The 57,671-nt window shown below is 59.4% G+C and carries 53 protein-coding genes (2 of these 53 cut by a window edge); 33 read left to right on the top strand and 20 right to left on the bottom strand.

All coding sequences use genetic code 11. From position 1 onward, the window contains the following. On the bottom strand, positions 1–391 hold the start of the coding sequence (locus WA845_RS10470) for a glycosyltransferase (protein ID WP_112554764.1). The gene continues 833 nt to the left of window position 1, outside the view; only the first 391 of its 1,224 coding nucleotides appear in the window; the start codon lies at positions 389–391; its stop codon lies beyond the left edge, outside the window. A gap of 317 nt (positions 392–708) precedes the next feature. Here WA845_RS10470 and WA845_RS10465 point away from each other — a divergent pair, with 317 nt between their 5' ends. The 9 genes from WA845_RS10465 (at position 709) to WA845_RS10425 (ending at position 11,351) form a co-directional block, all read left to right on the top strand. Next, positions 709–1,128: an acyltransferase family protein gene (locus WA845_RS10465; RefSeq protein ID WP_112554762.1), complete on the top strand. Its 420-nt coding sequence runs from the start codon at positions 709–711 to the stop codon at positions 1,126–1,128. Beyond that, positions 1,125–1,829, top strand: a complete 705-nt coding sequence (locus WA845_RS10460; RefSeq protein ID WP_162719190.1) for an acyltransferase family protein — start codon at positions 1,125–1,127, stop codon at positions 1,827–1,829. Before WA845_RS10465 ends, WA845_RS10460 begins: the two co-directional genes overlap by 4 nt. Before the next feature lie 46 nt (positions 1,830–1,875). Continuing rightward, positions 1,876–3,204 (top strand): hypothetical protein, encoded by a 1,329-nt coding sequence (locus WA845_RS10455; protein ID WP_112554758.1) that lies wholly within the window; start codon positions 1,876–1,878, stop codon positions 3,202–3,204. A 117-nt stretch (positions 3,205–3,321) separates the two neighbouring features. Beyond that, complete coding sequence (locus WA845_RS10450; protein WP_112554756.1) at positions 3,322–4,437, top strand: acyltransferase family protein; 1,116 nt, start codon at positions 3,322–3,324, stop codon at positions 4,435–4,437. A gap of 183 nt (positions 4,438–4,620) precedes the next feature. Next, the gene (locus tag WA845_RS10445) at positions 4,621–5,478 is read left to right on the top strand and encodes a hypothetical protein (RefSeq protein WP_112554754.1); all 858 of its coding nucleotides are present in this window, start codon (positions 4,621–4,623) and stop codon (positions 5,476–5,478) included. A 133-nt stretch (positions 5,479–5,611) separates the two neighbouring features. Further along, positions 5,612–7,870 carry a polysaccharide biosynthesis tyrosine autokinase gene (locus WA845_RS10440; protein ID WP_337322309.1) on the top strand — a complete coding sequence of 753 codons (2,259 nt, stop codon included), beginning with the start codon at positions 5,612–5,614 and terminating at the stop codon, positions 7,868–7,870. After that, positions 7,863–8,540: a hypothetical protein gene (locus WA845_RS10435; protein WP_112554752.1), complete on the top strand. Its 678-nt coding sequence runs from the start codon at positions 7,863–7,865 to the stop codon at positions 8,538–8,540. Before WA845_RS10440 ends, WA845_RS10435 begins: the two co-directional genes overlap by 8 nt. A 73-nt stretch (positions 8,541–8,613) precedes the next feature. Next, positions 8,614–10,143, top strand: coding sequence for an O-antigen ligase family protein (locus tag WA845_RS10430; RefSeq protein ID WP_112554750.1), 1,530 nt, complete (start codon positions 8,614–8,616; stop codon positions 10,141–10,143). A gap of 2 nt (positions 10,144–10,145) precedes the next feature. Beyond that, positions 10,146–11,351, top strand: a complete 1,206-nt coding sequence (locus tag WA845_RS10425) for a glycosyltransferase family 4 protein (protein WP_112554748.1) — start codon at positions 10,146–10,148, stop codon at positions 11,349–11,351. Here WA845_RS10425 and WA845_RS10420 read toward each other — a convergent pair whose 3' ends face one another. Both WA845_RS10420 and WA845_RS10415 read right to left on the bottom strand, forming a co-directional pair. After that, positions 11,352–12,446 (bottom strand): glycosyltransferase, encoded by a 1,095-nt coding sequence (locus WA845_RS10420; RefSeq protein ID WP_112554746.1) that lies wholly within the window; start codon positions 12,444–12,446, stop codon positions 11,352–11,354. Between the two features lie 55 nt (positions 12,447–12,501). Beyond that, positions 12,502–13,650, bottom strand: a complete 1,149-nt coding sequence (locus tag WA845_RS10415; protein ID WP_112554744.1) for a glycosyltransferase — start codon at positions 13,648–13,650, stop codon at positions 12,502–12,504. Between the two features lie 417 nt (positions 13,651–14,067). On the opposite strand from WA845_RS10415, the gene WA845_RS10410 reads away from it, so the two are divergent. After that, positions 14,068–15,405, top strand: coding sequence for an SGNH/GDSL hydrolase family protein (locus WA845_RS10410; RefSeq protein ID WP_337322371.1), 1,338 nt, complete (start codon positions 14,068–14,070; stop codon positions 15,403–15,405). Between the two features lie 125 nt (positions 15,406–15,530). Then, positions 15,531–16,916, top strand: a complete 1,386-nt coding sequence (locus WA845_RS10405; protein ID WP_006697693.1) for an O-antigen ligase family protein — start codon at positions 15,531–15,533, stop codon at positions 16,914–16,916. A gap of 29 nt (positions 16,917–16,945) precedes the next feature. Here WA845_RS10405 and greA read toward each other — a convergent pair whose 3' ends face one another. Then, positions 16,946–17,428, bottom strand: a complete 483-nt coding sequence (gene greA, locus WA845_RS10400) for a transcription elongation factor GreA (RefSeq protein ID WP_006697694.1) — start codon at positions 17,426–17,428, stop codon at positions 16,946–16,948. Between the two features lie 272 nt (positions 17,429–17,700). On the opposite strand from greA, the gene WA845_RS10395 reads away from it, so the two are divergent. Continuing rightward, positions 17,701–19,098 carry a family 16 glycosylhydrolase gene (locus tag WA845_RS10395; RefSeq protein WP_112554742.1) on the top strand — a complete coding sequence of 466 codons (1,398 nt, stop codon included), beginning with the start codon at positions 17,701–17,703 and terminating at the stop codon, positions 19,096–19,098. Between the two features lie 77 nt (positions 19,099–19,175). Here WA845_RS10395 and WA845_RS10390 read toward each other — a convergent pair whose 3' ends face one another. The 3 genes from WA845_RS10390 to WA845_RS10380 form a co-directional block, all read right to left on the bottom strand. Beyond that, complete coding sequence (locus tag WA845_RS10390; protein ID WP_072493435.1) at positions 19,176–20,090, bottom strand: TIM barrel protein; 915 nt, start codon at positions 20,088–20,090, stop codon at positions 19,176–19,178. A 398-nt stretch (positions 20,091–20,488) separates the two neighbouring features. Further along, complete coding sequence (locus WA845_RS10385) at positions 20,489–20,863, bottom strand: hypothetical protein (RefSeq protein WP_337322308.1); 375 nt, start codon at positions 20,861–20,863, stop codon at positions 20,489–20,491. Positions 20,864–20,963: 100 nt separating this feature from the next. After that, entirely contained in the window at positions 20,964–21,455 is a 492-nt protein-coding gene (locus tag WA845_RS10380) for a hypothetical protein (RefSeq protein WP_004445587.1), read from the bottom strand. Positions 21,456–21,587: 132 nt separating this feature from the next. Between WA845_RS10380 and WA845_RS10375 the strand changes: the two genes are divergently transcribed. From WA845_RS10375 to WA845_RS10345, 7 genes are all read left to right on the top strand, one after another. Continuing rightward, positions 21,588–23,570, top strand: a complete 1,983-nt coding sequence (locus WA845_RS10375; RefSeq protein ID WP_337322307.1) for a BTAD domain-containing putative transcriptional regulator — start codon at positions 21,588–21,590, stop codon at positions 23,568–23,570. An 8-nt stretch (positions 23,571–23,578) separates the two neighbouring features. After that, positions 23,579–24,007, top strand: coding sequence for a hypothetical protein (locus WA845_RS10370; RefSeq protein ID WP_004445589.1), 429 nt, complete (start codon positions 23,579–23,581; stop codon positions 24,005–24,007). 37 nt (positions 24,008–24,044) lie between these two features. Beyond that, positions 24,045–25,244 carry a YcaO-like family protein gene (locus tag WA845_RS10365; RefSeq protein ID WP_337322306.1) on the top strand — a complete coding sequence of 400 codons (1,200 nt, stop codon included), beginning with the start codon at positions 24,045–24,047 and terminating at the stop codon, positions 25,242–25,244. Next, positions 25,241–25,957, top strand: a complete 717-nt coding sequence (locus tag WA845_RS10360; protein WP_112554737.1) for a TfuA-like protein — start codon at positions 25,241–25,243, stop codon at positions 25,955–25,957. The genes WA845_RS10365 and WA845_RS10360 overlap by 4 nt, the downstream gene beginning before the upstream one ends. Continuing rightward, positions 25,947–27,083 (top strand): hypothetical protein, encoded by a 1,137-nt coding sequence (locus WA845_RS10355; protein WP_162719189.1) that lies wholly within the window; start codon positions 25,947–25,949, stop codon positions 27,081–27,083. Before WA845_RS10360 ends, WA845_RS10355 begins: the two co-directional genes overlap by 11 nt. A gap of 139 nt (positions 27,084–27,222) precedes the next feature. After that, entirely contained in the window at positions 27,223–27,660 is a 438-nt protein-coding gene (locus WA845_RS10350) for a helix-turn-helix domain-containing protein (RefSeq protein ID WP_006697702.1), read from the top strand. Positions 27,661–27,753: 93 nt separating this feature from the next. Next, positions 27,754–27,987 carry a hypothetical protein gene (locus WA845_RS10345; protein ID WP_004445594.1) on the top strand — a complete coding sequence of 78 codons (234 nt, stop codon included), beginning with the start codon at positions 27,754–27,756 and terminating at the stop codon, positions 27,985–27,987. Positions 27,988–28,228: 241 nt separating this feature from the next. Here WA845_RS10345 and WA845_RS10340 read toward each other — a convergent pair whose 3' ends face one another. The 3 genes from WA845_RS10340 to xylF all read right to left on the bottom strand — a co-directional run bounded on the left by WA845_RS10340 (position 28,229) and on the right by xylF (position 31,463). Then, a complete protein-coding gene (locus WA845_RS10340; RefSeq protein ID WP_004445595.1) occupies positions 28,229–29,011 on the bottom strand; it encodes an ATP-binding cassette domain-containing protein in 783 nt (260 codons plus the stop codon). A gap of 18 nt (positions 29,012–29,029) precedes the next feature. Further along, positions 29,030–30,343, bottom strand: coding sequence for an ABC transporter permease subunit (locus WA845_RS10335; protein WP_112554733.1), 1,314 nt, complete (start codon positions 30,341–30,343; stop codon positions 29,030–29,032). A gap of 79 nt (positions 30,344–30,422) precedes the next feature. Next, on the bottom strand, positions 30,423–31,463 hold the full coding sequence (gene xylF / locus WA845_RS10330; RefSeq protein WP_004445598.1) for a D-xylose ABC transporter substrate-binding protein: 1,041 nt from the start codon (positions 31,461–31,463) through the stop codon (positions 30,423–30,425). Between the two features lie 241 nt (positions 31,464–31,704). On the opposite strand from xylF, the gene WA845_RS10325 reads away from it, so the two are divergent. Further along, the gene (locus WA845_RS10325) at positions 31,705–32,937 is read left to right on the top strand and encodes an ROK family transcriptional regulator (RefSeq protein WP_162719188.1); all 1,233 of its coding nucleotides are present in this window, start codon (positions 31,705–31,707) and stop codon (positions 32,935–32,937) included. Positions 32,938–32,953: 16 nt separating this feature from the next. Here WA845_RS10325 and WA845_RS10320 read toward each other — a convergent pair whose 3' ends face one another. The 7 genes from WA845_RS10320 to WA845_RS10290 form a co-directional block, all read right to left on the bottom strand. After that, the gene (locus WA845_RS10320; protein ID WP_337322305.1) at positions 32,954–34,498 is read right to left on the bottom strand and encodes a glycerol-3-phosphate dehydrogenase; all 1,545 of its coding nucleotides are present in this window, start codon (positions 34,496–34,498) and stop codon (positions 32,954–32,956) included. A gap of 167 nt (positions 34,499–34,665) precedes the next feature. Continuing rightward, the gene (gene mce, locus WA845_RS10315) at positions 34,666–35,082 is read right to left on the bottom strand and encodes a methylmalonyl-CoA epimerase (protein ID WP_112554729.1); all 417 of its coding nucleotides are present in this window, start codon (positions 35,080–35,082) and stop codon (positions 34,666–34,668) included. Positions 35,083–35,094: 12 nt separating this feature from the next. Further along, positions 35,095–37,236 (bottom strand): methylmalonyl-CoA mutase, encoded by a 2,142-nt coding sequence (scpA, locus tag WA845_RS10310; RefSeq protein ID WP_337322304.1) that lies wholly within the window; start codon positions 37,234–37,236, stop codon positions 35,095–35,097. Between the two features lie 133 nt (positions 37,237–37,369). After that, positions 37,370–39,373 (bottom strand): acetyl-CoA carboxylase biotin carboxylase subunit, encoded by a 2,004-nt coding sequence (locus tag WA845_RS10305; protein WP_112554725.1) that lies wholly within the window; start codon positions 39,371–39,373, stop codon positions 37,370–37,372. Between the two features lie 43 nt (positions 39,374–39,416). After that, positions 39,417–39,794 carry a hypothetical protein gene (locus WA845_RS10300; protein WP_112554723.1) on the bottom strand — a complete coding sequence of 126 codons (378 nt, stop codon included), beginning with the start codon at positions 39,792–39,794 and terminating at the stop codon, positions 39,417–39,419. Positions 39,795–39,815: 21 nt separating this feature from the next. Continuing rightward, on the bottom strand, positions 39,816–40,712 hold the full coding sequence (gene yghU / locus WA845_RS10295) for a glutathione-dependent disulfide-bond oxidoreductase (protein WP_112554721.1): 897 nt from the start codon (positions 40,710–40,712) through the stop codon (positions 39,816–39,818). 102 nt (positions 40,713–40,814) lie between these two features. Then, positions 40,815–42,347: an acyl-CoA carboxylase subunit beta gene (locus WA845_RS10290; protein ID WP_034497197.1), complete on the bottom strand. Its 1,533-nt coding sequence runs from the start codon at positions 42,345–42,347 to the stop codon at positions 40,815–40,817. 118 nt (positions 42,348–42,465) lie between these two features. Here WA845_RS10290 and WA845_RS10285 point away from each other — a divergent pair, with 118 nt between their 5' ends. Then, the gene (locus WA845_RS10285) at positions 42,466–43,884 is read left to right on the top strand and encodes a short-chain fatty acyl-CoA regulator family protein (protein WP_112554719.1); all 1,419 of its coding nucleotides are present in this window, start codon (positions 42,466–42,468) and stop codon (positions 43,882–43,884) included. A 6-nt stretch (positions 43,885–43,890) separates the two neighbouring features. Here WA845_RS10285 and WA845_RS10280 read toward each other — a convergent pair whose 3' ends face one another. Beyond that, positions 43,891–44,547: a DNA-3-methyladenine glycosylase family protein gene (locus WA845_RS10280; RefSeq protein ID WP_161794443.1), complete on the bottom strand. Its 657-nt coding sequence runs from the start codon at positions 44,545–44,547 to the stop codon at positions 43,891–43,893. A gap of 37 nt (positions 44,548–44,584) precedes the next feature. Here WA845_RS10280 and gluQRS point away from each other — a divergent pair, with 37 nt between their 5' ends. Continuing rightward, entirely contained in the window at positions 44,585–45,484 is a 900-nt protein-coding gene (gluQRS, locus tag WA845_RS10275) for a tRNA glutamyl-Q(34) synthetase GluQRS (RefSeq protein WP_112554717.1), read from the top strand. Here the strand turns inward: gluQRS and WA845_RS10270 are convergent. Then, positions 45,452–46,369, bottom strand: a complete 918-nt coding sequence (locus WA845_RS10270; RefSeq protein ID WP_004445618.1) for a YihY/virulence factor BrkB family protein — start codon at positions 46,367–46,369, stop codon at positions 45,452–45,454. The genes gluQRS and WA845_RS10270 overlap by 33 nt on opposite strands. A gap of 179 nt (positions 46,370–46,548) precedes the next feature. Between WA845_RS10270 and WA845_RS10265 the strand changes: the two genes are divergently transcribed. From WA845_RS10265 to WA845_RS10235, 7 genes are all read left to right on the top strand, one after another. After that, positions 46,549–47,382, top strand: a complete 834-nt coding sequence (locus tag WA845_RS10265; protein WP_112554715.1) for an SDR family oxidoreductase — start codon at positions 46,549–46,551, stop codon at positions 47,380–47,382. A gap of 16 nt (positions 47,383–47,398) precedes the next feature. Next, entirely contained in the window at positions 47,399–47,596 is a 198-nt protein-coding gene (locus WA845_RS10260) for a twin transmembrane helix small protein (RefSeq protein ID WP_004445622.1), read from the top strand. A gap of 1 nt (position 47,597) precedes the next feature. Then, positions 47,598–48,176, top strand: coding sequence for a cob(I)yrinic acid a,c-diamide adenosyltransferase (locus tag WA845_RS10255; protein ID WP_112554713.1), 579 nt, complete (start codon positions 47,598–47,600; stop codon positions 48,174–48,176). 32 nt (positions 48,177–48,208) lie between these two features. Then, on the top strand, positions 48,209–48,982 hold the full coding sequence (locus tag WA845_RS10250) for a rhomboid family intramembrane serine protease (RefSeq protein ID WP_112554711.1): 774 nt from the start codon (positions 48,209–48,211) through the stop codon (positions 48,980–48,982). A gap of 180 nt (positions 48,983–49,162) precedes the next feature. Then, positions 49,163–49,909: an electron transfer flavoprotein subunit beta/FixA family protein gene (locus WA845_RS10245; protein ID WP_022563006.1), complete on the top strand. Its 747-nt coding sequence runs from the start codon at positions 49,163–49,165 to the stop codon at positions 49,907–49,909. Between the two features lie 25 nt (positions 49,910–49,934). Then, on the top strand, positions 49,935–50,864 hold the full coding sequence (locus WA845_RS10240; RefSeq protein ID WP_006697715.1) for an electron transfer flavoprotein subunit alpha/FixB family protein: 930 nt from the start codon (positions 49,935–49,937) through the stop codon (positions 50,862–50,864). Positions 50,865–50,978: 114 nt separating this feature from the next. Beyond that, positions 50,979–51,860: a 3-hydroxybutyryl-CoA dehydrogenase gene (locus WA845_RS10235; RefSeq protein ID WP_004445632.1), complete on the top strand. Its 882-nt coding sequence runs from the start codon at positions 50,979–50,981 to the stop codon at positions 51,858–51,860. A 58-nt stretch (positions 51,861–51,918) separates the two neighbouring features. Here WA845_RS10235 and tlpA read toward each other — a convergent pair whose 3' ends face one another. Next, complete coding sequence (tlpA, locus tag WA845_RS10230; protein WP_034497626.1) at positions 51,919–52,587, bottom strand: thiol:disulfide interchange protein TlpA; 669 nt, start codon at positions 52,585–52,587, stop codon at positions 51,919–51,921. Positions 52,588–52,609: 22 nt separating this feature from the next. Here tlpA and argH point away from each other — a divergent pair, with 22 nt between their 5' ends. The 4 genes from argH to WA845_RS10210 all read left to right on the top strand — a co-directional run. Further along, positions 52,610–54,010: an argininosuccinate lyase gene (gene argH, locus WA845_RS10225; protein WP_034497212.1), complete on the top strand. Its 1,401-nt coding sequence runs from the start codon at positions 52,610–52,612 to the stop codon at positions 54,008–54,010. Positions 54,011–54,104: 94 nt separating this feature from the next. After that, entirely contained in the window at positions 54,105–54,308 is a 204-nt protein-coding gene (lptM, locus tag WA845_RS10220) for an LPS translocon maturation chaperone LptM (protein ID WP_004445637.1), read from the top strand. 13 nt (positions 54,309–54,321) lie between these two features. Further along, on the top strand, positions 54,322–55,590 hold the full coding sequence (gene lysA, locus WA845_RS10215) for a diaminopimelate decarboxylase (RefSeq protein ID WP_112554709.1): 1,269 nt from the start codon (positions 54,322–54,324) through the stop codon (positions 55,588–55,590). A gap of 166 nt (positions 55,591–55,756) precedes the next feature. Then, a protein-coding gene (locus WA845_RS10210) for a TIGR02302 family protein (protein ID WP_112554707.1) crosses the window boundary here: on the top strand, positions 55,757–57,671 show its 5' portion. It continues 782 nt past the right edge of the window; 1,915 of the gene's 2,697 nt are visible here — the first part of the coding sequence; it begins with the start codon at positions 55,757–55,759; its stop codon lies off the right edge, out of view.

Here is a 57,671-nt window from a genome sequence, read left to right as displayed (position 1 = left end):
CGATCGGAATGCGGCGCTTATGCGCCGCCCGCCACACCAGCGTCGTAACATCGAGCAACGAATGCGTGTTGAGGACATCGGGCCTGAAATCGTCAAGAACCGCCTCGAACTGCTTCTCGACGTTGAAATTCCATTGTTGCCTGATCTTCTGCATACGCCTTTGCTGCGGCGTATATTGCGGCCAGTCTTCCAGCCAGAAATCATTGTTGTGGAACATGCGGTAGACGCTGACGCCATTGCGCACCGACTTCGCCTCGGCCTGGCGCTCTATGCAGGCGGCACCCACCGTATGCCCCATGGCAACGAGTTCCTCTGCCAGATGCTCGACCGAGCGTTCGCATCCACCGACGATATGCGGCGGGTAAAGACTGCTGAGATGGAGGATTCGCATGGGGCTACGCTCAATATCCTTTAAAATTTATATTTCCGCACCGGCACCGCTGAACCGACCAAAAGGAACGGTCGTGAAAGGGCGGCGACCAGGCCGAAGGAAGTAACAATTTAAAAATCAACATCAGAATATCGGGCTTAAAGAGCACCGAAAACACCGCCGTTTCAAGTGATTTTTTGCGGCGCCGCGGAATTCATGCCGTATTGCAAAAAAGAATCTCCGTTGCTAATTATATTCGAATATAAAACCTAACGATATGCAGCCCCGCCGCTGCACCATTGATCTTATTATTTTTATTTTAAAAAATTTGGATTCCCATGTCTTCTCAAAGTAGCGGAAAGCTTCCGAGAAACTACAATCTCGACATGTTGCGCGGTCTTGCCGCAGTTTGCGTTGCTTATTCTCATTTGGCCCTGAAGATGCACAATCGCGGCGATACTGATGGAGTGACCCGGGCCCTTTTCGATGTCACCAAGGTTTTTCTCGATGTCGGCAAATTCGGCGTGATCGTGCTGTTCGCGCTCGGCGGTTACTTCATTCTCTCATCGCTGCAAAATGCCGCCATGCGGTATCGGAAACCGCTTACCGCCTTTGTCCTGCATCGGTTTTTCCATCTTTATCCCGCCTACTGGCTGTCACTTTTTTTCGGCGTGCTGATGCCCTGGGATGACCCGGGCAGATATTCCCGGCCCATGTCGTCGCCATCAACGCCACGATGCTGCAGGGCTTTTTCATGACGGAAAATGTCATGGGGCTCTACTGGACCCTGCAGATCAATCTGACTTTTTACGCGCTGTGCGTGCTGCTGTTCCTGATGGGACGAGCAGCCGATTTGCGGGTGGTGACGGCTGCAACAGTTGCGCTTTTTGGTTTTGCGGCAATTCTCTCCCTCGTAAGATACAAGCTCGGCATCAAGATGCCGGTTGCCCTGCCGCTGATGGTGGGTGTGTGCTTTCTGGCATCGCTGTGGAAGGCGTCAGATGCCGGGCGCAACCGTGACAGTCGATATTGTGCCTGGATTGCGGTCGGCACTTTCTACGCAATGCTTCTCCCCATCTGCCTCCTGGCCTATTCGCATGACTACGGCTTCGAGGAGACCTGGTATCGCTACGCCATCAGCTACGGCACAGGCATGACGGTTTTCCTTGCGGTTTCGGCGATGAAGAGGCCTGTCCTCAATCGGCTGGCGCCCCTCGGCGGTGCAAGCTACGCCATTTTTCTGTGTCATCCGTCCGTCTATGCGGCTCTCGACAGGATCGGGTTTACGCCAGCCAATACATCGCTGTCCCCATCCATCGTTATGGCTATTTCTGTCCTCTTGGCCATCACATGCGGCCTGGCCGCCAATCGTTTTGTTTTAGCACCCGTGCTCGCCTGGGGAGAGAATGTCGTCAATTCGGCATCCCGCAGACATTTAAGTGCAACCTTGGCCCGTTGAATTGAGATAGGAACATAGTCAGCACGAATAACGGCAGGAGATGTTGATGAAAGAAAACAGGCCTGTCGGTGCTCGCTCCATGACGCGACGCACATTGCTGTCTGCAGCCTCTTTCGCCTTCGCCGCAGCCGGTGGTCTGCGTGCCGCACCGGCGCAGGTCAAAACCGATCTTTCTGCCAATACCGAGGCATTTCTGGACAGTGTTGGAGTGTGCGGCCATTTCACCCGCACACGTGGTGTCTATCCGGAACAATTCGACCGCATCCTTCCGGAACTCAAGGCTCTCGGAGTGCGGCATTTACGCGACGAAGGCATCATCTTTCCCGAAGACCGCCGGGAAAGCGCCTCCTTTAAGCGGCTGCGCCAGATCGTTGCGTCAGGCCTGCGCCTCACCGTCATCTGTTTTGACGATCTCAACCCCTATCTGAGCACGCCATTGGACAGGCTCGTGGATTTCTACGACTGGTGCGATGGCGGCATCGAGGTTTTCGAAGGCAGCAACGAACCCGTGCTTACGTCCGATCCGCAAAATGCGCCGCGCCTTTCGGCGCAACATCAGACGGCATTGCACGACGCGATCCGCGCAAACCCCGCGCTCCGGGATCTTCCCCTTGCCGCGCCAAGCTATGTCCTCAGCAACCGGGCGCTGGCGTTTGATCTCGCGAAGGTTTGCCAATATGGCAATATTCATCCCTATGCGGGGATGGAACACCCAGAAACGAGCGGGCCGGGCGCCCTCTCTAAGTCTCTTGCCGCTTCCGCGCACATAGCAGCAGGCAGGCCGACGCTCGCCACCGAAATCGGCTACCATAGCGCCCTGAAGACCCAGAGCTTTCATTTTCCTGTCACCGAAGGAATAAGGGCGCGCTACATGCCGCGCACGCTCCTGTGGTGCTTCATCAATGGTATCCGCCGGACATATATCTATGAAATGGTGTCAAGCTTCGCCCGGGATGACACCAATCCCGAGTCCTCCTTCGGCCTGCTGCGCCACGATCTGAGCCGCACCGCCGCCTATGAGGCGGTGCGCGCCCTGCTCTCGCTCCTGACGGCAAGACGCCAGACCGCGCCCACGCAATGCCAGCTCGAATTCGTCGAAAGCGCCTCCGAAAGTGTTTCCCTGAGACTGTCGCGACCGGATGGCGCGCTGCTTGTGCCGGTGTGGCTTGCAATATCGGGCTGGCAATGGCCGGCGCAGATCGAAAACCCGCCAGCCGAACGTGCAGCAAGCTTTATCGTTACCGGTCCACACAGCCAGGTGATTGCCCACCGGTTTCAGGACGACGGCTCCGTTATCCAGCGCATTATTCCGCAGGAAGGCGGGCAATATCGGCTTGCCGTCAGCGACCAGTTGACGGTGCTGGAAGTTTTTTGAACGAAAATGTTGTAGCGTCGGATTTTGTGCATTGCATGAAACTGCTATTTGGCATGATAGTAGCTCCATATTTTTTACTCTTATGAGCGTCATAATTTTTTATAAATTTGTAGAAAGATGAGAACACAAATATCTCAAACCTCTTTTGTAGGCGGATCAAGACGCCTTGATACCCTTCAGTTGATGCGCGCGGTGGCGGCCACGATGGTCGTTGCGCTGCATGCCCATGCCAACTGGAAATTTTCTCTTTTTCCGCTGCCAACGGAGAAGTTGGGCGCCGGCGTCGACTTGTTTTTCGTCATATCCGGTTTTGTAATCGTCTATGCTTCCCAGTCCAATTTCACGAAATCAGGGGGCAGATCGGCCTTTCTGCTCCGTAGACTTATACGCATTGTCCCCCTTTACTGGTTCGCTCTTACCTTGCGCCTTGTAGCACTGGGAGCAGCGGCCATTCTCGGTATTAAGTCCTTCCCGTCACTCGAGTCTATCCTCACGTCTTATTTCTTCATTCCCTATGACAGCATGGGATATGGCGATAGGTATCCGTTCCCAATACTCGATCTTGGGTGGACACTGAACTACGAGATGTTTTTTTACGCAATATTCGCACTGTTCATCGTTCTACCAATGGAACGTGCCGTCTTATATGTGGCGGCGGCCTTGGTCAGTGGCGTCCTAGTGGGCTTGTTCTTCAATGTGGCGTTGCCGTTCAGCTTTTGGCTTCAACCCATCGTTCTCGAATTTGTTGGCGGGATGTTCCTGGCCGTCGCCTACCTTAGAGGGGTCAGCCTCAACCCGGTAATCGGCGCTGCGGTCGGCCTTTGCGGGCTGGCCGTCTGGAGCCTCATAGATCTGCGCATTTTCGAATCCTATGGTAACCCTGGTTTCTATTCCTTTCCTCGCCTTTCCGTTCTCGGCGGCGGTGCCTTTCTTTTGATGGCTGCAGCCACGTTGACACGAGAGATCGGTCTGCCTCGTTTCGCGCGGCCCATTTCGGCGCTCGGAGACTCCTCTTATGCGCTTTATTTGCTTCACCCGTTTATTTTTCTAGTTTTAAAGGGGATTCTCAACGTCGTGGAGATTCAACAGCAATGGAGTAGCGCCATCTATATTTCCGTTATCGGAATAACGGTCACCACCGCACACCTCTTTCACCTCTTCGTAGAGAAGCCTACAACAGAATGGCTCAGAAGCCAGTTTAAAACGCGGCGGGCAAAAACGGTCACGTCTTGATGGTGAACGTGGGAGTCGGTGAAGGCAGCCGTTAATTGTATTCAGAGTTACTGCGCCCATAGTATTTTAGCACTTGATCCGCCGCCTAGCCTATGCGATCTAAGAAGAACATTTTAAGTGCTGAATAACCATATCGGCATTGCGCGTAATTAAAGTCGTATTTTAAAAATTTGGAGAGTTGTGATGTCTCGCCTTCTTAATGGCTCGGCGCTCACCGGTGCGATATTGATTATCGGCACGGTTATAGTTTCCGCCTCAGCCCACGCACAGAATGTCGAACCTGCGCCAGGCGCGCCGCAGCAGCAGGCCGCGCCCGCCCAGAGCGTGGCGACAGGCGCACCGGTCAAATCCCCCGATGAAAGCACCGCCGCCTTTCTGGGGCGGGTGAACACGACCAGTCCGGACATGGTTCCCCTTGCCGCCGCTGAAGCGTTCAAGCAGTCTCCGACGTCGCCAACGGTCAGGGACCTGATCGCCGTCGCTTCCAGCACCGATGCCGCCACGGCCGAGCTGGCGGCGAAGGTGATGGGCGGATTTCCGATCATCGCCGTCTCCACCAGTGCCGCGCAGTTTTCCGAGCAGATTTCCGCACTTGTACTGAGCGACTCCAGCCAGTTGCCCGCCGTCGTCGCATTGGCACAGAAGGTCGGCAACAAGGATTTCTCGGAAGTGGTGGGCGAAGGTCTGGCGCTTGCCTATTCCGCGGCGATGCAGAACAACAACACGATCCTTGCGGCCGCCATTCAGCTGCAGACGAAGGGCGCCGGCGTGCCTTCCGATCTGCTGATCGCCTTCAGCGAAAACATTGAAGGAACCGCGGCCGGCCCGGCTGCGGCAGCAGCACCCGCGGCCGCAGCAGCCGCCTCGCCGATCGGCGGCGCGGGCTCCACGCCTGCGAGCGGCAACAGCGTCGGTGGTTCGGCGGGCGGCCAGACCGGGGCGGGTACCGCTCAGTCCGGTGGAACAGGCGCGCCTGCCGGCCGTGGCAGATCGCTTTCCACCGGCAGCACCAGTACGCCGGTCAGCACCAGCCCCGTTTAACAAAGCCCGGCCTTGCCAATCCCTACGGGAGCGGCGATCGCCCGAAACGTGATGCAACCGGGACTTTGGCAGGCCCTGTGCCTGCCTAAAAAAGCGAGGCTGACAGTTGTTGCAAAGGCACGATCCACTGACGATGGCCGATTTCGATAAAAACGGCTTTACGGCTGACTTTATCGATATAGATGCCGCACTTGCGACGGTTCGCCGTCAGTGGCGCATCGTGCTGGCGGCCGTCGCCGTTGCCGGGGCAATCGGCCTTGCTTTCGCAGCCACAGCCGTTCCGATCTATTCGGCTACTGCAACCCTTTTGATAGACCGCAACAACAGCCAGGTTGTCGAACAGCTTTCGACGATCGGGGGCGTGATCGAGGACGAGGCGTCCATTCTCAGCCAGGTCGAGGTGCTGCAATCGGAAACCATCGGCCTCGCCGTGGTCGACAGCCTCAACCTGACGGAAAACCAGGAATTCAGGGCGACACGCGCCTCGTTCCTAAGCTCCGTGCTGGGCACCATCCGCTCACTTGTCAACGTATCGCGATGGTTCGCGCCGGCGACAAAAGAGGCGGTAGTGGATGACGGAACCCTGAAAAGGGGTCTTTCGGACCGGTTGCTGCAGGGTCTCAGCGTCAAGCGTATCGGCCGGACCTATGCGCTGGAACTCACCTATAATTCGACGTCGCCGGTCCTTGCAGCGCAGATCGTCAACGCGGTCGCCGCAGCCTATCTGGTGGACAAGCTGAATTCCAAATATGAGGCAACGAGGCGGGCGAGCGACTGGCTGTCCGATCGCATTGCCGAACTGCGCCAGAGGGCGCTCGACACCGACCTCGCCGTCCAGAAATTCCGTGCTGAGCATAACCTGATCTCGACCGGCAATAACGGGCTGCTTTCCGACCAGCAGCTGGCGGAGTCGAACAGCGCGCTTATCCTGGCGCAATCGGAAACCGCCAGGGCGCGGGCAAGAGTGCAACGCATCGAACACATCCTCGCTACCGACGATGTCGATGCGGTCGTGACGGATATTCTCGACAGTTCGGTCGCAAACGACCTGCGGAAGAAATATCTCGAATCCTCGAAGGTCGAAGCCGAGATCACCGGTCGGCTGGGCGCCAACCATGTGCAGGCGGTGCGTCTGCGCAACGAGATGCAGGAATATCGCAGGCTGATGTTCCAGGAAATCAGCCGTATCGCGCAAAGTTATAAGAGCGATCTGGAAGTTTCCGAAGCAAGGGAGAAATCCCTGGCCGAAACCGTCGCCAAGGCCACCAATATCAGCAACTCCGCCGGCGAGACGCAGGTTCAGCTTCGCGAATTGCAGCGCGAGGCGGAAACCTACAAGAACATGTATCAGACATTCCTGCAGCGTTATCAGGAGGCCATGCAGCAGCAGTCCTTCCCGGTGACGGAAGCGCGCGTGATCTCCAAGGCCGTACCGCCGAGAACGCCGAGCAAGCCGAACAAGGCGCTCATTCTGGCGCTGTTCATGATCATGGGTGCGGCCGCGGGCGGCGGCGTCGCCATGTTCCGCGAATTCCGCGATCGCTTTTTTCGCACGGGGGAGCAGGTCCGCGACGTGCTTGGCCTGGAATTTCTGGGCAATACACCGCTTGTGCCGAACAAGCTGGCCGCAGACACGGAACCGAGAGGGCAAGATGGCGGCCCAACCGTCACGCGCCCCTCCGGCGTTGCCCGTTATGCCGTAGACCACCCGCTCTCCTCCTTCGCCGAAACACTGCGCAGCACGCGGCTGGCGATCGATCTCGGCATAGCGGCAAAAAACGGCGCCAGGGTCGTCGGCGTCGTCTCCGCCCTGCCGAGTGAGGGAAAATCGACAATTTCCATCAATCTCGCGCAGCTTCTGGCCGCACAGGGCGCAAGGGTGCTGCTGCTCGATGCGGATATTCGCAACCCGGGCGCCACCCGCGCCCTTGCCCGCCACGCGACAGCAGGCCTGCTTGAAGTGCTGCTGGAAGGTCGCTCTATCCGCGATGCGCTTGTGCATGATGAAAAGACTCGGCTTGCTTTCCTGCCCACGGTCGTCAAGCAGCGTGTCCCGCACTCCTCGGAACTCCTGACTTCCGCGCAGATGCACCGCCTGCTGGCCGAGGCAAGCGGGGCCTTCGATTACATCATCGTCGACCTGCCGCCACTTGGCCCCGTTGTTGATGCGCGGGCGATGGCCGGCCGGATCGACGGCTTCGTTTTCGTCACGGAATGGGGCAAAACCGCACGGCGGGCGGTTCGCAACACCATCGAAAACGAAGTTCAAATCCGCAAGAAATGTCTGGGCGTCATTCTCAACAAGGTCGACACGGAGAAGCTCAAGCTTTACCGGGCTTACGGTTCAAGCGAATATTATCATTCCCGCTACACGCGATATTATCATGACTAGGACCGCTGGCGTGCCGAGCCTGCGCAGGGTCCTGACGGTCACGCCGGTATTGATCGTTTCGCTATTTGTGTTGTTGCTCGCGGCCCAGGCTTTTTCCGAAACACGACGATTTTCCGATATCATCGCTTTGGCGCGCATTGCCGACGAGGACAATGGTCTCTCTCCCGATCTGCTGACGAAAACCGTCGAGGGTCTGCAGCCCGTCATTGCCGAAAAAATCTGCCGTTCGGATATCATCAAGGCCGGGATGCGGCTCGTGCTTGCCGATATCGACGCCCATGCCGGGGATGCATCGCCAGAAACGGATGCCATGCGCCTCGGTTTTGCCGAAACCTATATGCGCCACGCCCTGTCGTGTCTTCCCGCCAATGGCGATGTGTGGCTGCGCCTCGCCATGGTTCGCTCGTTGCGCAACGCCTCTGCCATGGAAATCGCCGTGCTGACGAATTTCTCCCAGCTTTATGGCCCCGCCGATGCCAATCTGATCCGCGGGCGCTTTGTCATCTGGCAACAATTTGCCAAAGGCGCCCTACCGCAGGCTGAGGCGGCCCGTGAAGCCGACACCGCGATCGTCTGCGGCAGGCAGGGCGAAATATTGCGATGGTCGTTGCGGCATGTCTGCTCCCAGGAGCTTCAGACCGGCATGCAAAGCGCCAAACCACGGCCCTGAGATACACGGAAGCGCCAAGTCCTTTCTTTAGTTCATCGTCACCACAACAAGCAGATCTCAAAAGCCGAACATCATGCAGATCCTCGACGCTCCACCGGAATTGCTGTCATCCTCGCCGCCCCGGCCGGCATTTGTTCTGCATCGCGCCCAGGCAATCGTCACGATCGCTTTCTGGACCATATTCCTGCTTGCCTTGCTCAATCGCGGCGCAACCGACATCGAAAGCCGGATCGTCATCACATTCGCCGCCTATCTGCTGCTCCTTGCCGCCCTGCCTCTCTTCGGCCCGCCCCAGCCCGCCATAGGGAAGGCCCTGGCAGCGGCCTGTCTTCTGCTCGGCGTACTGATGCTTCAGGTCTTGCTTCAGACATCCGCCAGGCACGGCATATTGCCGCCCAACCCCGCCTGGTCCGCCGCCGCGATGTTTACGCAGGTGGCGCCCGCGGCCACGATCTCGCTCACGCCGGCAGATGACTGGCTGGGCCTGCTGAGCGCCGCCTTGCCCTTTGGCGCCTTCATGACCGGGCTCGTGATCTTTAATACGGACGAGCGTGCAGCAAAAGCACTGCGATGGTTCGCAATCGCCGGCGGCTGGCTGTCGCTGGGCGCGATCCTGCAATTTCTCCTGTTTCCCGATATGCTCGGCCTTATTCAAAAGCGTTTTTATCTCAGCAGCCTGACGGGGCTCTTCGTCAACCGCAATACGGCAGCGACTTTCTTCGGGCTTATCCTGCTCACGCTTGTGGTGCTGCTGAATAACAAGCTGGCGGCTCCGGATTGGGGAAGGGTGAGAGCGCTTGTGGCAAACCGCCTGACGGTGCCGGGCGATCAAAAACGCCTCATCCGCCACGCCGCCTTCATCGGCCTTCTGACCGGGTTCTGTTTCATCGCCCTGATGCTGACGGGATCACGCGCGGGCATCATGTCCAGTTTCGCGGCGCTGCTTTTGCTCATCCTTCTCATCGTTTTCAACTCTCCCGGGCCCGGCCGGAATGTCGCGCCCTCACGGCGCAGAAGACGCGGCTCCAGACGACGCGCAGCAATCCTGCTCGCCATCGCCATCGGCCTCTTCGCCCTTTTTGCAAATCGTGTAGCGCTGCGTATGGAAACACGCCTCGAAGACGACATGCGCTTCTGCTATATGCCCGGTATTGCACGCGCGATAACGGATAACTGGCCCCTGGGCGCGGGACTGGCCAGCTTTTCAGAAACCTACGCTCCCTATCATTCCGCGCAATGCGGCGTCGATGCCGTCGTCACCCATGCCCATAATGTGTATGCCGAGGGCTTGCTGACGCTCGGAGCCGCTTTCCCGTTTTATGCGGCATTTTTCCTGTTCGGCCAGTTGCTTATTTTCATTCGCGGGGCCCGCAGGCGCAAAACTTATCGTTATGCCTCGCATCTCGGCCTCGCCGGGCTGCTGCTGGTGGCGCTGCACTCGTCCCTCGATTTTTCACTGCAAGTGCCGGGCTTCGCCATGGCTTACGCCGTTTTCCTCGCACCCATCGTCACCCTTTGCCTGCACCCACCAGGAGCAGATCGGCGCAGACAAACTTCGGCCAATGCCGCTTCCTCCGTCTCGGCCGCCGGCACAGGAATTTAAACATGCGTATCTTGCAGGTGACATCACTGTTTTCTCCCGACCGTGTGGGAGGCGCGGAGATATTCGTCGAAGACCTTGCCCGGGGTTTGGCAGGGAAAGGACATACAGTCGCGGTTGCCGCCATTTCCCGGGAGCGCAAGACCGCAGAATTGCGAGACGGTTTCGCCATTCATCGGCTTGGACATACGACGCCCTTTTTCATTGGGGATTGGGAGAGTCAAGCAGAATGGAAACGCAAATATTACAAGGTCGCCGTCCAGATCGATCCCCGGCTGGTGCAGCGGCTGGCGCGCGTCATTGAGGATTTTCGCCCGGATGTGGTCAATACCCATTCCCTCTCGGAACTGACGCCGCTGATCTGGCCGATGATTGGCAGACGCGGTATTCCGCTTGTGCACTCCCTGCATGATTTCACCAGCATGTGCACCAATGGCTCCCTGTTTCACGAAGGGCATATCTGCGATGGCAGGAGCAAAAAATGCCGGGCCTTCTCCTGTCTGCACCGGCGCTGCCAAGGCGCGGTGGATGCTGTCACAGGCGTTGGCAGCGACATTCTGAAACGCCATCTGGAGGCCGGTTTTTTCACGCACGTTCCTGAAAATCGCCGCGCGATAATCTGGAACGCCATCGCGCAACCAGAATCGTTGAATCCTCGCAAAGCCCGTGTTGCAGGAGAACCGCTGGTTTTCGGTTATCTCGGACGTATCGAAGAACCCAAGGGCGCCGATCTCCTTATCGGGGCCATGCGGCTCCTGCCCCCGCAAGGTTGGCGAATGACCATGGCCGGTCGAGCGCCCGGCGGCATCGAAACCTATAAGCGAAAGGCATCAGGCCTGCCCGTCGACTTTCCCGGATATGTCGAGGCCGACAGTTTTTTTGCTGGCATAGATTGCCTCGTCGTGCCGCCTTTGTGGCCGGAGGCTTTCGGCAGAACGGTAGCGGAGGCCATCTTGCGCGGCGTCCCTGTCATAGGAGCCAATCTAGCCGGAGTTGCCGAACAGATTGGCCGCGACAGGCCGGACCGCCTTTTTGCGCCAGGTAATGCCAACGAACTTGCCGCCCGTATGATCGAGGCCATGAAAAATCCTGCCGTTCTCACAGAGTTGGCGCAAACCAGAGAGCGGATTTCTCAAGGCGTCGCGCCGGAACGGGTGATTTCCGCGTATGAAAAACTTTATGCTGATCTGCGGCGGCCGATCACGGCATAGTCAGGCCGTCTCGTGGAAAAGCTGCGCATATGTCTCCGCCGCCTTTTCCCAGGAATAAAGGCTGCGGTTTTCGTAACCCGCCTGGCGCAGCGTCTCCGCAAGCGCCGGCTCGCGAAAGAGCCGCTCCAGAGTTGCGACGAGACTATCGGTGTCCGAGGGATCGAAGGTCAGCGCGCCCATACCGGCAATTTCTGGTGTCGCAGAACGATTGGAGCAGACGACCGGGCATCCCAGTTGCTGCGCCTCCAGCACCGGCAGGCAGAAGCCCTCATAAGTGGAAGGCACGCAAAGGCAGGCTGCATGACGATAAAGTTCCGCCAGTTCCCGGTCATCTATGCCTGAAAGCCGGATAAGCCGGGCCTTCAATCCCGGATCGTCAAGCGTGTTGGCGATTTCTTCCGCCTCGTCGCGGCCCACATGGACAATACGCAGGTCCGGCATCGTCGGGGCCAATCGCGCAAAAGCCTTACTCAGAATAGCAAAATTCTTGTTCGAGGTCGCGTTTCCAACCGCCAGTATGTAACGCCCCGCGATCGGCGGCGGCGCAGCCGTGGCCCCTGCATCCAGCTTCAACGTGCTGTCGGAATGAATGGTCACGCTCTTGCGGGCAGCGCCGGGATAAAAACGCGCAAGATCCATTCGCGTCGCGTCGGATACACACGCGATCCGGTGCGAACCGGCCAGCATGAGGCGAAAAATGAAATCGGTGGTCAAGGCCGCCCGCCAGCCAATCTGTTCAGGTATGGTCTTGAAATAGAGATCGTGAACAAGGGTGATCCGACGCCTGCCGCCCAGCGGGCTGCCAAAAGGATCGGCATTAAAAAGCACGTCAATGCCTTCCCGGCGGCAAAGCACCGGCAGCGTCATGGCCTGCCGCAGCACGTCAAGCACCATGACGTGCGGCCGAGCCGTCTCTATCAGCCGCAGGCGGCTGTCGCGCAATTTCGCGGGCAATTGCGCCCGCGTCCAGGGCGAGCGCAGGATATAATCATCATCAGTCTGCTCCAGAAGCCGCTCCAGCAGGCTGAAGGTTACGCGGGCAACGCCGGAAGCTTTCCCGCCATACTGGCTCGGCATGTTCACGAGAATGCGCATTCCAACCTTCCACCCGTTTGGGATTGCCGCCTGTGAGCGGTCGCAGACCGCAGCGTCACGCTACTTCAGACAAAAGCGCGGAGATCGTCCTGCAGGTTTCCTCGAGCGAAAAACGCCGCATCACATCTTCCCGCCCCTTCTTCCCCAGTTTTTCAGCCAACGTCGGGTCCGTCAGGATGCGGCCCAGCGCCGCGGCCAGTGCCGGCGCATCCGCAGGCGGCACAAGCAGGCCGGTTTCACCATCACGGATGATCTCGGTGACCCCACCGCCGCGGGTGGCGACAACCGGTCGTCCGCACATCATGGCCTCCACCACCACACGACCAAACGGTTCGGCAACAACTGAGGTATGGGCAACCGCGTCCATCGCCGCCATCAACTCCGTTACATCCGGGCGAAAACCGAGAAATCGGACACGGGAATCAAGACCGAGACTGGATGCCAGCGTGCGGATGCGGCCTTCGTAAGCCTCCTGCCCAAAAAGCGCGCTGCCGACGATCACGGCCTGGACCCCCTCCATTGCAGCAATCGCCTCAAGGAAAACATGCTGCCCCTTCCATTCGCTCAACCGGCCGAACAATCCGATCAGTGGCTGTGGGCCAAGGCCGAGCTCCCTGCGCAATTGCTGAGCCCTTGCGGGGTCATAAACCGACGCTTTGGCTGGGTCGAAACCGTTATAGACGATGCGGACCTTTTCCTCCTCGCCTCCCGCCTTCACAAAAGCCCTGCCCGTCTCTTGCGAATTGACGGCAACCAGCCTGGCGAAAAGACGCGAGAATGTCAGCGAAGCGCGGCGGTTTGCGGCGCTGAAGGCGGGGTCGGTGACGATATCATGCAGGATCCAGATCAACGGCCGACGACTAAGCTTGGCCGCCAACGCGCAGACAAAAAGCGCCTTTTGCGAATTGGCGCAGATCACGTCATGGTTTTTTGCCTGACGGCTGAGCTGCCAGGCAACGGCCAAAACATCGACGGCCCCTCGCAGCATCGCACCGAACGACGAATCCCGCCGGATAGACAGCATTTTTTCTCCCGCAGACAGCAGAAGAGGCGGCCTGCCGAATTCCGCCAGATCGTCTGCTGCCCCACCGCCACTGAGGAAGCAGGCTCGCCAGGAGCGCGGCCCGGCCTTGACGATATCCGCCAGAAAAAGTTCGGCACCGCCCTTTTCCCCCGTGTGGCTGACGAAAAGCGCCGATGTCATGCCTTGAGCTCCACGGCATGCAGACACCAGGGATAGCACCACTCCGTCTTGCGGGCATCACCGAGGTCGGGGTCAGAACGACCGCCCCCTCCGTCAATGGCGGCGGGATATTTGGCGGAGACAGTAATTGAGAAATAACAATACTTGATCGCGCGGAAAAAAAGTGACATTCAAACCTTCGTGCGGATCACAAATCCGACCCAGATAAAATAAAAAATCTATTTTATTTATATGCTTTAGTTGAAATCGAAGAAAATTCGTGACGTGCAGTTTTATTGCGATTCAGCGTCCGGCTCCCTGTGTTTTTCCCCGGGCCTCACCGCGAGGTTATTCTCAAGGGGCAGACAAGGAGACCGAAATGATGCTGCTTGAAGACAAGATATGCATATATATGACCGGAACGGAAGAGGTGCCGGCATGATCGGCGTATCGCTCGGCATTTCCCAACAAAACTGCACGGCGATGGCGGGATCAGTCGATGCGTTCTCCCCCCTGCGGGGCCGTCTTGTTGCGGGCAAGAACGCCACGATCTTCGTGAATGGCGACAGCACCGCCCACGCGGACGACGGGCCATTCCAGCAATTCGCCATCATGCTTGGCGGCCTGCATGATATCAAGGTCGTGCTTTACCGCTGGGCGGAATGGCAGACCCATGCCGCGACGGGTCCCAAGGCCTATGCCGACCCGGTTATACTGCGCGCCGGCACGGGCGCGACGCTGACTGTCTATCTTGCCACACTGCCGGTTGGCAGGCCGGGCTACATGCTTGCCGAACAGCGCATCGCGGCGCTGGAAATTCCACGCCCCGACCTTTGCATCATGCATCACGGATATAATATGCAGAGCTTCGAAACGCCCGGCGGCATTCGATGCCCCGGAAGGGCTGCCCTGCTTGGGCCGCTGGGCATGACCGAATGGCATTGGCCGGGCGCTGCACAGCTCATCACCACCCAAAACCCCTGGAAGGATGGAACGGGCTACGACAAGGTCTATCACACCATACTGGACGTCGCCCGGGCGCACCCGAACCTGACGCTGGTGGACACCCATGCGGCATTTATCGCAAACGGCAAGGACGCCACGCTTTACAACGACAATATTCATCCCAGCAGCACAGGTTCGGCGCTCATCGCCAGAACCTTGTTCGCCGGCTATCTGGCGTCAGCGCCGAATAGCGGCTTCGAAACCCCCTGCTGGCCAAAACTATCCGCCACCAACCTGATCGCCAACGGCGATTTCACCGAATGGTCCGGGCCCGCTCCTTCAGGCTGGTCCCTTGCAGAGTCAGCCTCCGCCACCAAAAGCACGGAGGTCACCTTCTCCCCCTCTTTCGCCTATAGCCTCGCGTTGCGAGCGAATGGCAGCGAGTTCAGCGGGCTTTTCCATTATTTCCGCAACGAAGAAGCGGCCGCGATGATCGGCAAGACTCTCTCCTTTGCGGTGCTCTATAAGAACAGCGCAGGACAACGCAGCCCGTTCGTGGAGTTGGTTGCAAAAAGTGGCGGCGACCTCAGGACAATTATTTGCGCCGCCTTGCAATTTGGAGGCTCGGGCATTCTGGACGACAGCGGATGGATGTGGGCCACAGCTAACGGAATTACGGTGGATGCCGATGTCGATCCAAACGAATACAGTCTTTATCTGAGAATCCTTCCGGCCTTTGGCTATAGTGTCCCGACGGCCAATGCACCGCTTTACCTTCAAAGGATAATTGCGGTGGAGGGAGATTTGCCGAAAGGTAATCTCACCGGCTGAAGAATGAAGGAAAGGACTTGCACGCCGACGTCATCACGATCACTATCCAACGCCTCACCCCATGGTCGCGGCGCCCAACAACCTCAAGACAATTTCATTGTCTGCAGCGAAGAAAAAGGCCGCGAATGACAAGTCATGCAAATAACGGGGCTGCTTATCCATCATCGATACCAGGTTTCGTCGTGGCGATTCCGTTTTATCCTTCCAAAATCATCGATGTGCCTGGCGTGATCCTGGCGATCTTCGTTTTTTCCATTGGCTTTTTTATTCAATGCAACATCGTGACGAGCAATATCGGACTGCGCTTCCTGAACATTAGCGACGTGCTGGTGTTGGTAACGCTTCCTGTTATCGCCATTCTCTATATTCGCTGCCTCACCCCCTCAATCATTCTTCTCTATCTCGTTCCGCTGACCGTTTTTTTTCTACTTTCTACTTTCTTCGCGGATGATCGTGGCGAAGGCGAATTTTATACGACAGCGTTGACATATTTTTACGCGATCTATTTCCTCTTTTTCGCCTATATGCTTTTCAAGGAGAACCTTCTCGAATTATTCTCTTGGGGCATGTTCATCGGTTTCATCGCGGTGACAATCCTGTTGTTCCTGGATATCGTCATTCATGACAGGCTCGCCTCGCTTGGCCTATCCTTCATGTTCGATGAGGCGTCGGTGCTGGAGTCCGCGGCTCGAGGTGAAATAAGCCCGCTATTATTACGTTTGGAGAAGGCGGGGGGAATATGGCCGGTGGGCAATACGGCCGGACCGGCTTTCGCTCTAGCCGGTGCGGCAGCCGCTCATCTTGCGGAGCGCTACAAGCGCCCAATGCTCTTTGCTATATTTATACTGGTATATTTGGCCAGCTTCACGCTGACGCTCAATCGATCGGGCCTATTTGCCGTAATCGCGATCGGACTCTATTTTTATTTTAGAAATTTTTCGATACGAATGCTGTTCAGCACGTATTTCGGTTTCGCTCTATCTGCGCTCGTCATCGCTGCCGTTTTGCCCTTCGGAATTCTCGATTTCGCAGAACAGGCGTTCTCGAAACGCTTTGTGGAGGACAGCCACAGTACCGACAACGTGCAGGAACGATGGACAACCATCGCAGGCGGCTTCCAAGTGATGCTCGATCACCCTTTCGGCGTCGGTTTCACGGCACGAATTCAGGAGCTTACGCAGGTCGCGGGTATCGGCACGCCGCATAACGGCTTTCTGGCTACTGCCTACGCCTCCGGCATCCCGTTTTGCCTTCTAGCTGCCTTCGCACTCGTCTATACGATCCTTCGGAAACGCAAAGTCGGTTTTTTCGCCTATTCCGCGATAGCGGTCATTATCGGTTACCAATTTGAAGAACTGAATTTTAATCCCGTCTTCATGGCGCATGTGGGACTAGCACTGGCATACGCCTCTATCGACCTCGATTTCAGGTTTTTCCTGAAGAACGCCATGATGCGGCTGACGGCAATGGCCAGCGGTGGAGGCAGCTCGGCAGTGCCATTTTCCCGGTGATAATGTTGGTGCCAATGCCAAGGAGCCGGTCACGAAATGTCGACAATTTCAATCTCCCTGTCAGCCAACCCGACAAAGTCTCCGACCGCTCTTCCCATCAAGGCCCGAGCCACCGGAGAAACATAGGACATCGATCCCCTGGCGGGATTGGCCTCATCCTCGCCAACGATCCGCAACCGCTGCGTGCGGCCATCGTCGCGGCGGAAGGTTACCAGATTGCCGAATGCCACAATGGCATTTGTGGGCGGATCTGGCATCACCTGAGCCGTGCGGACTCGCTCCGCAAAATAACGCATGTCTCGCAATGGGCCCGCAGAAGCGCGCCGCCTTTCATTTACATCCTCGATCGCGCCAGCGGCTTCACAGGCTTCACGGGCCAATTGTAACTGCCCTTCCAGAGCTTTCAGCCCTGTCTTGGTCACCAGATTGGGATGAGGTGAAATCACCCGATCCGGCAGAACCGTTTCGGCTGCGGTCTCCGCACTGTCTTCCTTGGTAAAGGCTACACTCAATCCTACAACTCCATTGCGACGGGATGCTGACAACAACCGCTAACCCGGAGCGATTTTGCCACTACCGGCAGCAACGCAGCAAGAGCACAAATCCAAGAAGCGATCTTTCGATCTCAATCAAACAGGAACGAGCCAACTCTCTGCGTAATATCTCCCCTCCGTCCGGAACGGAACATACCCCTCATTTCTGGCCCTAACAGGAAGCTTTTCGCGCTGTTAGGCTGTTGTTCAGGAGGAGGGAGGAAGCGACGCGAACGGACAGGAGAAGGCTTATGGCCAGAACAGTTGTGAATGCGCTTGGAGACACACTCTATTACAGCGGCAGTTCCACCGGATTTTTCTCCGCCACGGGCTCAGGCCCGCTGCTTGCCGGTACGGCCGGCAATGATTCCATGTGGGGCGACAGTTCCGTCAATGTGACAATGGCGGGCGGCGCCGGGGACGATATTTATTATCTTTATTCCAGCATCAATCGCGCCGTCGAAAATGCCGGAGAGGGTATCGATACGATCGACACCTGGATGAGCTATACACTTCCCGAAAATTTCGAAAACTTGCGGGTCACCGGCGATGGCCGTTATGCCTTCGGCAATTCGCTCGACAATATCATCACCGGCGGATCTGGCAGCCAGACGATTGACGGCGGTGCCGGCAATGATGTGCTGATTGGCGGCGGCGGTGCGGATACGTTCGTATTCACGAGCGGCAATGGCACCGATCTCATCATGGATTTCAGCGCCAATGACACGATCCGCCTCAATGGCTACGGCATTACCTCCTTCGAGCAGCTTGCAAGCAGTGCCACGCAGCAGGGCAATGATCTGTGGCTGAATTTCTCGAATGGCGAAGCCGTCGTTTTGGCCGGAACGACCATAGACGATATCCAGCCCGATCAGTTCGAGCTCAGCCTCGACCGGTCATCCCTGACACAAACCTTTGCAGACGAGTTTGATACGCTGTCACTGCGCAACGGTGATCAGGGAACCTGGGATGCCAAATATTGGTGGGCACCGGAGAAGGGCAGTTCCCTGACGACGAATGGCGAGGCGCAGTGGTATATCAACCCGGCATATACCGGTACGTTGGAAGTAGACCCGTTCAGCGTCAGAAACGGCGTCCTGACCATAACGGCTGCCGAGACCCCGCAATCGATCGCCGACGAGGTCGAGGGATATGATTACACCTCCGGGATACTGAACACCTATTCCTCCTTCAGCCAGACCTATGGATATTTTGAAATTCGCGCCGATATGCCGACCGATCGCGGTGCCTGGCCGGCCTTCTGGCTTCTGCCGGAAGACGGGTCGTGGCCGCCGGAACTGGACGTGATCGAAATGCGCGGCCAAAATCCCAATACGCTCATCATGTCCACACATTCGAATGCGACCGGCGAACAGACTTCTGTCATCAACAATGTCAGCGTGCCGAGCACGGAGGGGTTTCACACATACGGCGTGTTGTGGGATGCCGAACACATCACCTGGTATTTCGATGATGTCGCCGTTGCGCAAACGGATACGCCTGACGATATGCATGATCCGATGTACATGGTCGTCAATCTTGCCGTCGGCGGCATGGCGGGAACACCCTCGGCAGGTGATTTCAGCGACGGTTCGCAAATGATGATCGACTACATCAGGGCCTATTCGCTCTCCGACTGGGCAGCGTGAACAGAATGCCGGCAGCCGCGTCCGCAACTGCCGGCGTCTCCGGCGTCAGCCGATCGCGGCCGCGCAATTCGGTTCCCTTACTCTGCTGCGAGCAGTGTCCGTTCGGCATTAAGCGTCATCAGACGCCGCGCCGTTTCGAGGCTTGCGGGCTGCTCGGCCCGATAGCGACGGCCGATTTCCATCATCAGAACGGTGTCAGGCAGGAAGGTCAGTTCGGAGAAGATGCTCTCCCATTCAATGTCGCCCCAGCCGAGCGGCATATGCAGATCGCCGATGCCAAGCGCTGTGTTTTCCTGCGGAAAATAGGGCTGGTAGAAACCCTGCGGCCGGCCGAAGGAATCGTGGACATGGAGATGACCGGCGACCGGCGCCATGGCACGAAGCTGTTCACGGAAGTCCAGGCCACGATAAGTGGATTCGAGATATGCATGGCTGAAGTCGATCAGCGCCACGACATTGTCGTGGCCGACAGCCTTAACGGTCGCTGCCACCTCAGCCGGTGTCTGGCGGTATTGGCCGGGTTCGGTGGTGAAGATATTTTCGAGCGCAATCCGCACACCATAGGGCCGGCAGAATTCCGCGAGTTCGAAAAGCGCGTCGCGTTCACGATGATCGGCCTCTGCCCGCTCAGCGATCTGGTCAGCGCGCAGCGCGCCGCCATGCTGGACAAGAATACCCGCACCGATGCGGTCACAGAGAACGGCAAGCGCCTTCGCGGCATCGATCTGGTAGCGGCAGGTCACCGGATCCATGAAGTTGGATGAAACCAGGCCGTGCACCGTGTAACGGAAATCGAACTGCCTTGCGAGCGACACGAGACGGTCCGCGCGCTCCTCGATGATGCGGCCGCCGGCAATCACGTCGAGGCTGGTGGCGGCGATTTCGACGGTGTCGCAGCCAATATCGGCAAGGGCACGCAAATCGTTTTCAAGCGTGGCGAACTCGCCATCGTCCGAGCCGGCGTTAAAACCGGTGCCAATAAGATTGCTCACTTCGTCATCTCCAGAGCTAAGAAAGTCATGCGAATTCGCGCGACCGCGCAGCGCGTCATGCCGCATCGAAAGATCAGGCCGGCCAGCACAGACATGGTCTGTCTCGGCCGAAGCGACGTGATAAGAAAAGTCCGTGCCCGCCGGCGAGGCCAACGGGTGGACCGTGGTGATGCGTCTCCATCGAGACCGATCACTCAATTAAGTTTGTTCATTTACAGCTTTATGACATTCCGCTGAGCGAAGTCCGCAAATCGACGTGGCGGAAGCGGCGCTACAGGGCTGCGGAGGAGCCGGACTGGATGTCCACTCAGTTTCGGGGGGGGACACCCTCCAAGTTCCGATGCCCGAATTAGTGGCGGACGATATCGGCGGTTGAAGCCCGTTTTGGGCAGGAGGAGTCAACCGAGATTACGCACCATGAAATAGATCAGCAGACAATGCCCAATCGCAAGCACTGCCCATGCCCATTTCGCGACCCTGATATCGGCGTCGACGACCATATTGCTGATTTCCGCCCGGCGTCCCGCTTCTTCTGCCTCGCGCACTTCCGGCGGGCGCGGCGGGAACGCCAGCCCGGCTTCCCCCTCTTCCACGACATGAAGCCTGTCTTTATGAGCTTGCGGACGTGGTTCCCCCTCGGCGCGCTCCGTCGAAAACGCACGGCTGTCGGAAGCGCTATTCACCGCCAGAAGCTGCGATGACACCCGCCTGTTACGCACGTTACCTTGATTGGGCATCATAATTTTCCACACAATAAAAATAAAAATATGCACCGGTATTCCCCGACCAAGCCTGAGCTCTGCCAGGTGAATCTACCGGACCCCCTCTCTGCCCGCGCGCCGCGTTCTCCCCTGAACGCGAAGCACCCCGCAATCAGCGCGCCGCGCCCGCGGGAAAACTCCGCCCGCCCGGGTGAGGTTTCGCCTCCCGCTGGATCAGGAAAACTGATTTTTCCACCGGCAGCGGCTCCACCGTCCGGTAACGCTGAAAACGTCTGGAATATTCGAACCGGATGAGCCTGTCGTCGAATTTACCCGCCAGAACGCGATAGCCGTTGACCACCTCGTTCAGGATTTCCAGTTCCTCTCCCCACAGCCAGCCGCCATAGAAAGTGCCTTCGTTCGAACGCAGCACGATCTCGAAGAAGTGTCCGCCCGCCACGGCAGGCATGCGGAAGAGAATGTCGAGATTGTCCTCATCCTGATCATCGCATTTTTCCGCCGACAGCCTTGCATGCGCGACCTTCGCGTGAACCAGCGCCGAGACCGGATAAAACGGGCGGCCCTTGAACCACATGAATTCACTAACCGCGTATCCGACGTCATCGGCGCGCTGGTAAGGCTCAATACGCGGCTCGAATGCCATGTAGCTTCCGTTGAACGCTATCACTTTCGATGATCCCCGATACCTGTCGCCTGCCGGTTCCGCCCGTCATTCACGCTTCTGTTTGCGACAATAGGCAGGCGGCGTCACACCAGCGTCAAATCGAATGCTATGATGACTTTCAATTTCCCGGGCACGTTGTTAGATGGTGATTCAAGGGGGACGAAAGTGGCTGGGAACGATGAACTGATAGCGATCCGGCTTTTTGGCACCCCGCGCTGTGAAGCGGTGCGGGAGGCATTTTTTCCGTCCAAGGGTTTTGCCCTCACGGCCGCCCTGATCCTTGCTCCCAACCAGTCCCTGTCGCGCCAGCACCTCGCATCGCTGCTGTGGGAAGATGTCGAGCAAAAAAGGGCCCTCGGCAATTTGCGGCAGCTCATTCTGCGCCTTCAGAAACTCTTCGGCGACGACGAGGCCATTCTGCTGACGGAAGGGAATGATCTGAAGGCCGGAAAGCTGGCGCAGCGCACGGACCTCGCGCTTTTTCTCGCCGATGCGAGAGCCGAAGACCCGATGCGGCGGCTGAAGGCCCTTCTGGAGTTCGGCGGCGACCTTCTGGAGGGACTGGATGCCGGCCAGGACCATCTCTACCTCTGGCTGCTTTCAGAGCGTCGCCGTCTCAAGGACCTGTTTTTTTCGAGCTACACGCAGCTTCTGGAGGAGCTGACCCGCTTCGGTCGCGCCAGCTCGAATGATATCGCCAGACTTTCCGAGCGCGCGCGCAATATCGAGCCGGAGCGCGAAGAAACCTATCGTGCCGCCATGGCCTCCTATGCGCGGATCGGCAATATCAGCGGTTGCGAGAGCATGTACCAGCTGTTGCTGGAACAGCTCCGCCAGGAGGGACGCACGCCGGAAGCCGAAACCGTCGCGCTGAGGCGGCGAATACAAAGCCTCACCGCGACAATCGCGACCCCCGCCGAGCCGGAGGAAAGCAGTCGCCGGCAATCGCTGGCAAAACCGCGCGTGGCTTTCGGCCGGCCGGCGCGGGTGGACGGGCTATCCGTTTCACCGGTGATGCAGGCCTTTGTCGAAGACGTCGCAAACAGCCTTGTGCGGTATCGGACCTTCACCGTCCTTTCACCGCACAGTACCTTCGCGCTCTCGCATGACCGGGCGGATGACGGATATGCGATGTTGCGGGCCGATTATCGCATCACGTCGACAGTTTTTGACGATGCCCGCATGTCCGTGGCGCTGATCGAGGAAACGACCGGTGAAATCGTCTGGTCGCTGGAGGCGGTGCTGACCGAAAGGCACATCCACGCTGCCTTCCGGCTGCTGTCCAAACAGGTGGCTGCTGCGCTTGCGCGGGAGATCGAGCGGCTTCAGGTGGAACCCGACCGCAACCACAGTGGCGAGGCTTACCGGCAATTGCTGGAGGGCCAGCAGCTTCTGCGCGGCAAATGCGACCTGCCGCTCCTGCGCAGGGCCCGCTCGATGTTCCGCAAGGCTGTCGATCTCGATCACGGCATGGCGGTCGCCCGCGCCCGCGTTGCGCAAAGTCTGCAACTGGAGTGGCTGATGCTGGGCGGTAATGACCCTCACCTGCTGCACCGCGCCAAGGCCGAGGCTGACGCCTCTGTGGAGATTGATCCGGCCCTCGGCGTCGGCCACTGGATGTGCGCGGTGGTGGCGCTTTATCAGCGGGATTTCGACATGTCCGCCGAGAAATTCTTCGAGGCGGAAGCGCTCGCCCCAAACTCAGCCGACCTGCTTCTCCAGCATGCCGATGCGCTCGCCCATTTCGGTGAGGCGGAAGTCGCGTGGGAAAAATTTCAGCAGGCCATCGACCTCAACCCGCTCGCCCCCGATATTTACTGGTGGGCTGGCGCCAGCATCGCGTTCAAGCGAGAAGATTATGGGGCCGCGGTGGAACTCTGCGGTCGCATGGAAGACGATGAGCCCGCGCTGCGAGTTCTGACCGCAAGTCACGCGCTCCACGGTGATCTGGCCGCCGCCCGGGAAGCCGGCAGCAGGCTACAGGAAAACTATCCGGGCATGACGGCAAGGGAGATCAGCAGCCTGTCTCCGGACCGCGACCCGGTAGCAAACGAAAAATTTTATCAAGCGCTTCGTTTAGCCGGGATCAAATAGGAGAGAATATGTCGTCGCATTTCTTTATCGTCGGGAAAAAGGGTTTTGGCGTTCTGTTCATTCGCACCACGCCGCTCAGGGTTGCTTCGGTATCGCACGAAACGATCACCGCCTATGAGGCGAGCCACCCCGGCGTGGATGGTTACGCCCGCGTGGCTGCAGCAGCCAAGGCCATGCTTGTCCGCCAGGACGGCCAACCTGAAGCCGAGCTGGACCAAGTCCAGATTCAAGGCATCGAGGCGCTTGTCTCAGGCGGCGCCGTCGTGTCCGAAGCCGATTTCGCCTTTATCGGTGAAGTGGTCGATGCCGGCTGGGATTTCAACCGCATGGTGCTGACGCCGATCGAAGCGGCACTGAAGGCAGTCGGGCCCGCGGGCTCGATCACCGGCGAATTGTTCGACGCGATCCTTGCCGACGACCCGAACGCCGCGCCCTGACGGCGATTGTGAAGCCTTGACCGCTCAAGGTCCTTCCATGTCAGCGACAACGGACAAAGGTGATGCAGACGCTTCCATCTTCGATCCCGAGCTGCTCCGGCGGTTCGGGATTACCCGTGTCGGCGACGTGACCGGCCTCGATATTGTCGGCATACCCGTTTGGTTTGCGGTTCGCCCCAATTCGCGCGGTTTATCGGTATCACAGGGCAAAGGACTGGTTCCGGCGCAGGCGAGGCTCTCTGCCGTGATGGAAGCGATCGAAGGCGCGGTTGCCGAGGATACCCGCAGACACACGGCCGCTTTCGGCTCAATCCAGGATATGCGCGACAGGGGTTTTCCCCTTATCCCCTTCGAGAGCGTTGGCAGGGTCGATATGGACATGCTCGACCCCCAGCGTGAACGCGCGTGGGTGAAGGGAACATCGGTTCGTCGGCAGCAGGAGATCTACGCTCCCTTTGAGCTGATCGGCATGGATTTTCGAGCGGATTTCCCCTGGGACCGGCAAGCCTTCCTCATGAGTTCGCAGGGCCTCGCAGCCGGTTTCAATCATGACCACGCCGTCCTCCATGCCCTGCAGGAATTGATCGAAAACGACGCCTGCTTTCTCGTGGACGCTTTCGAAACCCGCGCCGTCAGCCCCAGACCGATCCTGTTCCCACCGGGCGTCGAAACATCATTCGACAGGCTTGTCCGGCATCTTTCGGACATCGGTCTGCCGCCCTCCTTCTTTGACATGACAAATGCGCTCGGCGTGCCGGTGGTGATGGCAAGCCTGCCGCGGTCGCTTCAAGCGCAGGATGGGCCGGCAACCCGCAGCGCTGCCGGGGCGGCCTGCCGTTCCGACGTTTACGACGCCGCGCTTGCTGCGCTACTGGAGGCGGTCCAGTCGCGGTTGACGGATATTAGTGGTGCCCGCGACGATCTCTCCCCGCTTCGTTATCGGCGTGACGGGGTTGCTTCCAAGCCCGTGGCCCCCGCAGCAAATCAGGCAGAACAGGCGCCGGGCAGTCTCGACTTATCGCGTGTCGAAACCTCTTTGCCGCCATGGCGCCAGCTTGCGGAACACCTTTTTGCGCATGGCATCGACGATGTCCATGTTTTTGCGCTGGAAACGGGCCTTTCCGCGCTGCACGTCGTGCGCGTCCTGGCAAGCGGGCTGGCCCCGCTCAGCCGCGGAATGCAACGCCTATCGCAACGAACGCTCGAGGGTTTTCTGAAGGCCGGGGGGACGACATGAGACCGGCGGTTTTTGCGGGCCCATCCATCCACGGCATTGCCGGCCAGTTCGCCGGCCTCGATCTTCGCGGCCCGGCGGCATGCGGCGATATTCTCGATGCGGTCCGTCAAGGCATCAAGGTCATTGGGCTGATCGATGGGCTTTATGGCGATTGCGCCGCCGTCTGGCACAAGGAAATCCTTTACGCGCTTGCATCAGGCGTCACCGTTTTCGGTGCCGCCAGCATGGGCGCGCTGCGCGCGGCGGAATGCGCCGCCTTTGGCATGATCGGCATTGGTCACGTCTTCGAAGACTATCGGGATGGACGGCGTTTTTCCGATGCCGATGTGGCCGTGAACCACGCCCCAAGAGAGCTCGGTTACAGCCCGCTCACTGTCGCGCTGATTGATGCCGAAGCAACGCTCGCGGCGTGCGGAACCTCCTTTGGGCCCGCAGAGCGGAACGCCCTGCTGCATGCCGCCCGCTCTCTGCATTTCACCCGCAGGACCTGGCGCTCCGTCACCACGGAGGCCGGTCTCGAAGCCGAAGCGGCAAATCTTCTCGCCGCTCATGCTGTTTCCGTCAAACGAAACGACGCCGCCCTGCTTCTGGCCATACTGAACGGCAGCGCGTTACCGACCCCACCGCCGCCAGGCTGGAAATTCCAGAATACTCTCTTCTTCCAGCAATTGGCGACCGGACGGACTGCGGAAGGTCCACGCGGTGACTACTGATCGGCCTTCGCCTCTGATGGCCGATTGTGGTGGCCTCATCGAGACGATCGCGCTCTCGCTGCCCGCCGCTTGGTTTGCCGACGCCGGGATCGGCTTTACCGTTTCACCTCTTGCCCCCATCGGTAACCTGCTTTTGACCCTGCCGCGAAATGTCGCGGTTCTTCTGCTGGTTGATCGTCCGTGCCTCGCAGCCGCGCGGAGCTGGCTCGATCGTCTGGCTGTCACGTGCCAGGTGGACTTGGTGACGCTTGATGAACCCGGCACCGTTCCGCACCCGTGGATACAGGATATGTTCCATGTCCGGATGCGCACAGACGCCCTGACACCGGAATTGGTCTCAAGCGGGGAGAGCGCTATAAGCCAGGCGCTTGCAGCCCGTTTAGGCTTCGCGACCGCAATCTCCGATGTCATCCTGCCCGGCGGCAACCAACTTGTCGGCCCGGATTACCGGCTGGTCGGCCACGCCAGCCTGCAGGGCGGCGCAGAAAGCGCGCGAAGCGCGCCGGCCACCCTTTCACGTCGTTGGCTGCGGATCGAGGCTCTTGACCCACGGGCCGTCTTCAGCTTCGGCTATAGGCCGGAAGACCTCGGCGAAACAGTCCAACCCGACCTTTCGCAGACGGGGTCCGGACCGGCAATGGCCGCCAGGAACATCCACCAGTGCGGTTTCCACGTCGATCAGTTCGTTTCGTTAACCGGACTTCGGCGCGACGGGCGGCCGCTTCTGCTCGTCGCCGATCCGGAAGCCGGTGACATGCGCTACCCCCGTGCCGCCGAGGAGCTGAAACGGAAGCTGGACGCGTCTGCTCTTTCACTCGCGCGCCAGGGTTTCGCCATCCTGCGAAATCCCGTGCCGGTTTTGCCCACCATCGACACCAACAAATGCCTGCCGAGGCTTTACAACAACGTCCTCCTTGAAAACGTGACGCGCAACGGCGAGACCCAGCCGTTGGTCTGGGTTCCGCATTTTGGCGATCTGGAACTGCTCGAGGACTTCGATGCGGAAAATCGGCGGATATGGGAAAGCCTCGGCTTTCGTGCGATCGGTGTTTTGGGTTTCAGTCATCTTGCAAGCCGCAACGGGGCGTTGCGCTGCGCTACAAAGGTTATAATGCGGGGCCTCTGACAATCGATTCCAGATGAAAAACCCTGTTCTTTTGGCAATAAAGGTTCATAATACCCGTGGAAATTGTGTTGAATGTATACCTTCGACAATATTAATTGACGATCATCGAATTTAGCCCTCACAGCCGGAGGAATTTGTAATGCAAGCGAAACTACCCAGCCCGATCGATGTGCATGTGGGCGCGCAAATCAGAATGCGCCGCAAGTCGCTCGGCATGAGCCAGAGCGCGCTGGCCGGGCGATTGGGCATCACCTTTCAGCAGGTGCAGAAATACGAAAAAGGCGCCAATCGCGTCGGCGCATCACGCCTGCAGGCCATAGCATCCATCCTCGGTGTAGAGGTCAGCTCGCTATTCGCCAATGCCACGCCCGACGGCGGAGAAGCTAATCCGGCCCTCGGCTCGATCAACGCCATGCAGACATTTGTCGCCTCCAACGAAGGTTTTTCGCTCAACCAGGCCTTTTCGCGCATCAGGAGCGCCGCCGTGCGCAAGAGCATTGTTGCCCTCGTCACATCATTGGCAGCTTCCGAAGCCATTGAAAATGCTGGCACCGCGGAAACCAAAAACGACGATTGACGCAGGTGTGACGCTCGCGTGACGCTCGATGTGGTCGAAAATGAACAACGCGGTATCACGCGTTCTCATACTGTCGACTGTCGAGAGGGAATCATGGTCACGCCTACCACAGCAGTACTTGAACAGGACGATGCAGACGAGATTCTGGCGCTTGGGCGGATGGTTTCCTACCTATGCCAGCGGTCGAAATCTCTGGAACTCGGCATGTCGACCTATTTCCTGGAAATGGCCTTGTTGTCGCTCGCCCAGGACATCAATCAGCACGGCCTGCCGCTCACAGCCGCGGAGGCGAATGGGGGTGGTTTCGCTCCGGCCGACCTGCATTGAACAGGCGGCCGGCGTAATCTGCAGGATTGAGCGCCTCCATCTCGATCTCCGGTCATGAGGCGTCGGTCCGCTTTTTTCGTGCCGCTCCGGCGCGGCCGGTCCGTCCGTAGCGCTTCCGGTTTTCTGCAAATCCAATGACAAAGGCCCGGCTTACCACCGGGCCTTTGTCATCAACAAGCGCTGCGAAAGGAAGTCCGAAGCCGCTTCGGATTTGCGCGTCTTCGGACGGAATATTCGACAGTCAGGATACGACAGCGCCGGGGCCTGCCACGGCACCCGCAGGCACCTTGCCCAGAATGATCATCCCGAGCACTTCGTCCTTGGTCACATCCTGGGTGCGGGCATGGCCCACCACCTTGCCGTTTTTCATCACGAACACACGATCGGCGAGATCGAAAACGTCGTGAATATCGTGGCTGATGAGAAAGATGCCGATGCCCTGCCGTTTCAGCTCCTTGACGAGATCGCCGACCTGCGCGGTCTCCTGCGGACCGAGCGCCGCCGTCGGTTCGTCCATGATAAGGATGCGGGCGTCAAAGAGAATGGCACGGGCAATGGCAACGGACTGCCGCTGGCCGCCGGACAGCGCCTTTACCGGCTCCTTGAACCGCCGAAAATTCGGGTTGAGACGTCCCATGACCTCACGCGCGGAGGCTTCCATGGCGACATCGTCCAGCGTGCCCCATTTCGTCTTCAGCTCGCGGCCGAGATAAAGATTGGCTGCCGCATCGACATTGTCGGCCACGGCAAGCGTCTGGTAGATGGTCTCGATGCCATATTTCTTGGCGTCACGGGGATTGCGGATATCCGCCTCTTCGCCATTGATGAGGATATCGCCGCTATCGCGCCGATAGGCGCCTGAGAGTATCTTGATCAGGGTCGATTTGCCTGCGCCGTTATGGCCGAGAAGGGCGACAACCTCGCCGGGGAAAAGATCGACAGAGGCGTTTTCCACCGCGTGGATGCCGCCGAAGGAAATGGAAATATTGCGCATTTCCACGAGGGGCGTGACTTGGTCCGTCATAGGAGTTCTCCTCGGTTCTTACTTGGCGCGGGCGCGGTAGATGGTGTCGAGCCAGACGGCGACGACCAGAACCACACCGACGACGATGCGCTGGAAGGGCGTATCGATGCCCACCAGCACCATGCCGGATTGCAGCGACTGCATGACGAGCGCGCCGAGCATCGCGCCCGCTATGGTTCCGACGCCGCCGGCAAGCGAGGTGCCGCCGATGACGGCTGCCGCGATGGTGTAGAGCTCATCGAGCTCACCCTGGGCATTGGTAGCGGCATTGAGGCGAGCGGTTGAAATCGCCGCGGCGATGGCGCACAGAACCCCCATCAGCGTGAAGATCTTCACCGTGACCCAGCGGGTCTTGATGCCGGCAAGTTCGGCAGCTTCCGGGTTGCCGCCGATGGCGAAGACATACCGTCCGAAACGAAGCCGTGTGGCGATGAAGGTCATGACCGCACCGACGGCAAGCGCCATCAAAACGGGAATGGCGATGCCGTGCGGAATGAACAGGCCGCCATCCGGCCAGGCGATGCCGTTGGCATCGGCATAGTTGCGGGCAATGTTGACCGGCCATGGGTAGCTGTTGACGACGGCCACGAAACCGATGACGACAAGGCATCCGAGCGCAGCCAGAAAATACTCCGCCCAGACGGGCCGTAGCGGAAAGCCGAAACGTCGGCGCTGATGACGTGAATTCAGGATCGCCGCCATAATGGCGACGCAGGCGACGGCCGCGGCTATCCAGCTCCATGTCGCACCGATCGAGCCGCTGGTGCCGCCCCCCATCAGGCGGAAGGTGGAATCCATCGGCGCCACCGTGCGGCCGCTGGTGATGAACCACGTGCCGCCGCGCCAGACGAGCAGGCCACCGAGCGTGACGATGAAGGAGGGTACGTTGAGGAAGGCGATGATGGAGCCCTGCAACATGCCGATCGCGCCGCCGACGAGAATGCCGACCGCAAGCGTGACAATCCATGTGGCCCAATGTTCGAAGCCAAGGATCTGCGGCAGGATTTCCGCCTGCATGACACCCATGATCATACCCGAAAAACCGAGGATGGAACCCACCGAGAGATCGATGTTGCGGGTGACGATGACGAGGACCATGCCGGTTGCCATAACGGCCACGGACGCCGTCTGCACGGAAAGGTTCCAGAGATTTCGCGGCGTCAGGAACAGGCCGCCGGACAGGATATGAAATCCGATCCAGATCAGAAGAAGTGCGCCGACCATCCCGAGCAGGCGGGTATCGAGTTCCGTGGCGCTGATGAAGCGCGCAATCGAGCCGGTCTTTTCCGTCTTGGCGGACGCTGTGGAATTGGATTGGGTCATATCGGCCATGAACTGCCGGTGCTCCTCACATCTTAAAGGGCGCCGCGCCATGAACCATGGCGCGGCGCCCGAACCGGGACATATTCGATCAGTCGCAGGCCTTGACGGACCCGGCCTTCACGCCCTGGCAGGCGGTTTCCTTCTTGATCCAGCCCGCATCGATAACGACGTTCAGATTGTCCTTGGTGATGGCGATCGGCTTGAGGAACACCGACTGCATCGTCACCTTCTTCGGACCTCCGTCAAAAGCGGTGACGCCCTTGATCTCCGTCATCTTCTTGCCACCGGCCAGTTCCAGCGCGATGCCGGCTGCTTCCTTGCCGAGTTCGCGGCTGTCCTTCCAGACTGAGACGGTCTGTGTGCCGAGCGCGACGCGGTTCAGCGCGGCGAAATCGGCATCCTGCCCGGAAACCGGGACCGACCCCGCCAAGCCCTGCGCGGCGAGCGCGGCGATTGCGCCACCGGCCGTGCCGTCATTCGAGGCGACGACCGCATCGACCTTGTTGTTGTTCTTGGTCAGGAACTGTTCCATGTTCTTCTGGGCATTTTCCGGCTTCCAGCCATCGGTATAGGCTTCGCCGACATTCTTGATCTTGCCGCCGTCAATGGCCGCCTTCAGCACTTCCTGCTGGCCCGCAAAGAGGAAATCCGCGTTCGGATCGGAAGATGAGCCCTTGATGAAAACATAGTTGCCTTCCGGCTTCACCTTGAAGACTTCGGCTGCCTGCAGACGACCGACTTCCTTGTTGTCGAAGGTGATGTAGAAGGCGTTCTTGTTTTCGATCAGGCGGTCATAACCGACAACCGGAATACCCTCGGCAACTGCCTTTTCAACAGCCGGGCCGATGGCGTCGCTGTCCTGCGCCAGGATGATCAGCGCGTTGGCGCCCTGGGAAATCAACGATTCCACATCAGTCAGCTGCTTGGCCGCGGATGACTGCGCATCGGCGGAGATATACTTTGCGCCTGCCTTGTCGAGGGCTGCCTTGATGGCCGCCTCATCGGTCTTCCAGCGCTCTTCCTGGAAATTCGACCAGGATACGCCGACGACGAGGTCAGCCGCAATAGCGGCCGTATGCAGGGAAACGAGTACGGCTGTACCCGCCAGAAGCTTGGCAAATGAATTCATGATGTCCTCCCGGTAAGAGCGCTGCCCCACACCTCCATGCGGGGAAAACGCCTGAAAAAGCTGCCGGTCGCTGTGGTTTCACAATTTTCTCGACAGTCGAGAAAATTAATGTCAGAGATTCCCCATGCTGTCAACAACGGCTGCGGGCAGCATCCGGGTGCCTTGATCTTGTCCAGCACATGCGCCATGGACAGGTCTAGCACGACAGGAAAAAGGCCGTTCAGGGAGCATGCCCCAGCCCATGTCCGCCATTGCAAGCACGGAACTGGTGCGCCAGAAAAACAGCCTGTCGGTGATGGCAGCACTGCGCCTGCACGGCAGTCTCTCCCACACGGACATGTCGACTTTCACCGGGCTTGCTTCAGCAACCGTTTCCGCCATCACCACCGAGCTTGAGCGGGCGGGCCTCATATTACGGAAAGAACAGCTCGCAACCGCCGGTCGGGGCCGGCCGCGCATTCTCTTCGGGCCACGCGGGGCTTTCTGTCACGTCGCCATCATCATCATTTCTTCAGATAGCGTGCAATATTCGCTGGTCGATTATGCCGGCAAGCTGGTGGACCGCTTCACCGAACAGAGGATCGCCGCTGAAAAAGGAACGTTCGGCGGCGCGATCCTTGGCGGCCTTGCACGGCTTGCCGACCGCTCACGCATCGACAGTCATGATATTCTCCAGGTCTCGATCAGCAGCAAGGGGCTGGTTGATGCGGGCGCGGCAACGCTTCTCTGGTCTCCGGTTCTCGGCGACGAAAAGATAGATTTCCAGCAGCTTGTTTCGCAAGACGGGCGCACCCGCGTGACGTTGAACAACGAGACGCTGCTGGCCGCAAAAGCCATCTGGATGGGAGAGCATGCGAAGGGCAATCCCGCGCCGGATGCCCTTGTTACCCTGTCGCTCGGCCATAGTATTGGCCTTGGCGTCGCGCGTGCAACGGGCGGCACGATCGAGGTTAGCGCCCCCAACTTCGGACATATGCTGCATCTGGCCGACGGCGCCTTGTGCCGCTGCGGCACCAAGGGCTGCATCGAGGCTTATTCCGGCTTCTACGCCATCCTGCGCTCGGCTTTCGAGGCCCCACCTCAGGCCGAACCTGCGAAGTTCGTGCCAACAGCCGAGGTGGACAAGATCGCCGCTTCAGCCCGCGCGGGGGGACGCATGGCGCGGTTTGCGTTCCGCACCGCTGGGCTGGCGCTCGGCAACGGCCTTTCACGCCTCTTCAGCCTGCATGGTCATATGCCGGTTTTCATCACCGGCCCCGGCACACGTTATTTCGACCTCCTGGAAAGCGGCCTGCGCGACGGGCTGGCGCAATCGCAAGCAGTGCGTTTCGGCGGCATGCCGGAAATTGCAATAGCACCGAACGAACCGGAACTGGTGTTCGAAGGGCATATGGAACACGCTCTTTCCGCCGCCGATGACTATATATTGAGTGCAGAAAGCTTTCCGAAACCGGCGAGGAACTCCACAGCCTGACACTAGCGGAAGACGTTCAGGCTCGCTCCACCGCAGCTTCCGCCTCTTTCCTTCCACCCGTCAGCTTGGATACGAAGTCATCCAGCTCGGCGGCCTCGGCCTTGTTCAGGCGAAGGCCCTGTTTCGTGCGTCGCCAGAGAATGTCCTCGGCCGTGCAGGCCCATTCCTGCTCAACCAGCCAGCGCACCTCGCATTCATAGAGCGTGCCGCCGAAATGCCGGCCGAGCCCGACGGCATCGGTAACGCTGCCCAACAATTCCGCAGCCTTCGTACCGTAGTTTCTGACTAGCCGCTCGGCATGGTGTCTATCGAGGAAAGGATATCGGGAGACAAGCGCCCGCACCTGCGTCTCATATCTCTCCGCGCCGAAATCTCCACCTGGCAGGTGTGAGCCCGCCGTCCATGCCTTGCCCTTTTCGCCGATCGCCGCGCCGATCTTTTCCAGCGCATGTTCCGCCAGCCGTCGATAGGTGGTGAGCTTGCCGCCGAAAATATTGAGGAGTGGAGCTTGCCCGTTGCCCTCCTCAACCTTCAGCACGTAATCGCGTGTGGCTTCCTGCGCTTTCGAAGCACCATCATCAAAGAGCGGCCGCACGCCGGAATAGGTCCAGACGATGTCTTCCGGCCGAACCGGCTCGCTGAAATAGTCGCTGGCGGCGTTGCAGAGATAGGAAATCTCTTCCTCGGAAATGCGAACCTTGGCCGGATCGCCCTTGTAGTCGCGATCCGTGGTGCCGATCAGCGTGAAATCCCGCTCATAGGGAATGGCGAAGATGATGCGGTTGTCAGGGTTCTGGAAGAAATAGGCGCGCGGATCGGAAAACTTCCGGCGCACGATAATATGGCTGCCCTGCACGAGCCGGACATTATGCACATCCTTTCGCCCGAAGACGCCGGAAAGCACCGTATCCACCCAGGGACCAGCGGCGTTCACCAGCATACGTGCCTTGTGCACGCCCGCACCGCCGGTTTTTTCGTCCAGAGTTTCGATGAGCCAGAGCCCACCTTCGCGTCGTGCCGAAACGACCCGCGTGCGGTTCATGATCATCGCGCCGCGATTAGCGGCATCGCGCGCATTGAGAACCACGAAACGGGCATCATCCACCCAACCGTCGGAATATTCGAAGGCCCTGGCAAAAGCCGGTTTCAGAGGCTTTCCAGCCGGGTCCTTCCGCAGATCGAGCGTTCGGGTGGCTGGCAAAAGTTTCCGGCCGCCGAGATTGTCATAAAGAAACAGGCCAAGCCGAACCATCCAGGCCGGGCGCACCCCGTCCTTCTGAATGGGCAGGACGAAACGCATGGGCCAGATGACATGCGGCGCCATGGCCCAGAGAATTTCCCGCTCCATCAGCGCCTCGCGCACCAGACGAAACTCATAATGTTCGAGATACCGCAGTCCGCCATGGATGAGCTTGGTGGCGGCGGACGACGTGCCGGAAGCGAAATCGCCTTTTTCCGCAAGCGCCACGGAATAACCCCTGCCCACCGCATCGCGGGCAATGCCACAGCCATTGATGCCGCCGCCGATGACAAAAAGATCAAAAATGTTTTCGCTGGACATGAAGCCTCCGCGACAATGCAAGGGAAGAAACCCTTTATGGAAAGACAATTACATAAAAACGAAAACAAAACGAATGTCAAAAGAAAACAAACGAACCACGAAAGCACGTGTGAAAGCGCCGCCGTGAGCATTGCCTCACAGGGTCAGCCTCCTAGGAGATTTATGTTTCAGCCGTGTGTCTGAGAAACCTGCTCGAGCTCGTAAAGCACCCCGCCCATATCCTTCGGATGCAGAAAAAGAACGGGATTGCCGTGCGCGCCGATCTTTGGCGTGCCATCGCCGAGAATACGGACGCCTTTTTGAATGAGGTCGTCGCGCGCCGCCAGTAGATCCGGCACCTCGAAGCAGAGATGATGTGTGCCGCCGCCCGGATTGCGTTCGAGAAAAGCGGCAATCGGCGAGTTTTCCCCGAGCGGGTGAAGAAGTTCGATCTTGGTGTTATCAGCCTGAATGAATACAACCGTCACGCCATGTTCAGGCAGGGCTTGTGGTTCCGAAACCGCCGCGCCAAGCGCCCTGTAACGGGCAATGGCGGCATCGAGGTCGGGTACCGCGATGGCGACGTGATTCAATCTTCCGAACATGGCCGCCTTCCCTCACACGTTCCGCCTGATGCCTTCGAGCAGGTCGAGCACCTTGTTGGCCGCATCCATGACATTGGTACCGGGGCCGAAGATGGCCGAGACTCCGTGGTCGAGCAGGAACTGATAATCCTGGCGCGGAATGACCCCACCGACAACAACGATGACGTCTTGCGCGCCTTTCTGTTTCAGCGTCTCGACCAGCTGCGGCGCAAGCGTCTTGTGCCCTGCGGCGAGCGACGACATGCCGACCACATGCACCTTGTTCTCAACGGCAAGCTCGGCCGCCTCCGCCGGTGTCTGGAACAGGGGACCGGCCAACACGTCGAAACCAATATCGCCGAAGGCAGACGCAATAACCTTTGCGCCACGATCATGCCCATCCTGCCCCAGCTTGGCGACCATGATGCGCGGTTTTGTGCCGATCCGTTCAGCCACACCTGAAAGGCGGGCGGCAAGCGTAGCGAGTTCCGGCTCATCCTTATAAGCCTCGCCGTAGATATCGCTCACCACCTCGGGCACCGCAGCGTGGTCTCCGAAGGCCACGCGCAGCGCATCGGAAATCTCTCCCACCGTGGCGCGTGCACGGGCCGCGACGACGGCGGCTTCGAGAATATTGCCCTTGCCGCTGCGGGCCACCTCCGAGAGCGCCTGCAGAGCGGCCTTCACGTCCTTGCCATCGCGGCGACGGCGCGTGTCTTCGATGCGGCGGATTTGCGCGGCCCGCACGGCGGCGTTATCGATATCGAGAACATCGATATCCTCTTCATTTTCGAGACGATAGCGGTTGACGCCGACGATCACCTCCTCGCCCTTGTCCACCGCCGCCTGCCGGCGTGTCGCGGCCTCCTCAATCAGCCGTTTCGGCAGGCCCTCCGCCACGGCCTTTGTCATGCCGCCAAGCGTCTCGACCTCCTCGATCAGCGCCCAGGCCTTCTCGGCCAGCTCACTCGTCAGGCTTTCGACATAATAGGAACCGGCCAGCGGATCGACGACCCTGGTGACGCCGGTTTCGTGCTGGAGGATCAGCTGGGTATTGCGGGCAATGCGGGCGGAGAATTCCGTCGGCAGCGCAATCGCCTCATCGAAGGAATTGGTGTGCAGTGATTGCGTGCCGCCGAGCACGGCGGACATGGCCTCGAAGGCAGTGCGGACGATGTTGTTATAGGGGTCCTGCTCTTGGAGCGACACGCCCGATGTCTGGCAATGGGTGCGCAGCATCAGCGACGACGCCTTTTGCGGCTTGAATTCCTCCATGATGCGTGACCAGAGCAGGCGCGCGGCGCGCAGCTTGGCCGCCTCCATGAAGAAATTCATGCCGATGGCGAAAAAGAAAGACAGGCGGCCGGCAAAATCGTCAACATTCAGCCCCTTGGCCAGCGCTGCCCGCACATATTCACGGCCATCCGCGAGTGTGAAGGCAAGTTCCTGCACCAGCGTCGCCCCGGCCTCCTGCATGTGATAGCCGGAGATGGAGATGGAGTTGAATTTCGGCATCTCCCTCGCCGTATATTCGATGATGTCGGCGATGATCCGCATCGAGGGTTCGGGCGGATAGATATAGGTGTTGCGGACCATGAACTCCTTGAGGATGTCGTTCTGGATGGTGCCGGAAAGCGCTGCACGCGGCACGCCCTGCTCCTCCCCCGCGACGATAAAATTGGCAAGAACGGGGATGACCGCGCCATTCATCGTCATGGACACCGAGACCTTGTCGAGCGGGATGCCGTCGAACAGGATTTTCATGTCCTCGACGCTATCGATCGCCACGCCTGCCTTGCCGACATCGCCCTCCACGCGCGGATGGTCGCTGTCATAACCGCGATGGGTAGCGAGATCGAAAGCCACGGAAACGCCCTGCTGACCGGCAGCCAGCGCCTTGCGGTAAAAGGCATTCGAGGCTTCCGCGGTGGAGAAACCGGCATATTGGCGGATGGTCCAGGGCCGTCCCGCATACATGGTGGCGCGCGGGCCGCGGGTGAAAGGCGCAAATCCCGGCAGGCTGTTCAGATGGGAAACATGGTGCAGGTCGTCGGCCGTATAGAGCGGCTTGACCTCGATACCCTCAGGGGTGTGCCAGACGAGTGTGTCCGGTGAGCGCTTCAGCTCCTTTTCAGCAAGGTGAAGCCAATCCCGCACCGTTTTTTCACCCGACATGCATCTCTCCCCGTTTGCATTTCGCTCTCGCATTCCAGCGAGAGATCAAGGCAGATTCGCCCGGCCCGTCCGCAGGTCCGACCCCGTAAACCGCCCCGGCCGGTATCCGTTCCGGAAAAACCGGCAGCGACCTTCACTCGAACTCGAGAATAACCTCATCCACAGCGAGACTATCGCCGGGTTTCGCCGCCACTCTCGCAACACGACCGCGTTTTTCGGCACGCAGGATGTTTTCCATCTTCATGGCTTCCACCGTCGCCAGTGCCTGCCCGGCCTCTACCTCGTCACCCTCACCCACCGAAATACCGGTGATGACCCCCGGCATGGGGCAGAGCAGCAGTTTCGACGTATCCGGCGGCAGTTTTTCCGGCATCAGCAGCGCCAGTTCCGCCACGCGCGGGCTGCGCACGCGGGCGAGAACATCCATGCCACCCCAGCGCAGACGAACCGCTGCGCCTGCAAGATCGACCTTGACGGCAATGACCTCGCCCGCCACCGTAAACAGGCCAAGGCTTTGACCGGGAAGCCAGCCGGTATCGATGGTGAGCGCTGTCCCGTCTTCAAAACGGACCGCCGCGCCATCCGCACCGGTTTCAATGCTGAGCCGGTGGCGAAACGCACCAAACGAAACCATCCAGTCTTGCCCGATAATGCGGCGATGATTGCCGATGGTACCGGAAATTTCCACCGCTCGGTTCTGCACACGCTGATTGATGATAGCGGCAATGGCGGAAAGCTTGCGCGCGGCGGCCTCATCCGGCTCGACGCCGGAGAAGCCTTGCGGAAACTCTTCCGCGATGAAGCCCGTCGTGAGCCTGCCAGAGCGAAAGCGCTCATGCTGCATGACGGCCGACAGGAAGGGCAGATTGTGGCCGATGCCCTCGACTTCGAAACGGTCGAGCGCCCGCCCCATGGCATCGATGGCCGTTTCGCGATCCTTGCCCCAGCTGCACAGCTTGGCGATCATCGGATCGTAATACATCGAAATCTCGCCGCCTTCGAAAACACCGGTATCGTTGCGGATGACGATGCCACCCTCCTGCCTGCCCTCTTCCGGTGGACGATAACGCGTCAGGCGGCCGATGGAGGGCAGGAAGTTACGATAGGGGTCTTCGGCATAAAGCCGGCTTTCGATCGCCCAACCATTCAGCTTCACATCCGCCTGTCCGAAGGAAAGCCTTTCACCCGAGGCCACACGGATCATCTGTTCAACCAGATCGATGCCGGTAATCAGTTCCGTTACCGGATGTTCCACCTGCAGACGGGTGTTCATTTCGAGGAAATAAAAATTGCGGTCGCCATCAACAATGAATTCCACCGTGCCGGCGGAGTGATAACCGACCGCTCTCGCCAGCGCCACGGCCTGCTCGCCCATGGCATGCCGAGTCGCCTCGTCCAGAAAGGGCGACGGCGCTTCCTCGATGACCTTCTGGTTACGCCGCTGGATAGAGCATTCTCGCTCCCCGAGATAAAGGATATTGCCGTGCCTGTCGCCCAGCACCTGAATTTCAATATGGCGCGGCTGGGTGACGAATTTTTCGATGAAGATGCGGTCGTCACCAAAGGAGGATTTCGCCTCGTTTTTCGAGGACTGGAAACCCTCGCGCGCCTCAGCGTCGTTGAAGGCGATGCGCATGCCCTTGCCGCCACCGCCGGCAGACGCCTTGATCATGACCGGATAACCGATCTGCGAGGCGATCTTCACCGCCTCATCCGCATCCTCGATCAGCCCCATATGGCCGGGTACGGTGGAAACGCCGGCTTTCGCAGCCAGTTTCTTCGACGTGATCTTGTCACCCATGGCCTCGATCGCGCCGACGGGCGGACCGATAAAAACGACACCCGCCTTTTCCAGCGCCTGCGCAAAGGCAGCGTTTTCCGACAGGAATCCGTAGCCCGGATGGACCGCATCCGCTCCAGTCTTCTTGATCGCCTCAAGGATCTTGTCGATGACGATATAGGACTGTGACGAGGGTGCCGGGCCGATATGAACGGCTTCATCTGCCTGTCTCACATGCAGCGCATTGGCATCGGCATCCGAATAGACCGCAACGGTGGCGATGCCCATCTTCTTCGCCGTCTTGATGACCCGGCAGGCAATCTCGCCGCGATTGGCGATGAGGATTTTCTTGATCATGCGGTTGTTGCCCTCTCCCTCAGCACAAACCCTTAAACAGCCCTCAAATCTCGAAAAAATTCTCGAAGGATTCCGGAAAATTCTGCCGGGCGACGCGTTCGTCTATGACGAGCATCGCCTGATAGGAAATGGGATCGAAGTTTTTCTCCGCCGGCACCACCTCCCGGCCAAAAAGCAGGTTGAGGCGGGCGGCGTCGAGATTGCCGCGCTCGAAAGGCTCGGCACCAAAATGGTGCCAGAGCGAGTGCAGGAAGGCGGCATCGATGCGATGCTCCTTGGTGTCGTTGCGCGCCCGGCGGGGTATCATCTTGATAGGCGTTACCCCCTTGGGGTTGGCGCGACGGATGGTGAACTGGACGCCCGTGCTCGGCATACCGGAGGGAAATCCCTTGTGTTTGGTCATTTCGGGCAGGTTCGCCATCTTTAGTCCTTCTTGTATCTGTTACGCCTTGCCGATCTTGTCCTGCGTCTTCGTGTCGAAGTCGGAGGCATCGTGGCGTTCATGCAATTGTTCAGACGGATCGCCGGAGGTCTTGTTGACGATCACGCCGCGTTTTACAGCAGGGCGTTCGCCGATTTCCAGCGTCCAGCGCATGACGTTCTTATAACCGTCTGCTTCAAGGAAAGCACCCGCATCGCCATATGCCTGGCCAAGCGCGATCTTGCCATACCACGGCCACACCGCCATGTCGGCAATCGTGTATTCCGAACCGGCGAGATAACGGTTTTTGGCGAGATGGCGATCCAGCACGTCGAGCTGGCGTTTGACTTCCATGGCGTAACGATCGATGGCGTATTTGATCTTGATCGGCGCATAGGCATAAAAATGGCCGAAACCACCGCCAAGGAAGGGGGCGGAGCCCATCTGCCAGAACAGCCAGTTCAGCGCCTGCGTGCGGGCATTGCCCTCCTTCGGCAGGAAGGCGCCGAATTTTTCCGCGAGGTAAACGAGGATGGAGCCGCTTTCGAAAACGCGCGTCGGCTCAGGCGTCGAATGATCCATCAGCGCCGGGATCTTGGAGTTCGGATTGACCTCGACAAAACCGGAACCGAACTGGTCGCCTTCGCCGATCTTGATGAGCCAGGCATCGTATTCGGCGCCCTTGTGGCCGGCAGCAAGCAATTCTTCCAGCATGATGGTGACCTTCTGGCCATTCGGCGTCGCCAGCGAATAAAGCTGCAGCGGATGCTTGCCGACGGGAAGTTCCTTTTCATGGGTGGGACCGGCGATCGGCCGGTTGATATTGGCGAACTGGCCGCCATTGCCCTTGTCCCAGGTCCAGACCTTGGGCACTTCATACCCGGTGGGGAAATTATCTGCTGAGGATTTTTCGGCCATGAAAATGTGTCCTTGTGCGTTTCAAGAGGACATCCGGACATCCGGGCGCCTGAACATCCATATAGTAAGGTGGCCGAAGCATTTTTCCAGCCCTTCAGCAGATCAGAGCGGAATGGTGTCGTGTTTCTTCCAGCGGGTTTCCACGCTCTTGTTGCGCAGCGACGCAAACGCGCGGGCGATGCGGCGGCGCGAGGAATGCGGCATGATGACCTCATCGATAAATCCGCGCTCCGCCGCGACGAAGGGATTGGCGAAACGCTCCTCATATTCTCTCGTGCGCGCAGCGATCTTCTCGGGATCGGCAAGCTCGGAACGATAGAGGATTTCCGCCGCGCCCTTGGCACCCATCACGGCAATTTCGGCCGTTGGCCAGGCGTAGTTGACGTCCGCGCCGATATGTTTGGAGGCCATCACGTCGTAAGCCCCGCCATAGGCCTTGCGGGTGATCAGCGTCACCATCGGCACTGTCGCCTCCGAATAGGCGAAGAGAAGTTTTGCGCCGTGCTTGATGACGCCGCCATATTCCTGGGCCGTGCCTGGCAGGAAACCCGGCACATCCACCAGCGTCAGCAACGGAATGTTGAAGGCGTCGCAGAAGCGCACGAAGCGGGCGGCCTTGCGCGAACTGTCGATATCGAGGCAGCCGGCCAGCACCATCGGCTGATTGGCGACGACGCCGACCGTCTGGCCTTCGAGACGAATGAAGCCGGTGATGATGTTTCGGGCAAAGGCCTCCTGCAATTCGAAGAAATCGCCCTCGTCGGCCAGCGCGTGGATCAGCTCCTTCATATCATAGGGCTTGTTGGAACTGTCAGGGATCAGCGTATCGAGCCGCGCTTCCAGGCGCGCCGGATCGTCGTGGAACGGCCGCACCGGCGGCTTTTCGCGATTATTGAGCGGCAGGAAATCGAACAGCAGCCGCACATGCTCCAGCGTCTCGATGTCGTTTTCGTAAGCGCCGTCAGCGACGGAGGATTTTTTGGTATGGGTCGAGGCGCCGCCCAGTTCTTCGGCCGTGACGATCTCGTTCGTCACCGTCTTCACCACATCCGGCCCCGTCACGAACATGTAGGAGGTATCGCGCACCATGAAGATGAAATCGGTCATGGCAGGCGAATAAACCGCACCACCCGCACATGGCCCCATGATGACGGAGATCTGTGGCACGACGCCGGAGGCGACGACATTACGCTTGAAGACATCGGCATAACCGCCAAGCGAGGCCACGCCTTCCTGAATGCGCGCGCCGCCGCTGTCGTTGAGGCCGATAACAGGCGCGCCGTTGCGGACCGCCATATCCATGATCTTGCAGATTTTCTGGGCGTGGGTTTCCGAGAGCGAACCGCCGAGCACGGTGAAATCCTGCGAAAACACATAGACCTGCCGGCCATTAATGGTGCCCCAGCCGGTCACGACACCGTCACCGGCGATCTTCTGGCTCGCCATGCCGAAATCCACCGCTCGGTGGGTGACATACATGTCGTATTCTTCGAAGGAACCCTCATCCAAGAGCACGTCGATGCGCTCGCGCGCCGTCAGCTTGCCCTTTGCGTGCTGCGCCTCGATGCGCTTGACGCCGCCACCGAGCCGAGCCTCTTCCCGCCGCGTTTCCAACTGCTCCAGAATGCCGGGCATGTATCCTCCATGCGTTATGCCACGATCAATAACCCAGAAAATACTCTGCCAGAAGCCTTGATCGTGCGCGTATGCGTGCCATAAATATTTGCAATATTTAATTTTGCAAAGTTGCAACATGGCGACAGAAAAACTCTTTATCGGCCGCAAGGTGCGCCGCCTTCGCGAAAATGCCCGCGCCACGCAGGCGCAATTTGCCGAACGGCTGGGCATTTCCGCGAGCTATCTGAACCAGATCGAAAACAACCAGCGCCCCGTTTCGGCCAGCGTTCTGGTGACGCTGGTGGAAAAATTCCAGCTCGACATGGCGGAACTGGCGACAGGCGAAAGCGACCGGCTGGTTTCCGCCGTGCGCGAGGCGCTGAAGGACCCGCTGTTCATGAATTATGAACCGGGGCTTCAGGAGTTGAAGCTGATTGCCCAGAACGCACCTGGTTTTGCCCATGCGCTGCTGCGGGCCCATCAGGCCTATCGCCAGAACAGCGAACAGCTGGTGCAACTGGATGACCGCTTAGGCCGCGGCACCGCACAGGTTGAAAGAACCCCCTATGAGGAGGTCCGCGATTTCTTTCACTTCGTCGACAATTACGTTGCCGAGATTGATCTTCTAGCCGAGGAGCTGGCGCAGGAACTGGAGATCGAGGGAGGCGAGACCGACAGCATTCTGTCAGCGCATCTCAGGAACCGTTACGGCATCCATATCACAAGAACCGCGGCGGCAGGCGGGCTGATCCGGCATTTCGATCCTGTCGGCAAAACGCTCGCCCTCAGTTCCTACATGGCCGCATCCACCCGCTGTTTTCAGCTCGCGTTGCAGATCGCCCAGCTTCACGCCGGCCCGACGGTGGACAGGGTGCTGGCCGGCGCCGGTTTCCGCAACACGGAAGCGGCCGAAATCTGTCGTATCGGACTGCACAATTATTTTGCCGCAGCGCTCATCCTGCCCTATGGACAATTTCACCGGGCGGCACAGGAACTGCGCCATGATCTCGAACTTCTCGCCGTGCGTTTTGGCGCGAGCCTTGAGCAGGTGGCCCACCGTCTGAGCACCCTGCAGCGCCCGGGCATGAAAGGCGTACCGATCTTTTTCGCCAAGATCGACCGCGCCGGCAACATCACCAAACGCCACAGCGCCACGCGGCTGCAATTTGCCCGGTTTGGCGCGGCCTGTCCGCTGTGGAATATCCATCAGGCTTTCGAAAGCTCCGACAGGATCGTGCGGCAGCTGGCGGAAACACCTGACGGCGTGCGCTATCTCTCAATCGCCACCCAGATCGAAAAGGCCGGCGCCGGTTTTAATACGGAAAGGCCGCGTTACGCCATCGCACTCGGCTGCGAGATTTCCCATGCGCAAAATTTCGTCTACGCCGACACGCTCGATCTCGGCAATGCGGCTTCCTTCAAACCGATCGGCATTTCCTGTCGGGTGTGCGAAAGGGTGGATTGCGTGCAGCGCGCCGTGCCGCCGCTGAAACGCAAGCTGCATTTCGATCATCTTTCACGCGGCGCCCTGCCCTATCGGATTGCCGATTTTTGACCCCGCTCAGGGCAGTGGCACCATCGCGCGCCGCATGATGTTGGCGTAATAACCCCAGAAAAGCCGGGCGGCGACGGAGCGCCATGGCGACCAGAGTGTCGCGCGTTCCGCGAGCCATTTCGCTTCCGGCCTTATCTCCAGATCGAGCGCATGTGCCACCGCTGATCTCAGCGCCACATCGCCAACGGGAAAAATATCCGGATGCCCGCCGCAGAACATCAGATAGACCTCGGCCGTCCATGGGCCTATGCCACGAAGCGCCACCAGTTCAGAAAGGGCTGCACTCCCCTCCTTGCGCACCACGCCGTCAAGGTCGATCTGCCCTTCGGTAACGGCGCGAGCCAGTCCTTCCAGCGTCGTCGCCTTGGCGCGCGAAAGGCCGAAAGTAGCCCGCAATTCCTCCGGTGCGCCGAGATAATTTTCCGCCGTAACCGCGCCGCCCGTCCCGGTGAGAATACGCGCCCATATGGCAGTGGCGCTGGCGCGCGACACCATCTGCGAGACGACGATATGAGCAAGGCCGGCAAAGCCGGGCTCGTGGATGCGCAGTTCCAGCGGACCGGCTATCTCAATGACAGGGGCAAGTGCGGGGTCGAGGCGGGCGAGATGCTCCAGCCCTTCGCTGATGTCATCCATCCCGGTGATGATTTTCATGTCGGTCATTCCATATGCCGCACCTGCTGGCGGGGTGCATTAAAACATGGCAGAAGAAACCATGCCTTCATCCATCCGTCAAAAACCGGTTTACCGTTTCGCGCCAAGCCCCAACGGCCCGCTGCATCTCGGCCATGCGCTTTCCGCATTCCTGAACCATGACATGGCGCTGGACAATGGCGGCCGCTTTCTGCTGCGTATAGAGGATATAGACCAGACGCGCTGCACGCCGCAGCTGGAACAGGCGATCTATGATGATCTCGGCTGGCTGGAACTCTCTTGGGAAGAGCCAGTGCGGCGACAATCGGAGCATTTCGATGAGTACCGGATGGCGCTGCACAGGCTGATCGAGGCGGATCTTGCCTATCCCGCCTTTCTCAGCCGTGGCGAAACCAGGGCCATTGTCGGTGCCTTCGAAGCGGAAGGCGGGACATGGCCGCGCGATCCTGACGGAGCGCCGCTCTATCCGTCCGTCGACCGCGAGAGGCCGAAGGCGGAACGGGCGGCCCTGCTCGCATCCGGACGGCAACACGCCTGGCGGCTCGACATGGACAAGGCGATCCGCGCCGCCCATACCCCACTGTTCTGGCAGGAGAGCGGCGACGGGGTGACGGGCCAGATCGAGGCCCTGCCCGCGCTCTGGGGCGATGTGGTGCTGTCGCGTTCCGACGCGCCTTCGAGCTATCATCTTTCCGTTGTGGTTGACGATGCACTGCAGGGGATCACCCATGTGGTGCGCGGCATGGATCTCTTCCATGCCACCGCCATCCACCGGCTGCTGCAGCAGCTGCTGGACCTACCGCAGCCCGCTTATCATCATCACCGGCTGATTTTGGGCACGGACGGGCGCAAGCTTTCGAAAAGCGAAGGCAGTACCGGGCTTTCCGCCCTTCGCGCCGAAGGAGCGACGCCCTCAGATATCCGCCGGCTTGTCGGCCTCCTCTAGCGCCTGCCCGCGGCGCGCGCCATTGCCGCCGATGTTACGGCGGATGATCTGCCGGACCTTGTATTTCATCAACGCGGCATTCACCTCCGCGCCGAGCATGAAGATGACGCCGACCATATAAAGGAACACCAGAACCACCATGACGGAGGCGAGACCGGCATAGGTGGCGGCATAATTGGCGAAGGTGGAGAGATAATAGGCGAAGATAGCCGCGCCGATGACCCAGAATATCATCGTCAGCAAAATACCCGGCCAGACATCCCAGATGCGGCGCTTGCCTGCGGGTAGCCACAGATGCGCCGCCACCAGCCCCGCCGTCAGCACCACGATGGTGCCATAAAGACCGAGGCTGGAGATGGTGTTCAGCACATCCGTCAGCCACGGAAACCGCCGTTCGGCGAAGGACATGGCGACCGGCACGGCGACGAGCACGGTACTGATTCCGGCAAAGACCACAACGGCAATCAGGACATAAAGCAGGCTGAGCAGGCGGGTCACATACCACCAGCGCGTTTCCGTGACGCGATAGGCGCGGTTCAGCGAAATGCGCAGCGCCTCGACGCCGTTCGAGGCGAAGTATGCAGCCGCCAGTACCGAAATCGTCAGCAGGCCGCCGCGCGGGATGGTGAGAACCTGCTGCACCTGAGCTGCCAGCGGACCGGCAATTGCTTCCGGCCAGGTGTCGAAAATCAGATGCACCGCCGTTTCTGAGAACTGGTCGGCGCCCAGAAAACCGGCCAGCGCCGTGCCGAAGATCAGGAACGGAAACAGCGCCAGCAGGATGGACAGCGCCATGTGGCTCGCCATCGCCCAGCCGTCATCCTCGGCGAAATGGGAATAGGCATCGAAGGCAACCTTGCCTGCCAGGCGCACTGCGGCAACCATGTCGCCTCCATTCATCGGCATTTCATTTGTAACTTCGCCCCGAATATGGGAAATCAGCTTCGTTTTGTACAGCGCGCAAGCTGACCTTTCGGTTCCCGAAGGACACGGATTTCGCGCGATTGGATTTTAACGGGCCGGGTAATCGGACCAGAGCGACAGTCGGTTTCCCGGAGCGGCAAATGTCTGAAAAACCCGTCATCATCATCACCGGATGTTCCTCGGGGATCGGCGCCTATTGCGCCGGCGCGCTCCACCGGGACGGCTGGCGGGTTTTTGCCACCGTGCGGCGCATCGCTGACATGGCAGCCCTCGAAAATCAGGGCATAGAAACCCTGATCATGGATTACACAAAGCCCGAAACCATCGCCGCGCTGGTGGACACCGTCGCCGCCCGCACCGGCGACCGCATCGATGCGCTTTTCAACAATGGCGCCTATGGCCAGCCGGGCGCGGTGGAGGACCTGCCAGTCGCAGCGCTGAGAGCCCAGTTCGAAACCAATGTCTTCGGCTGGCACGATCTGACGCGGCGGGTCATTCCCTTTATGCGGGCGCGTGGTGCGGGCCGCATCGTGCATTGCTCGTCCATTCTCGGGCTCGTGCCCTATCGCTATCGCGGCGCCTACACCGCTTCGAAATTCGCGCTTGAGGGGCTGGGCGTCACCCTGCGCATGGAGCTTCAGGGCAGCGGTATCCATGTCAGTCTGATCGAACCCGGCCCGATCACGTCGAAATTCACCGCGACGGCGCTTGCTCATATCAATGAGCATATCGATCTCGAAAATTCGGCCCATGCGGCAGAATATAAACGCCAGCTGGCGCGTATGGATGGTTCCGGCCCCGTCAACCGTCACAAGCTCGGCCCGGATGCCGTTTATGCCGTGCTGAAACACGCCCTGACGGCTGCAAGGCCGAAACCACATTATCCCGTTACCGTTCCGGCCAAACAGGGGCTTATGCTGAAACGGCTCTTGCCTGCCGGACTTTTCTATCGTCTGCTGCGCAGATTCGATTGAGGAGGAGTAATACCGCATGTCCGGCTTCACCACCGTTCTGGCCCTTATCGTCATGGGGCTTGTCGTCATCGTGTTGATACGCGGCCTCTTCAACATGCTGAAGGGACAGGACGCCAACCGGTCCAACAAGCTGATGCAGCTTCGCCTGCTTCTGCAGGCCATTGCCATCGCTCTGATCATGCTCACCCTCTGGCTCACCGGAGGCGGCCGCTGACATGGTGAAACTGAACAAGATCTACACCCGCACCGGCGACAAGGGTACGACGGCGCTGGTTTCCGGCCCGCGCCGACCGAAGCACGATCTGCGCGTCGAAGCCTACGGCACGGTGGACGAGACCAATTCGGCCATCGGTGTCGCGCGGCTTCACACGGCCGGGCTGGAAAAGCTGGATGCCATGCTTTTCCGCATCCAGAACGATCTTTTCGACCTCGGCGCCGATCTTGCCACGCCTGACGATGGCGAACCGCTGCCTTACGAACCGTTGCGCATAGTCGAAAGCCAGGTCACACGGCTGGAAAGCGAAATCGACGACCTCAACGCCCCCCTCGAACCGTTGACGTCCTTCGTGCTGCCGGGCGGCAACGCCGCGGCGGCAAATCTGCATTTGGCACGCACGGTTTGCCGGCGCGCAGAAAGGCTGATGGTGGAGCTTTCCGTCACCGAGAATGAGATCGTCAGCCCGGCCGCCATCAAATATGCCAATCGCCTCTCCGACTTCCTGTTTGTCGCGGCCCGTTTCGCCAATGATGCCGGCAAGGCCGACATATTGTGGGTTCCGGGCAAGAACCGCTAAGGCGTTTCAACGACGCAACAAAAGGGCATTCGATGTTCATACCGCTGCACGATGCGAATTCCCTCAAGCATATCCGGCTGCAATATGTCACCATCGGCCTGATCGTGGTCAACGTGCTGGTCTGGCTGTTTACCGGCGTGCTGGCCAGCGACACCGAAGCCAATGCCGCTGCCCTCGGCCTCGGCTTCATTCCCGCCGTGGTGTTCGATTACGCCTATCTGGAACCCGCCCTGCAGGTCGTGCCTGATGACCTCACCGCCATCACCTATGCCTTTCTTCATCTCGATTTCTGGCATCTGGCCGGCAACATGCTGTTTCTCTGGGTCTTCGGCGACAATGTCGAGGATGCGCTCGGCCATTTTCGTTTCCTGATCTTCTATCTCGCCTGTGCCATCGCCGGCGCGCTGTTTCACGGTTTCGTCGCCCCCACCTCGGAAGGACCACTGATCGGTGCCTCGGGTGCGGTTTCCGGCGTCGTCGCGGCCTATTTCCTGCTGCATCCAAAAGTGCGCGTCTGGGTGCTGGTCCTCATGCGCATTCCGCTTCCACTGCCCGCCTTCATTCCCCTGGCGCTGTGGATCGGCCAGCAGTTCCTGATGCTGGCGCTCAGGCTGGAAGAGAATGTCTCCTGGGGCGCGCATGTCGGCGGCATCTTGGCGGGCGCCATCATGGTAATTTTCATGCGCAGACGGGGCGTTCCCCTGTTTGATCGCACCATTGTCCCGCCGAGGGCGGCGCAGTTCAAAAATACGTCGCAAACGGCGGGGTTGTCGCAAATCGAACGCGGCTATGACGGGGGTAGATGAGAGGTCACGTCAGAGATAGAGTATTTACGTTAACGTCAACGTAAGATATGCCTTGTGTGCATGCGATAATGAAGATTGCTCCGTTGTAATTGCGGGAAAAATGCTTATCCATGTCGCCAACCTGTTTTTGGAGGTCCGCTCGGCATTGCCAAGCGGACAGGAGTTTGAGGAAAGCCGCCGATGAAAATCCTTGTCCCCGTTAAACGAGTCGTCGATTACAACGTGAAGATCCGCGTGAAGGCGGATGGTTCTGGCGTTGAGCTTGCCAATGTGAAGATGTCGATGAACCCGTTCGACGAAATCTCGGTGGAAGAGGCCCTTCGCCTGAAGGAAGCCGGCAAGGCTGAAGAAGTCGTCGTCGTCTCCATTGGACCTGCCAAGGCGGAAGAAACGCTGCGCACCGCGCTTGCGATGGGTGCCGATCGCGCCATCCTGATCGAGACCGATGAAACGGTCGAGCCGCTCGCCGTCGCCAAGCTCCTGAAGGGCGTGGCCGAGGCTGAGCAGCCCGGTCTCGTCATTGTCGGCAAGCAGGCGATTGACGACGATTCGAACCAGACCGGCCAGATGCTGGCAGCCCTCCTCGGCTGGGGCCAGGGCACCTTCGCCTCAAAGGTCGTGCCTGCCGACGGCAAGGTTGCGGTGACCCGCGAAGTCGATGGCGGCCTGCAGACGGTGGAACTGAAGCTTCCCGCTGTCGTCACCACCGATCTTCGTTTGAACGAGCCGCGTTATGCCTCGCTGCCGAACATCATGAAGGCGAAAAAGAAGCCGCTCGACAAGAAGGCTCCGGCCGATTTCGGCGTCGATGTTTCGCCGCGCCTGAAGGTGTTGAAGACCGAAGAGCCGGCGGGCCGCAAGGCCGGCATCAAGGTGGGCTCGGTTGCCGAGCTGGTCGAAAAGCTCAAAGCCGACGGCGTCCTCTAAGGTTTCGGAAAAGGGAGATATTCTCATGGCCATTCTTCTTCTGGCAGAACACGACAACGCAACCCTTTCCGACCTGACGGCAAAGACCCTGACGGCGGCAACTCAGATTGGCGGCGACGTCCATGTGCTGGTCGCCGGATCCGGCGCCAGGGGCGCTGCCGACGCCGCAGCAAAACTTTCCGGTGTTTCCAAGGTGCTGCTTGCCGACGATGCATCCTATGCAAACCAGCTGGCGGAACCGCTGGCGGCGCTGATCGTTTCGCTTGCCCCGTCCTATGACGTCATCATCGCTCCTGCGACCGCCTCGGCAAAGAACGTCACGCCGCGTGTTGCTGCGCTTCTCGACGTGGCTCAGGTCTCGGAAATCATCGAAGTTGTCAGCCCGGATACCTTCAAGCGCCCGATCTATGCCGGCAATGCCATCCAGACCGTTCAGGCAACCGATGGCAAGAAGGTCATCACCGTTCGCCCGACGGCCTTTGCGGCAGCGGCAGAAGGCGGTTCGGCAGCGGTCGAGACGATCGCCGCCGCCGAAAACCCCGGCGTCTCCTCTTTCGTTTCTGATGCACTGGCCTCGTCCGACCGTCCGGAACTGACCTCGGCGAAGATCATCATCTCGGGTGGCCGTGCTCTCGGTTCTTCGGAAAAATTCAAGGAAGTCATCCTTCCTGTTGCTGACAAGCTGGGTGCTGCCGTTGGTGCATCGCGCGCTGCCGTCGATGCCGGCTATGCGCCGAATGACTGGCAGGTGGGCCAGACCGGCAAGGTCGTCGCCCCACAGCTTTACATCGCGGCGGGCATTTCCGGTGCCATCCAGCATCTGGCCGGCATGAAGGACAGCAAGGTCATCGTCGCCATCAACAAGGACGAAGAAGCGCCGATCTTCCAGGTTGCCGATTACGGCCTTGTGGCGGACCTCTTCGAGGCATTGCCGGAACTGCAAAAGGCCCTCTGATTTCAAATAGATGATGAAGGCGGCGCGTTTTTTGAACGCGCCGCCTTCTCTTTTTCGGCGATATGCGTAACATCGCCAGCGAATTTGCACATGCAGCACATGGGAGAACAGCATATGACCGCCCCCTTTAAGAACATCGGTGTCATCGGAGCCGGTCAGATGGGGTGCGGCATCGCACATGTCTCTGCGGTTGCCGGCTACAGGGTTCATATCTACGATCTTTCCAAAGACGGCATCGAGGCCGGCCTTGCCACGATCAATGGCAATCTCGCGCGCCAGGTCACCAACGGCAAGCTTTCCGACGAGGCCCGCAAGCAGGCCCTGGCGCTCATCAGCGGTTCGACCGATGTCAACGATCTGGCACCCATGGACCTCGTCATCGAGGCTGCCACCGAGAACGAAGAGATCAAGCGCAAGATCTATGCACAGATCTGCCCGGTCCTGAAGCCGGAGGCGCTTCTCGCCACCAACACGTCTTCACTTTCCATCACCCGGCTTGCCTCTGCCACCGACCGTCCGGAACAGTTCATGGGCATCCACTTCATGAACCCGGTGCCGGTCATGAAACTGGTGGAACTGGTGCGCGGCATCGCCACCAATGAAAAGACCTTCGATGCGGCCAAGGACTATGTGCGAACGCTGGAAAAGGCGATCACCGTCGCCGAAGATTTCCCAGCCTTCATCGTCAACCGCATCCTTCTGCCGATGATCAACGAGGCAATCTATACGCTTTATGAGGGCGTTGGCTCCGTGGAAGCCATCGACACCGCCATGCGCCTCGGCGCGAACCACCCGATGGGTCCGCTGCAGCTCGCAGACTTCATAGGCCTCGATACCTGTTTGTCGATCATGCAGGTGCTGCATGACGGCCTGTCCGACAGCAAATACCGCCCCTGCCCGCTGCTGGTCAAATATGTCGAAGCCGGCTGGCTCGGCCGCAAATCCGGCCGTGGTTTTTACGATTATCGGGGTGAGACGCCGGTTCCGACGCGGTAAAAATCGACCTTGTGCTGAGGGAGAGGAAATATCTCTCCCCCAAGCCGAAAACTCAAAGCTACCTGGATGTTGCGGCCGTCACCAACGCCTTGGCATCTTCGCTATCCCACGCCGCCGGCCCGTTCATCGCTGCGAGAAGACAGCCGTTTTCATCCAGCAGCAGGGTGGCCGGCAGGCCGAAAGCGAGACCTTCCTTTTTCAGAACGTTGAAGACGCCCATGGAACTGTCGCGATAGTGCTTCAGGGAATCGATCTTGTATTCGTCCATGAAGGCTTTCGGCTTTTCATCCCCGCCCGTATCGATGTTAACAGCCACGACTTCAAAGCCGTTACCGCCCTTTTCCTTCTCCAGCGCGTTCAGCGCCGGCATTTCTTCCCGGCAGGGCACGCACCACGTCGCCCAGAGATTGAGCAGCACCGCTTTACCCTTGAGATCGGCAAGGCTCATATCTTTCCCCTCCGGCCCTTTGAAGGAGAGCGGAATAACGCGCGGGGTGTCTGCCGCCGACATAGCCGCCACCTGGCCCTTCAGAAAGGGTTTCAGCGTGGCAATGCGGTTCGCCGCACCTTCACATAAACCGGCGTCGGCCACCGCTGCCCCTTGAACCGGGCTCTCAGACCCAATATGCCTGAACCAGACCGCGCCTGCACCGGCGAGCACACCGGCAACGGCAGCAATTGCAACCAATTTGGCGGAAGGAAGCCTGAACGGCCTTTTCTCTGTCATCGAATACTCCAGGGCATCACACATGGCTGACGGCACAGATCAGAAATCCTCCAACCAGATGTGGGGCGGGCGTTTCGCTTCCGGGCCATCTGCCATCATGGAAGAGATAAATGCCTCCATCGGCTTCGACAAGAAACTTTACGCCCAGGATATCCGCGGCTCTATGGCGCATGCCGCCATGCTGGCATCTAAAGGCATTATTTCGCCTGAAGATAAAGACAAGATCACCGAAGGCCTGAACACGATCCTGTCAGAGATCGAATCCGGCAGCTTCGAATTCTCCCGCAAGCTCGAAGATATTCACATGAATATCGAAGCGCGGCTTGCCACCCTCATCGGCCCGGCCGCCGGCCGTCTGCACACCGCCCGCTCGCGCAACGACCAGGTGGCGCTCGATTTCCGCCTGTGGGTCAAGGAAGAATTGCAGAAGACCGAAGGCATGCTGACGGCGCTCATCGCTGCCTTCCTCGACCGCGCCGAGGAAAACGCCGATACGGTGATGCCCGGTTTCACGCATTTGCAGACGGCGCAGCCTGTCACCTTCGGCCATCATTGCATGGCCTATGTGGAAATGTTCGGCCGTGACCGCGCCCGCGTACGCCACGCCATCGAGCACATGGACGAAAGCCCGATTGGTGCGGCCGCCCTTGCCGGCACCGGCTATCCGATTGATCGCCACATGACCGCCAAGGCGCTCGGTTTCCGCGAGCCGACCCGCAACTCCATCGACACCGTGTCCGACCGCGATTTCGCGCTGGAATTCCTGTCGATCGCCTCCATCTGCGCCACGCACCTGTCGCGTCTTGCCGAAGAGATCGTCATCTGGTCGACGCCGCAATTTGGTTTCATCCGGCTGTCGGACGCCTTTTCCACGGGCTCGTCGATCATGCCGCAGAAGAAGAACCCTGATGCCGCTGAGCTGGTGCGCGCCAAGACCGGCCGCATCAACGGCTCGCTGATCGCTCTCCTCACCGTGATGAAGGGTCTGCCGCTCGCCTATTCCAAGGACATGCAGGAAGACAAGGAACAGGTTTTCGACGCCGCCGAAAGCCTGGAACTGGCGATCGCCGCCATGACCGGCATGATCCGCGACCTCGAAGTACGCAAGGACCGCATGCGTGCGGCGGCAGGCTCCGGTTATTCCACCGCGACCGATCTGGCCGACTGGCTGGTGCGAGAAGCAGGTCTGCCCTTCCGCGATGCCCACCATGTGACCGGCAATGCCGTGGCGCTGGCGGAAAAGAAAGGCTGCGATCTCGCCGATCTTTCGCTGGAGGAGTTGCAGGCCATCCACCCCGGCATCACCAACAGCGTTTTCGATGTTCTTTCGGTGGAAGCATCGGTCGCCAGTCGCACAAGCTTCGGCGGCACGGCTCCTTCGGAGGTGCGCAAACAAATCGCCTGGTGGCGCGGCCGCAACTGATAAATCTGCGTTAAGCCGCGATCACAAGAAACAGGGTGCACAAGCGCCCTGTTTTTCGTTATCAGAGAAGCACATATTTCCTTTGGACAGGCCCATGCTTTCAAAATCCGTGCGCAAACTCATCGTTCCCATCGGCATGACGCTTGCCGTAAGCCTCGCTCTCAGCGCCTGCGGGCGCAAGGGCGACATCGATCCGCCGAGCACGCCGGTCGAAATGCGCAACAAGCGCGCCGCCGATGGCAGTGAGCCGAAGCCGGCAACGGCGGAACGGCCCTTCATTCTCGACAAGCTTCTCTGACGGGTAAAAAGCCGTGAACCATTTTGGCTATATCGACGGCGTGCTGCACGCCGAAAACGTGCCCGTGCCCGAGATCGCCAAGGCGGTCGGCACGCCCTTCTACGTCTATTCGACCGCAACCCTGGAGCGCCACTACAAGGTGTTCTCAGGTGCGTTTGCGGATGTGGACGCCATGGTCTGTTATGCCATGAAGGCCAACTCCAACCAGGCCGTGCTGAAGACGCTGGCAAAGCTCGGCGCTGGCATCGACGTCGTCTCCGGCGGTGAATTGCGTCGCGCTCTGGCTGCTGGCGTGCCGGCAAACCGCATCATGTTCTCCGGCGTCGGCAAGACGGTTGCGGAAATGGATTATGCGCTGGATGTGGGCATTTATTGTTTCAACATCGAATCCGAGCCGGAGCTGGAAGTCCTCAATCTGCGCGCCATCAAGGCGGGCAAGCGGGCGCATGTCTCCTTCCGCATCAACCCTGATGTGGATGCGCGCACCCACGCCAAGATTTCCACCGGCAAGAAAGAAAACAAGTTCGGCATTTCCTATGAGCGGGCGCGCGCCGTCTATGCCCATGCTGCAACCCTGCCCGGCATCGAAGTCACGGGCATCGACATGCATATCGGCAGCCAGATCACCGAGTTGCAGCCTTTCGAGGACGCCTTCCGGCTGCTGCGCGAACTGGTGGAAGCGCTTCGCGGCGATGGCCATGCGATCAGCCACGTCGATATCGGCGGCGGCCTCGGCATTCCCTACCGCGACGACAATAATCCGCCGCCTTTGCCGGATGCCTATGCGCATATCGTCAAGAACGAGTTGAAGAGCCTCGACTGCAAGATCGTCACCGAGCCCGGCCGTCTGATCGTCGGTAATGCCGGCATTCTGGTAACGGAAGTCATCTATGTGAAGGATGGCGGCGAAAAGACCTTTGTAATCGTTGACGGCGCGATGAACGACCTCATCCGTCCGACACTATATGAGGCCTATCACGGCATCCGCCCGGTGGTGCAACCGGCAGAGGATACGCCGCGCATCAAGGCCGATATCGTCGGCCCGGTCTGCGAAACCGGCGATTATCTGGCGCTGGACCGCGACATGGCCGCACCGCAACCGGGCGATCTCATCGCCGTCAGTTCCGCTGGCGCCTATGGTGCGGTGCAGGCAGGAACCTATAATTCCCGCCTGCTGGTGCCGGAAGTGCTGGTCAAGGGTGACAAATTCCATGTCATCCGCCCCCGCGGCACGTATGAAGAGCTGATCGCCCTCGATTCCGTGCCCGCCTGGCTCGACTGATCCGCTTGCAGCCGATCACAATTGAGCGAAGCTGCCTAAAAAATGGGGGTGAGGGCTTGGCTGCCCTCGTCTTCGCCACAAAGAATGTTATCCTTGCCTCTGTGGTATGGAGAACTCGCCGTTCCGGGAATGGCGTTGACGTGGCCAGAACCGGGAGAACGGATTGATGACCACAGCCGGAGAGGACAGGACAGGCAGAAAGCGCTCCACTGGCGCATTCGTGCAGCGGCCGGACCTTGCCCGCCGGGTTGCCGCCAAGCGTTTCTTCGCAAAAATCGTTCTGCTTTCGGAGAAGATCGCCCCGAAAACGCTATGGCCGCTCTCTATTGCCGCTCTGTTTCTGGTGCTTGCCTGGTTCGGCCTTTACCGGCACATGCCGGATTTTCTGCGGCTCGGCGTCGTTTTCGTGCTCGTGTTCGCCTTCATTGCCACTCTCCTGCCGATCGCGCGGCTGAAATGGCCGACTGACAACGACGCTTCCCGCCTTCTCGAAGATCGCAACGGTCTTGCACACCAACCTGTTGGAGTACAGGAAGACGAACCGGCCTTCGACACGCCTTTTTCCAGAACGCTCTGGAAGGAACACCAGATCCGCATGGCGGAGCGTATCGCCGCACTGAATGCCGGTCTGCCGAAGCCCGATATCGCCCGTTATGACCGTCTCGCCCTACGCGCCGTTCCCGCCCTTCTTCTGGCTGCTGCCTTCGGTTTTTCCTTTTCCAACGGCGCAGGCACGATTGCCGATGCCTTCCGCAGCCAACCGACCGTGGGTCCGCTCAATCCCGATATTCGACTGGATGCCTGGGTTACGCCGCCCTCTTATACCGGCCGCGCACCGATTTTCCTGACTGGGCGTGATGCGACCAACCGCGACGCGGTTTCCGTGCCGCAGTCGTCCAGGCTGACGATCCGCATGACCGGTGGTGATGGCGGCGAAGAAGTGACCTTCGAACCGGAAATGGCGGGCGCCCTGCAAAAGCTCGCTCCCGAAACAACCCGGGCCGACAGTGCGAGCGGTGATGTCACGGTTCCGGCGCAGGCTCCTTTGGCGGATCAGCCCTTGGCACCGCGCACCTTCGCGATGGATGTCACCGAAAGCGGCATGATAACCGCCAATGGCGAGCAATGGTTGTTCAATGTCATCCCGGACCAGCCGCCCAGCATTGCCTTCGACAACATGCCGCGCCGCGCCGTCAACGGCGCGCTGGAAATCGGCTTCACCGCCAAGGATGATTACGGGTTGAAGGAAGCTCACGCGATTATTGAGCCTATCGGCGTTGCCGAAGGCGCGACAGCGCTTTACCCGCCGCCGGAATTCAAGCTCGATCTGCCGCGGCAGAACAATCGCGAGATCAAGGGGCTGACCAGCCGCAACCTGACCGAACATCCGATGGCCGGGAAACGCGTGCGTATTACACTGGTGGCGACTGACGGTGCAGGCCAGACCGGCCGCAGCCCTCCGCATGAAATGGTGCTGCCGGGCCGCAATTTCTCGGAACCGCTGGCTGCTTCCATTGCCGAACAGCGGCAGATTTTTTCGCTCGACACACGCCAGATGCCAAAGGCGATCGCCTATAACGAGGCGGTTGGAATGCGTCCGGAAGAGACCATTCCCAACACGACGCATTATCTCCTGCTGCAATCGGCGCAGACCCGCATGCGGCTCGCCTATAATGAGGAAATGCTGAAGGACACGGCGGATTACCTCTGGGAGATCGCACTGGGCATCGAGGATGGTGATCTTTCGCAGGCGGAAAAGCGCCTGCGCGATGCACAGACCGCCCTTTCCGAGGCGCTTCAGCGCAATGCCTCCGATGAAGAAGTGGCCAAGCTCATGCAGGAGCTGCGCGAGGCGATGCAGCAGTTCATGAGCGAGCTTGCGCAACGCATGCAGAATGCGCCGCAAGCCAACATGAACCAACAGGCACAGAACGTGCTGCGCCAACGCGATCTGGAAAACATGATGAACCAGATCGAGAATCTCGCCCGTTCCGGCAATCGCGATGCCGCGCAGGAAATGCTCTCGCAATTGCAGCGCATGATGAACAATCTGCAAGCCGGCCGACCGCAGCGTCAGGGGC

The sequence above is a fragment of the Agrobacterium sp. CMT1 genome (assembly GCF_037203725.1).
GTDB classification, from domain to species: Bacteria; Pseudomonadota; Alphaproteobacteria; order Rhizobiales; family Rhizobiaceae; genus Agrobacterium; species Agrobacterium pusense.
Note: the sequence above shows the minus strand (reverse complement) of the source record. Positions and strands in the feature narration are given on the sequence as shown.

What these genes read in the sequence shown, in the direction of transcription:
- WA845_RS10465 (WP_112554762.1), top strand. Translation starts at nt 709, where the DNA reads ATGTCTTCTCAAAGTAGCGGAAAGCTTCCGAGAAACTACAATCTCGAC.
- WA845_RS10460 (WP_162719190.1), top strand. Translation starts at nt 1,125, where the DNA reads ATGACGGAAAATGTCATGGGGCTCTACTGGACCCTGCAGATCAATCTG.
- WA845_RS10455 (WP_112554758.1), top strand. Translation starts at nt 1,876, where the DNA reads ATGAAAGAAAACAGGCCTGTCGGTGCTCGCTCCATGACGCGACGCACA.
- WA845_RS10450 (WP_112554756.1), top strand. Translation starts at nt 3,322, where the DNA reads ATGAGAACACAAATATCTCAAACCTCTTTTGTAGGCGGATCAAGACGC.
- WA845_RS10445 (WP_112554754.1), top strand. Translation starts at nt 4,621, where the DNA reads ATGTCTCGCCTTCTTAATGGCTCGGCGCTCACCGGTGCGATATTGATT.
- WA845_RS10440 (WP_337322309.1), top strand. Translation starts at nt 5,612, where the DNA reads ATGGCCGATTTCGATAAAAACGGCTTTACGGCTGACTTTATCGATATA.
- WA845_RS10435 (WP_112554752.1), top strand. Translation starts at nt 7,863, where the DNA reads ATGACTAGGACCGCTGGCGTGCCGAGCCTGCGCAGGGTCCTGACGGTC.
- WA845_RS10430 (WP_112554750.1), top strand. Translation starts at nt 8,614, where the DNA reads ATGCAGATCCTCGACGCTCCACCGGAATTGCTGTCATCCTCGCCGCCC.
- WA845_RS10425 (WP_112554748.1), top strand. Translation starts at nt 10,146, where the DNA reads ATGCGTATCTTGCAGGTGACATCACTGTTTTCTCCCGACCGTGTGGGA.
- WA845_RS10420 (WP_112554746.1), bottom strand. Translation starts at nt 12,446, where the DNA reads ATGCGCATTCTCGTGAACATGCCGAGCCAGTATGGCGGGAAAGCTTCC.
- WA845_RS10415 (WP_112554744.1), bottom strand. Translation starts at nt 13,650, where the DNA reads ATGACATCGGCGCTTTTCGTCAGCCACACGGGGGAAAAGGGCGGTGCC.
- WA845_RS10410 (WP_337322371.1), top strand. Translation starts at nt 14,068, where the DNA reads ATGATCGGCGTATCGCTCGGCATTTCCCAACAAAACTGCACGGCGATG.
- WA845_RS10405 (WP_006697693.1), top strand. Translation starts at nt 15,531, where the DNA reads ATGACAAGTCATGCAAATAACGGGGCTGCTTATCCATCATCGATACCA.
- WA845_RS10395 (WP_112554742.1), top strand. Translation starts at nt 17,701, where the DNA reads ATGGCCAGAACAGTTGTGAATGCGCTTGGAGACACACTCTATTACAGC.
- WA845_RS10380 (WP_004445587.1), bottom strand. Translation starts at nt 21,455, where the DNA reads ATGGCATTCGAGCCGCGTATTGAGCCTTACCAGCGCGCCGATGACGTC.
- WA845_RS10375 (WP_337322307.1), top strand. Translation starts at nt 21,588, where the DNA reads ATGACTTTCAATTTCCCGGGCACGTTGTTAGATGGTGATTCAAGGGGG.
- WA845_RS10370 (WP_004445589.1), top strand. Translation starts at nt 23,579, where the DNA reads ATGTCGTCGCATTTCTTTATCGTCGGGAAAAAGGGTTTTGGCGTTCTG.
- WA845_RS10365 (WP_337322306.1), top strand. Translation starts at nt 24,045, where the DNA reads ATGTCAGCGACAACGGACAAAGGTGATGCAGACGCTTCCATCTTCGAT.
- WA845_RS10360 (WP_112554737.1), top strand. Translation starts at nt 25,241, where the DNA reads ATGAGACCGGCGGTTTTTGCGGGCCCATCCATCCACGGCATTGCCGGC.
- WA845_RS10350 (WP_006697702.1), top strand. Translation starts at nt 27,223, where the DNA reads ATGCAAGCGAAACTACCCAGCCCGATCGATGTGCATGTGGGCGCGCAA.
- WA845_RS10345 (WP_004445594.1), top strand. Translation starts at nt 27,754, where the DNA reads ATGGTCACGCCTACCACAGCAGTACTTGAACAGGACGATGCAGACGAG.
- WA845_RS10340 (WP_004445595.1), bottom strand. Translation starts at nt 29,011, where the DNA reads ATGACGGACCAAGTCACGCCCCTCGTGGAAATGCGCAATATTTCCATT.
- WA845_RS10335 (WP_112554733.1), bottom strand. Translation starts at nt 30,343, where the DNA reads ATGGCCGATATGACCCAATCCAATTCCACAGCGTCCGCCAAGACGGAA.
- xylF (WP_004445598.1), bottom strand. Translation starts at nt 31,463, where the DNA reads ATGAATTCATTTGCCAAGCTTCTGGCGGGTACAGCCGTACTCGTTTCC.
- WA845_RS10325 (WP_162719188.1), top strand. Translation starts at nt 31,705, where the DNA reads ATGTCCGCCATTGCAAGCACGGAACTGGTGCGCCAGAAAAACAGCCTG.
- WA845_RS10320 (WP_337322305.1), bottom strand. Translation starts at nt 34,498, where the DNA reads ATGTCCAGCGAAAACATTTTTGATCTTTTTGTCATCGGCGGCGGCATC.
- mce (WP_112554729.1), bottom strand. Translation starts at nt 35,082, where the DNA reads ATGTTCGGAAGATTGAATCACGTCGCCATCGCGGTACCCGACCTCGAT.
- scpA (WP_337322304.1), bottom strand. Translation starts at nt 37,236, where the DNA reads ATGTCGGGTGAAAAAACGGTGCGGGATTGGCTTCACCTTGCTGAAAAG.
- WA845_RS10305 (WP_112554725.1), bottom strand. Translation starts at nt 39,373, where the DNA reads ATGATCAAGAAAATCCTCATCGCCAATCGCGGCGAGATTGCCTGCCGG.
- WA845_RS10300 (WP_112554723.1), bottom strand. Translation starts at nt 39,794, where the DNA reads ATGGCGAACCTGCCCGAAATGACCAAACACAAGGGATTTCCCTCCGGT.
- yghU (WP_112554721.1), bottom strand. Translation starts at nt 40,712, where the DNA reads ATGGCCGAAAAATCCTCAGCAGATAATTTCCCCACCGGGTATGAAGTG.
- WA845_RS10290 (WP_034497197.1), bottom strand. Translation starts at nt 42,347, where the DNA reads ATGCCCGGCATTCTGGAGCAGTTGGAAACGCGGCGGGAAGAGGCTCGG.
- WA845_RS10285 (WP_112554719.1), top strand. Translation starts at nt 42,466, where the DNA reads ATGGCGACAGAAAAACTCTTTATCGGCCGCAAGGTGCGCCGCCTTCGC.
- WA845_RS10280 (WP_161794443.1), bottom strand. Translation starts at nt 44,547, where the DNA reads ATGACCGACATGAAAATCATCACCGGGATGGATGACATCAGCGAAGGG.
- gluQRS (WP_112554717.1), top strand. Translation starts at nt 44,585, where the DNA reads ATGGCAGAAGAAACCATGCCTTCATCCATCCGTCAAAAACCGGTTTAC.
- WA845_RS10270 (WP_004445618.1), bottom strand. Translation starts at nt 46,369, where the DNA reads ATGGTTGCCGCAGTGCGCCTGGCAGGCAAGGTTGCCTTCGATGCCTAT.
- WA845_RS10265 (WP_112554715.1), top strand. Translation starts at nt 46,549, where the DNA reads ATGTCTGAAAAACCCGTCATCATCATCACCGGATGTTCCTCGGGGATC.
- WA845_RS10260 (WP_004445622.1), top strand. Translation starts at nt 47,399, where the DNA reads ATGTCCGGCTTCACCACCGTTCTGGCCCTTATCGTCATGGGGCTTGTC.
- WA845_RS10255 (WP_112554713.1), top strand. Translation starts at nt 47,598, where the DNA reads ATGGTGAAACTGAACAAGATCTACACCCGCACCGGCGACAAGGGTACG.
- WA845_RS10250 (WP_112554711.1), top strand. Translation starts at nt 48,209, where the DNA reads ATGTTCATACCGCTGCACGATGCGAATTCCCTCAAGCATATCCGGCTG.
- WA845_RS10245 (WP_022563006.1), top strand. Translation starts at nt 49,163, where the DNA reads ATGAAAATCCTTGTCCCCGTTAAACGAGTCGTCGATTACAACGTGAAG.
- WA845_RS10240 (WP_006697715.1), top strand. Translation starts at nt 49,935, where the DNA reads ATGGCCATTCTTCTTCTGGCAGAACACGACAACGCAACCCTTTCCGAC.
- WA845_RS10235 (WP_004445632.1), top strand. Translation starts at nt 50,979, where the DNA reads ATGACCGCCCCCTTTAAGAACATCGGTGTCATCGGAGCCGGTCAGATG.
- tlpA (WP_034497626.1), bottom strand. Translation starts at nt 52,587, where the DNA reads ATGACAGAGAAAAGGCCGTTCAGGCTTCCTTCCGCCAAATTGGTTGCA.
- argH (WP_034497212.1), top strand. Translation starts at nt 52,610, where the DNA reads ATGGCTGACGGCACAGATCAGAAATCCTCCAACCAGATGTGGGGCGGG.
- lptM (WP_004445637.1), top strand. Translation starts at nt 54,105, where the DNA reads ATGCTTTCAAAATCCGTGCGCAAACTCATCGTTCCCATCGGCATGACG.